The sequence below is a fragment of the Gottfriedia sp. S16(2024) genome (assembly GCF_050473765.1).
Classification (GTDB): domain Bacteria; phylum Bacillota; class Bacilli; order Bacillales; family Bacillaceae_G; genus Gottfriedia.
Window position 1 is genome coordinate 1,668,873 of sequence record NZ_JBFLUO010000001.1, and the last position, 57,671, is coordinate 1,726,543.

A 57,671-nucleotide genomic window follows, 5' to 3' on the forward strand; every position below is an offset into this window, starting at 1 on the left:
TGTCAGTCTTCATTGGTGCAGGAAAAAATGATCCAATTTGTTTACCAAAAGAAACGGAAGAATTAGCATCATTGTTAGACGGGGCTGGCGCAAAAGTCGTTACTCATTGGGAAAACATGGGGCATAGCTTAACTAGATCGGAAATTGAAGCAGCAGCTGATTGGTACAAAAATAACTTTTAAGGAGTATGCAATAATGATGAAATCTTTTTCTCCAGCGGATTTAAGTGATCGTGATAATTATAAGTTCTTAATTGGTGGGATTATTCCAAGACCAATTGCTTTTGTTACAACTGAATCAAATGAGAATGTCTTAAATGGAGCACCATTTAGCTATTTCAACATCGTAACGTCTAATCCACCTATGATATCTGTATCAGTTCAGCGACAAAATGGTAAACAAAAAGATACAGCTAGAAATGCGATTGAGAAAAAAGAGTTCGTTGTCCATATTGTTGATGAATCAAATGTTGAAGCGATTAATAAAACAGCTGCTGCATTGCCACCTACTGAGAGCGAAGTTAAATTAGCAGGGTTAACCCCAGTAGAAAGTGTAATGGTTTCAGTTCCAGGAGTGAAGGAGTCAAAAATTCGAATGGAATGCATTTTAGAACAAGCAATTCCATTAGGAAAAGATAATGAGGCTTGCGACTTATTAATAGGCAAGGTTGTTTATTTTCATATAGAAGATGAAATTTATGAAAATGGACGAATCGATGCAGATGGCTTAAAAGCAGTTAGTCGTTTAGCAGGGAATGATTATGCTAAAGTTGGAGAAATGTTTACGATTGATCGTCCTAAATAAGTTTAATAAGAGTGAAGGGTAAAGTCGAATTTACCCCTCACTTTTTTTTTGAAAAAAATTAAAAGAAAAATGAACGATTTGCAGAACCTAATCGTATAACAAATGAAAACTAAATAAATATTGAATAAGTTAGCTAGGAAGGAGGAAGAAATGGCTGATTTAGATGAATTAGAAATTATCAAGGATGCTCAGCAAGGTGACCAAGATGCATTTGCTAAACTTTTTCAAATCCATTATTCCTTTTTATATAAATACGTATTGAAGATGACGTTAAATCAACAAACTGCAGAAGATTTAGTGCAGGATACGATGCTGAAAGGTTATGACAATATAAAGAAATACAATGGTCAATCAAAATTTTCAACTTGGCTAATAACAATCGCTACTAGACTTTATTTAGATCAACAAAGAAAGAAAAAGCGCGAATGGTTTTGGCAAAAAAATGAGTCTGTAGAATTATCCCGTTCCTTAAATTGGCAGTTGGCTTATAAAGGGTTTGAGTGGAGTGATATTATGGAGGGTTTTGAAAAGCTTAAATCGGAAGTGCGAGCGGCCATATTATTAAAGCATTACTACGGCTATACGAACGAAGAAATTGGAAATATGATGGGAATTCGAGAAGGAACGGTTAAATCAAGAATTCATAATGGAATGAAGGAGTTAAGAAAGGAGTTAATGCAAGATGGATAAAGAAGAAATTGTTTCGGCATTTAAGCAGTTTGATGAATTAACGAATATTCAAGAACCTTCAATCAACGCAATTACAGAAAAGATTAAAAGTCATCAAGAAAAAAAGAAAACGATTTTTCTTAAGGAATTAATAATATTCATTTGTGTAGCATGCAGTTTATTTATAGGTACACTACTTATAGCGTTAGAAGCACCAGTGAGTATTGTTATTATTCAAGGTTTAGGCTTTATTGTACTACCAATTATTTTTAAACGAGATAAAAAGAAAATAGAAAGTGAGTGGATTTAAAGTGGAATGGACAACAGAAAATATTATCATATTAGTTTTAGTCTTCACAATTTTAATAATTCAAAGTATCACACTTTTTACAAAAGCTAAAAAGAGAAATCGTTCAGCCTGGTTATGGGGGCTGTTAGGTATGATCCAATTTCCTTGGCCTAGTATCTTCTTTTACTTTTTAGTTATTCGAAAAGATCGAAAAAAACTAAATTAAGGATAGCGTACAAATACTAGACTAATTGGAACGGTTCAATTAAGTCTAGTATTTTTTAATTTTATGTTTGACAATTTTAGTGTATTACCTGTATAGTACACGTATAAGGTGTATTAACCGAGTGATACGCATTGTTATGGATTAGGTGTATGAACTAAGTAGTACACACACATACTAATTAAATTGTATTAAGAACGAGGAGGTGGATTGATGGAATTTATAGTGAATAACCGTGAACCCGTTTATTTACAGGTCGTTAGGCATTTTAAACAACAAATTGCCAAAAGACTATTAGAAGCTGGTCAAGAAATACCATCAAGAAGAGAATTAGCTGTTCAATTTAATATAAATCCAAATACTGTACAAAAAGCATACAAGGAAATGGAGGAACAAGGATTGATTACGACTGAACGAAATTTCCCTAGTAAGATTACGACTGATATAAAAGTGTTAAATGGTGTACGAAATGAATTGATTATGGAAGCTGTAAATGAATTCGTCGATTCAATTAAAGTAATAAATGTTCCAGTGGAAGAATTACTTACAATGGTTAAACAAAACTATGAACAAAAGATAAAAGAAGAAAAGAAAGGAGATGCTTAAATGATCCAAGTAAAAAATGTTTCAAAAAAATATGGTCGGAAAAATGTTTTACGTGATATTTCTTTCACTGCAAATAAAGGAGAAATCACTTGTTTAATTGGTATTAATGGTGTTGGTAAGTCTACAACGATGAAGGCGATTATGGGGATTACGCCAATCGATCGCGGTGAAATATTAATAGATGATAAGGAAATGAATCATACAATGTACGAAAATATCACATTTATACCAGATACACTTACAATGCTTCCTAGTTTTACAGTTGGTGAAGCAATGCAGTTTATGAAAGACTTTTATGTAAACTGGAATACAGAGCGTGCAAAAGAATTACTTGGGTTTTTCCGTTTAAAGGAAGATGAAAAACTAGGTGAACTTTCAAAAGGGAATGCTGCAAAAGCCAATTTACTTTTTGGTTTAGGACTAGATGTAGATTATGTTCTGATGGATGAACCTTTTTCTGGAATCGATATGTTTAGTAGAGAGCAAATTGCAAAAGTGTTTACGAGTCACTTAATTGAAGATCGAGGCGTGATTATAACTACGCACGAAATTAGTGATATTGAGCACTTAATCGATAAGGTTGTTTTATTAGATAACGGAGAGATTCTGAAAGAGTTTTATACAGAAGAAATTCGATTGGAAGAAGGTAAATCAGTGATGGACGTAATGAGAGAGGTGTATGAGTCATGAATCGATATTTGAAACTAGTTAATTTTGAAGTTAATCGATTTTTTAAATTATATATAGGATTACTTATTATAGTAGCAATTTCGCAGTTCGTGAGTTTATTTGCAGTAAAGTCTTCTTATATGAAAATGGCGAATGATGCAAATTACGCAAGCTCTATGAAAGCAACGGAGGAATTTATTACAAGGTATGGATTGATAAGTTTTAACCAGGTTGCTAATCATGCATTATTTATTGGACCTATTGTGATCAGTGTCGCTTTAATGATGTTCTATGTTTTTATAATTTGGTATAGAGATTATTTCGGAAAAAACACGTTTATTTATCGTTTATTTATGCTACCAACTTCAAGAATGACAATTTACTTTGCTAAAGCGACTACAATCTTAATTATGGTATTGAGTTTACTAGCTTTTCAACTAATTCTTTTACCAATTGAAATAAACGTATTTCAACAAATCATTCCAAGTGACCTTTTAGGAAAAATGAATACGATTGAACTTGTTATGGGTCCTAATATTTTTCAAATGATTTTACCAAGTAATTTTGTGGATTTTATTTTTAGGTACCTGATTGGAATGGGCTTAGTGTTTTCTCTTTTCACATTCATACTATTAGAACGTAGTTATCGCTGGAAAGGTATATTATTTGGAATTTTATACGCTATGGCGATTGTCGTTTTAATTCTTATACCAGAGATTATTCAATCTTACGTTTTTGGAAATAATTTCATATTTTATCCAAGCGAAGTCATTTATATGGAAATAGGTCTTTTTGCAATCATTATTACAGGTTCAATCTTTTTTAGTAAATATTTATTAAAAAACAAAGTATCGGTGTGAGGAGGAGTTTGGAATGAAGCGATATCGTAATTTGGCAGTAATAGCCGTTGTCACGACAATCAGTTTAGGCACGTTTTTTACGAAAGTAGCTATGTCAGAAAGCAAGTTGCCTAAATTTTATTTAAAGACTGAAAATGGAGATTCGAAATACGTTAAAAATTTAGTTCTTAGCGGTGGATACGGTCAGGATGGAGGTAGAGGCTTAAGTATCACTACTGACGGAAGTGAATATAAAGATACTAATTCAATTCTTAGTGAGCTTGATGGTGAATACTATGATTTAAAGAAACTAAATGATTTAAAAAAGAAAGAAAGAAACTTTATGCGCGGAAAAAATTCTTCATCTCAATTTTATATCGATAAAGATTATGCATGGCACGCCGGGGTAAAAGGTGGAAAACTTGATGGTACGTATGAGCATCAAAATAATCATTTTAAAATGTATATAGATGGTCTTGATCTTCAAAATAAAGACCGTTATAAATTTAAAATTGATATCCCAGGTGAAGAAAACTACTCATATATAGATGTAGAGGATGTACAATTAATTGGTAAAGATTTAGTTGTCACTACTTATCAAAATAAAACGATAAATAATAATACAAAATCAGATATAAATGTCGAGCAAACTGAACTAGTTATGTATCGAATTAATGTAAACCAAAAGAAAATTGTTGAGCGTAAAGTAATTAATAAATCATCCAATGACCAAAAGACACACACTCATACTGAATTACAAAGTACGATATCAGAATCAGATCAAACAATTCCTTCCAAATTCAGTGTTTACAAAAAGGCAAAACTAAAGGATACGGTTCAAACGAATGGAGAAACAACAACTGAAGAAATTAGTAATGAAGTATTGGTATTTAATTTAGAAACTGATAAAGAAGAACCTTTAAATTTATCGAATGAACAAAAAGAACAATTGAAGCAGAGTAATGTAATCATTGATAAAGATAACTTGTATTTTATAACGAACGGTGATAAAGATCTTTCAGTATTAAAGTATAACCTTAACAATAAAAAAGTCGAAGGTGAACCAGTACTTATTTCTAAAGTAAATAGTAATAACCTTTCAAATTATAAAATCATTAATGGAAAACTATATGTAATTACGAATAATATAGAAAATCCAGGGAAGGTCAATAAAGATTTCATTATTGCTGACTTAGCAAATGGACAAAGTGTTTTCGAAGGTACGATTGAAGTAAAGAATAGTAAAGGAAATGCTAGTAAAGCATTAAAAAAATTACAGATATATGATTTTAAGGTTGAATAAGTAGGGCAGGAAAAAGATAAGAGATTGGTTATAGGGAAAGATTTTATAAAACTTATAAAATCTTTTCCTACTCCTTCTTCTTTCTTTATTCCTGTTCTTTTTTCTTTATCTTATCCTTCATTTAAGGAATATACGTTCTAGTTTAATTACTTGAATTTGTACTTAAACATCGATAATATGTAAAGATGATTATTTTTTAAAGTACGTTTGTTCTGTTTTTGATTGATTTTTGAAATTTTGTGGTAAAATAGAAGGATAGGTATGTTTTGGAAATGGAGGCGGGGAAGATGGAGCAGGAATTCGAGGTAGTTTCTAATTATTCACCTCAAGGCGACCAGCCAAATGCGATTAAGCAGTTAGTTGAGGGGGTTAAAAATGGTAAAGAGCATCAAGTTTTATTAGGTGCTACAGGTACGGGAAAAACGTTTACCATTTCAAATGTAATTAAAGAAGTAGGAAAACCAACATTAGTATTTGCTCACAATAAAACATTAGCAGGGCAATTATATAGTGAATTAAAAGAGTTCTTTCCAAATAATGCAGTTGAGTATTTCGTTAGTTACTATGATTATTTTCAGCCTGAAGCTTATGTACCTCAAACGGATACTTATATTGAAAAAGATTCAAGTATTAATGATGAAATTGATAAATTACGTCACTCTGCGACTTCCTCCCTTTTTGAACGTAAGGATGTCATTATTGTAGCGAGTGTATCTTGTATTTACGGTTTAGGTTCTCCTGAAGAATATCGTGAATTAGTTTGTTCTCTTCGTATTGGAATGGAAATTAGTAGAGATGAACTATTGCATAAACTAGTAGATATTCAGTATGCACGTAATGATATTGACTTCTCACGTGGTACATTCCGAGTTCGTGGAGATGTTGTTGAAATATTCCCAGCATCACGTGATGAGCACTGTATTCGTGTGGAATTTTTTGGTGATGAAATTGAGAGAATTAGAGAAGTGGATGCTTTAACTGGTGAAATTTTAGGTGACCGTGAACATGTTGCAATTTTCCCGGCTTCCCACTTCGTTACTCGTGAAGAAAAAATGAAAATCGCCATTAAAAATATTGAAGCTGAGTTAGAAGTGCGATTAAAGGAAATGAGAGATAACGGTAAGTTACTAGAAGCTCAAAGGCTCGAGCAGCGAACTAGATATGATTTAGAAATGATGAACGAGATGGGATTTTGTTCAGGAATTGAAAACTATTCCCGTCATCTGACGCTGAGACCACCTGGTTCTACACCTTATACATTATTAGACTATTTTCCAGAAGATTTCTTAATGGTGATTGACGAGTCACATGTTACGGTTCCGCAAATTCGAGGAATGTTTAACGGCGACCAAGCTCGAAAGCAAGTTTTAGTAGATCATGGATTCCGTCTGCCTTCAGCATTGGATAATCGACCTTTAAAGTTTGCAGAGTTTGTAGAAAAGGTTCAACAAACTATTTACGTAACTGCGACACCTGGACCATATGAGCTAGAACTATGTCCTGAGAAAGTAGAGCAAATTATTCGTCCAACAGGTCTACTAGATCCGACAATAGATGTTCGTCCGATTGAAGGGCAAATTGACGATCTGATCGATGAAGTTCGTAATCGTATTGCTAAAAATGAGAGAGTACTTATTACTACTCTAACAAAGAAAATGTCTGAAGATTTAACGGACTATTTGAAAGAAATCGGAATTAAGGTTAACTATTTACATTCTGAAATTAAAACACTTGAACGAATTGAAATTATTCGTGATCTTCGTTTAGGTAAATATGATGTATTGATTGGTATTAACCTTTTACGTGAAGGTATAGATATTCCTGAAGTTTCATTAGTCGTAATTTTAGATGCAGATAAAGAAGGATTTTTACGATCTGAACGATCATTAATCCAAACAATTGGTCGTGCTGCAAGGAATTCAAATGGTCATGTTATTATGTATGCTGATAAAATGACGAATTCGATGGATATTGCTATTAATGAAACAAAACGTCGTCGTGAGATTCAGGAAGAATATAACGAAAAACATGGAATCACTCCTAAAACGATTATTAAGCAAGTACGTGATGTGATTCGAGCTACTTCTGTTGCTGAGGAAGAAGAAGTTTATGAAAACGGCATTAGTGCTAAATATAAGAAGATGAACAAAAAAGAACGTCATTTATTTATTCAATCAATTGAAATGGAAATGAAGGACGCAGCGAAGGCGCTTGATTTTGAACGAGCAACAGAACTTCGTGACTTAATATTAGAATTGAAGTCTGAGAGGTGAAGAACTTGAAAAGTATGAATGAAATAATTATTAAAGGGGCCAGAGCGCATAACTTAAAAAATATCGATGTAACGATCCCTCGCAATCAATTAGTAGTTGTGACTGGTTTATCGGGATCAGGTAAGTCATCTCTAGCATTCGATACGATTTATGCAGAAGGTCAACGCAGATATGTAGAATCTTTATCTGCTTATGCTCGTCAATTTTTAGGTCAAATGGATAAACCTGATGTTGATTCAATTGAAGGACTTTCACCTGCGATTTCAATTGATCAAAAAACGACTAGCCGAAATCCTCGTTCGACAGTTGGTACTGTAACAGAGATTTACGACTATTTAAGACTTCTGTATGCTCGAATTGGAACGCCGATTTGTCCAAATCACGGTATTGAAATTACTTCTCAAACAGTCGAACAAATGGTAGATCGTGTAATGGAGTATCCTGAACGAACGAAACTTCAAGTACTTGCTCCTGTGGTATCTGGTCGTAAAGGGACACATGTAAAAGTATTTGAAGAAATAAAAAAACAAGGGTTCGTTCGTGTTCGTGTTGATGGTGAGCTATTTGATGTATCTGATGAAATAGAATTAGAGAAAAATAAGAAGCATTCAATCGAAGTTGTAATTGACCGTATTGTCGTAAAAGATGGTGTAGCGTCTCGATTAGCTGATTCTCTTGAAACAGCTTTAAAACTAGGAGAAGGTCGAGTAATTATTGATGTAATAGGTGAAGAAGAATTACTTTTTAGTGAACATCATGCATGTCCTTTATGTGGTTTCTCAATTGGGGAATTAGAGCCGCGTATGTTTTCGTTTAACAGCCCGTTTGGAGCTTGTCATTCATGTGATGGATTAGGAACAAAATTAGAAGTGGATATAAACTTAGTTATCCCAAATGATGAATTAACACTTAAAGAAAATGCTATAGCACCATGGGAATCAATTAGCTCAATGTATTATCCTCAATTACTAGAGAGTGTTTGTAATCATTACGGCATTGATATGAATATTCCATTTAAAGACATACCAAAAGAACTACAAGATAAAATTCTTTATGGTAGTAATGGCGAACAAATCTATTTTAAATACGATAACGAGCAAGGTCATGTACGTGAAGCGATGATTGAATTTGAAGGTGTTATTTCGAACGTAGAGAGACGTTTTAAAGAAACATCTTCAGATTTTATTCGTGAGCAAATGGAAAAGTACATGGCGCAACAACATTGTCCAACTTGTAAAGGGCATCGTCTAAGAAAAGAGGCTCTTGCAGTATTTATTGGTGGTTTACATGTTGGTGAAGTAACAAAAATGTCAGTTAAAGAAGCGTTTGATTTCTTTGGATCGCTTGATTTAACGCCAAAACAAGAAAAAATTGCAAATCTAATCCTTCGAGAAATTAGAGAGCGTTTAGGCTTTTTAGTAAATGTAGGTTTAGATTATTTAACATTGAACCGAGCTGCAGGTACATTATCTGGTGGAGAAGCTCAACGAATTCGTTTGGCGACTCAAATTGGTTCGAGATTAACTGGTGTATTATATATTTTAGATGAGCCATCAATTGGATTACACCAACGTGATAATGATCGTTTAATCTCAACATTGTTAAATATGAGAGACATCGGAAATACTTTAATTGTTGTAGAGCATGATGAAGATACGATGCTTGCAGCAGATTATTTAATTGATATCGGACCGGGAGCCGGTATTCACGGTGGCCAGGTCATTTCACAAGGAACTCCAAATGAAGTAATGAATGATCAAAATTCATTAACAGGGAAGTACTTATCAGGTGAAAAGTTTATTCCTGTACCACTTGAGCGTAGAAAAGGCGATGGACGTGAAATTAAAATTGTTGGAGCAAAGGAAAATAATTTAAAAAATGTATCAACTTCATTCCCATTAGGTACGTTCGTTGCGGTAACGGGTGTATCAGGATCAGGGAAAAGTACATTAATTAATGAGATTTTATATAAATCATTAGCTCAAAAATTAAATGGTTCGAAAGTACGTCCAGGGGAGCATAAAGAAATTAAAGGCATTGAACAATTGGAGAAGGTTATTGATATTGATCAATCACCAATTGGTCGTACTCCTCGTTCTAATCCGGCTACTTATACTGGTGTATTTGATGATATTCGAGATGTATATGCTGCTACGAATGAGTCAAAAGTTCGTGGTTATAAGAAAGGTCGGTTTAGCTTCAACGTTAAAGGTGGAAGATGTGAAGCATGTCGAGGCGATGGAATTATTAAAATAGAAATGCATTTCTTACCTGATGTTTACGTACCATGCGAGATTTGTCATGGTAAACGATATAATCGAGAAACGTTAGAAGTAAAATATAAAGATAAATCGATATCTGAAGTTTTAAATATGACGGTTGAGGATGCAGTTTCCTTCTTTGAAAATATTCCTAAGATTAAACGCAAACTTCAAACGTTATACGATGTAGGTTTAGGTTATATTACATTAGGTCAACCTGCTACGACTTTATCTGGCGGAGAAGCACAGCGTGTAAAACTAGCCTCCGAGCTTCATAAACGTACGAATGGAAGAACTTTATATATATTAGATGAACCTACTACAGGGCTTCATGTTGATGATATTGCTCGATTATTAGTTGTTTTACAAAGACTAGTAGATAATGGCGATACTGTACTTGTAATTGAACATAACTTAGATGTGATTAAAGCAGCCGACTATCTAATCGATCTAGGACCAGAAGGTGGAGACAAAGGTGGGACTATCGTAGCAACCGGTACACCAGAGAAACTATGTAAAGTCGAAGCGTCTCATACAGGTAAGTATTTAAAAGTGGTATTAGAACGTGACAAAGCTAGAATGGAAAAAAGAATGGCATTGATGGAGTCTTAATCTTAAAAAGATAGTCTCAAAATAAATTGAAAAAGAGATACAAAGAATAGGACTTAAACTCCTTTTCTTTGTATTTGTTTTTATATAGGCATTTTAATGTTATTCACAGTTCCTTTTACTTGAAAAGTAGTCCACATTTCTTTAATGTTTTAACATAGAATAAATAATGAAATAGAAAAATTAGTAATGATAAAAAAATGAGGACGTATCGATAGAGAGGAGATTTTTTTTGAAAAAACTATATCGATCTTCTAAAGATTCCATGCTTGCGGGTGTATGTGGTGGATTAGGTAAGTATTTTAATTTGGACAGTACATTAATCCGTTTACTGTTTGTTATTTTATTCTTCGTAGGATTTGGAGCACTTCTATTTGTGTATTTAATTTGGATATTTGTTGTTCCAGAAGAAGGTGACGTGAAATAAATGAGATGGTTTTTTTCATTAGCTATTAATAGCTTAGTTTTTATTGTAGTAGCAGGATTTCTGCAACCAGATTTTTATGTAAAAAATGTTCCAACAGCTATAATAGCTGCGTTGGTGTTATCGATCTTAAATACAATTATTCGTCCAATCTTAATATTAATAACTTTACCTGTAACCATTTTTACGATGGGATTATTCCTGTTTATTATTAATGCATTTACGTTAGAAATTACTGATTATTTATTAGGGGATGCCCTACGAGTAAATGGTTTTGGAACTGCTATTATTGCATCGATTCTAATTAGTACATTCAGTATGTTAATTCAATATTTTGTGTTTGGTTCAAAGGACAAAAAAAAGCATAGTCATCGGTAAAAAAGAGGAGTCTCTTAAGTTAAAGTACTTTTGAGAGTCTCTTTTTTTTGTTTTTTAAATTAGTGGGGAAATCGAATTATATGTGAACTCCATTGATATATGACTGATGAGGGGTGTTATAATGCTAAAACTGATTGTTTAGTTATAAAATTCAGTTGATAAATTCACTTTTACATTAATGATTTTTAATCGTTTTAGCGCAGATAGTGACTTGTCGACATTTTCCCACAAAGTTTAAAAATGGTACAATATGAGAGATAATACATAATTATTAATCCTTAGGAGGCTTGTATGGCTAAATTACGTACAAAGAATTTAGTTGAGTATTTTAAATTAGAGGTCATTAGTGGAAGTGCGGGTTTGAATCGTTCGATTAACACGACTGACTTATCTCGCCCAGGTATAGAGGTTGCAGGTTTTTTTACATACTATCCATCTGATCGAGTACAAATATTAGGGAAAACAGAATTAACTTTTTATCATAGCTTAACTGACGAAGAAAAACAGGGTCGATTAAGAAAGCTTTGTGCAGATGATACGCCTTGTATCATTGTGACACGAGGTTTAGAAATTCCATCCGAATTAATCGAAGCGGGTGAAGAAACTGGCGTACCTATTTTACTATCAAACAGTAAGACAACTACAGCGTACAGTAGACTTACGAGTTATTTAGAGGCTAAACTTGCCCCAACTACAGCGTTACACGGTGTACTAGTTGATATTTACGGTGTCGGTGTATTAATTACTGGAAAAAGTGGAGTAGGTAAAAGTGAAACAGCCCTAGAGTTAGTAAAACGTGGTCATCGATTAGTAGCAGATGATTCAGTAGAGATTCGTCAAACTGATGAGGATACGCTGATTGGTTCATCGCCAGAATTAATTGAACATTTATTGGAAATTCGTGGATTAGGAATTATTAATGTAATGACTCTTTTCGGAGCAGGGTCTGTACGAAATTACAAGCGTATTACGTTGAACATTGATTTAGAGACTTGGGACTCTCAAAAGGTTTACGATCGAGTTGGTTTAGACGATGAAAAACTCAGAATATTAGATACGGATATTTCGAAAATTACATTACCTGTTCGACCAGGGCGAAATTTAGCTGTTATTATTGAAGTAGCAGCGATGAATTTCCGTTTGAAAAATATGGGTGTAAACGCAGCGCAGCAATTTGCAGATCGTTTAGAGAAGGTAATTCAAGGCGGTAATAATGTTAGTGATTTAATTTAATGAAAAAGTGGGGAAAATGAAATGGAGTCAAATATTCAGCCATTAGATAAAGTATTTTTACACTTAGGTCCTCTTTCAATAAAGTGGTATGGGGTATTGATTGGATTAGGAGTTGTTTTAGGTTTATGGTTGGCAATTCGTGAAAGTAAACGACGTGGAATACCTGATGATACATTTTTAGATTTAATTTTAGTAGCTCTACCTTCAGCAATTATAGGGGCTAGAATTTATTATGTGCTCTTTGAGTGGAACTACTATTCTAAGCATGTTAGTGAAATACCGGCAATTTGGCATGGTGGTTTAGCTATTCACGGTGGTTTAATTGGAGCATTTATTGCTAGTTATTTCTTTGCAAAGAAAAGAGGCATTTCATTTTGGAAGCTTGCAGATATAGCAGCACCAAGTATTTTAGTAGGCCAAATGCTTGGACGTTGGGGGAACTTCATGAACCAAGAGGCTCATGGTGGACCAGTAACTAGAGCATTTTTAGAAAGTCTTCATTTACCTACTTGGATTATTAATCAAATGTATATTGATGGAACGTATTATCATCCAACGTTTTTATATGAATCTCTATGGAGTTTATTAGGGATTATTTTCTTACTAATTTTGAGAAAAGTGAATCTTAGACGTGGTGAAATGTTTTTAACATATTTAATTTGGTATTCAATTGGTCGTTACTTTATTGAAGGATTAAGAACAGATAGTTTAATGTTAACAAGTACTATTAGAATGGCTCAATTTATTTCAGTCGTGATTATCGTACTATCTATTATCATTCTTGTTTATCGTAGAGTTAAGGGGTTATCGAATGAGCGTTATTTAGACGCATAAGTTTGTAAAACAGGAGTGGGGAGCACGTTGGAAACTTTAAAGAGAGGGTTACTAGTTGGTTTACAAACTTCTTGGAAAATAGGGAAAATAATTTTCCCTATTTCTTTCATTTTAACGATTATTAAAGAAACTGCTCTAATGGACTGGTTTGTTCATATTCTTGAACCATTAATGAGTTTTATTGGTTTAAAGGGAGATGCGGCATTAGTATTAGTTTTAGGAAATGTTTTAAATCTATATGCAGCTCTTGGAGCAATGTTACCGATGGATTTAACTGTTAAGGAGGCATTGATCCTTGCAGTTATGTTAAGTTTTTCTCATAATCTATTTGTTGAAACGACAGTAGCTACTGCTGTAGGGGTTCGAGCATCTTTTGTTGTTTTAGTAAGGATAGGTTTTGCAATTTTATCAGCTATTTGTATCCATTTCTTTTGGTCTGGTGGAACAGAAATTGTTCATAAAGGCATTGCAGTTGCAGAAAGCGCTAACCAGACAGGATGGGATATCGTTTATACTGCCATCATTTCGTCATTAATGGGGATTTTAAACCTTATTAAAATTGTTTTTCCATTAATGCTAGTTATTCAAATTGCAAAAGATTTTGGGTGGATGAATTATATAACAAAATTATTATCTCCATTTACTAAATTAATTGGAGTTGAAGCAAAAGCTGGAGTTACATTAGCTGCGGGATTGTTTTTTGGATTAGCTTTTGGAGCAGGCGTTATGATTCAAGCCGTTAAAGAAGATGGTGTTTCGAAACGTGATTTATACCTCGTTTTCTTATTTTTAGTAGCTTGTCATGCTGTAGTAGAAGATACACTTCTCTTTATTCCTTTAGGGATTCCAGTCTTATACTTATTTTTAATTCGATTCTTTGTCGCGTTAATTGTTACTTGTATAGTTGCGAGAATCGTAGGAAGAGTAGGTAGGAAAACTGAATCAAGTTTAAAAACTGAAGTGAAATAGAAAGGAAATTCTTATGAAAATAAATACGATCCTATTTGATTTAGATGGTACTTTAATCAATACAAATGAATTAATTATTGCTTCTTTTTTGCATACTTTGAATAAATATTATCCTGAACAATATAAACGTGAACATGTTATACCTTTTATGGGTCCAACTTTAACTGAATCTTTCTCTACGGTAGATGAAGAAAGAGTTGAAGAGTTGATCTCGGAATATCGCCGTTTTAATATGGAGATGCATGATGAGTTTGTTGAGGAGTATGAAACGGTTTATGAGACGATTGAAACTTTACACAAATTAGGCTATAAAATTGGAATTGTAACAACAAAGGCACGAAATGTTGTTGAGATGGGCTTAAGTTTTGGTCGATTAAAGCAATTCTTTGATACTGTTATCACAATTGATGATGTGCAAAATGCAAAGCCACATCCAGAACCAATTCAATTAGCTTTAAAAAAATTAAATTCTATTCCCGAAGAGAGTATAATGGTGGGCGATAATTACCATGATATTGAAGGTGGTCAAAATGCTGGAACGAAAACAGCAGGTGTTGCTTGGTCACTAAAGGGAAAAGATTTTTTAGCTACTTTTAAACCTGATTTTATGCTTGAAAAGATGAGTGATATCTTACCAATTCTAGGAATTGATGAGAATTGAGGAAAACGAAACGCTACCTAATTGAAGGTGAGAATTCACTTTGGCAAGTGTACAAGACTGTTTCATTTTGGAAAACATTTCGAAATGTCATTGTTATTGAAATAGCTCGTTATGTCCCATTCTTTAGACTGAAAAACTGGATGTATAGGAATCTTATTGGAATGAAAGTAGGAGAGTATACATCCTTTGCGTTTAAAGTAACGCCTGATTTAATGTTTCCAGAATTAATTTCAATTGGTAAGAATTCGATTATCGGCTATAATACAACAATCTTGGCGCATGAATATTTAATTAATGAATATCGATTAGGAGAAGTCATTATTGGTAATAATGTGTTAATTGGTGCAAATACGACAATCTTGCCGGGTGTCACAATCGGTGATGGTGCGAAAGTTTCAGCTGCAACACTTGTCAACAAGGATGTTCCAGCAGGTGCGTTCGTAGGAGGTAATCCCATGGTTATTATTTCATTACCTCAATCTGAAACTACTATTTAACCTCTTAAAAAAGTGGTTTTCAATATTTTTTGTTTCGGTTAAAATAATACTTTGACAACTTATTTAGATAATGTGGAAATTGTACGTTCGTTTAAAATTCTTATAATTTGGACGGCGACTATTTCCTCTTTTTATGTGATATACTGTGATAAGCTTGAAAAACTGGAGGATCGAATGTCTGAAAATTTGGGGAATCAAACAAATCAATTTCATAATGTCGTTTCGTTCTCGTTACCGAAAGATTATTTCTACGAAAAAGGGATGAAAGCTTATAATAGTAACGATTCCGAGCAAGCGATTTATTATTTAAAAAAAGCTGCTGAAAATGAAGAAAATCAAACAGTTCTTATAGATATTTCTAGAAAGCTTTTATCATTACATCAATATCAAACTACGATTACAATTTTAGAATATATTTTAGATAAATATCCAACAAATGAGGATGTATATTATTTATTAGCATTTGCATTTTTTGAATTAGGATTGTTCCAAAAAGCTAATTTGTACGCTCAAAAGTATTTAGAAATTGGTACGGATGAAGAGCAATTAGAAGAACTAGAAGACTATTTAGATATTATTCATAGTGAAGAAGATGATGATTTAAGTATTAATGATGATTTATTAGTGCTTCAAGAGCGAGTTACAAGCTATTTGGCAAATCATGATTGGAAATCAGCTAAAACAACTTTACTTAGTATTGTTGATAAGTATCAAGAATTTTGGCCAGCTTATAATAATTTAGCTTTAGTAGAGCTTCATTTAGGGAATCCTGAGGAAGCTGAAAGAGTATTACAATATGTTTTAGAGGAAAATCCAGGTAATTTATCAGCTTTAATTCATTTAACAATGCTAAAAAGAATATTAAATGAACAAGAAATTGCTCTACAATATCTGGAAAGCTTATCAAATATTGTTCCAATTTCTGAAGAGCACCGCCACAAGCTTGGTGTACTTTTCTATCAATTCAAGAAGTATGAAGAAGCATATAAGTTATTTAATTTACTTTATATGGAACGACCAGATCGTGAAATACAGTTTTATTATATGTTCTGTGATGCAGCCTATCAATCTGGAAGAACTGAAACAGCGGAGCGTATATGGAATTTTGAGATGACGAGTGAATTTGATGATCATGAGGAATTGGCTCCTTGGGCTGAAAAAAAACATTCATCGAATGAAATCGAACAATTGATGGCAGAAACAGAGTACCAAGCAAAATACTCCAATTCGAATAGTGAGAGATGGGGATTAATCTATTTTATGAAGGAATATTATTATGAACAAAAATTTAGTTCGATCCTTCAAGATTTAAATCCATTAGAAAATATTGGTCTCGATGAACAATTAGAACAAGTTCTTCTAAATAATATGTGTTATTTAGAGCCACATCCATCATTGAATATTGCGATTAACGGAGCAAAGAAAGTCCAAACAACTTGGGAAGAAGATTATATAATACTACGTAATCATCTTCAATTGTGGTTTTTCGCTATTTGTGAACTTACATTAAAATATAAAGAATTACCTGTAAATGAAGAAGTTTTATTAGCTGCAACACATTATCTTGTTGAAAATGAAGTGAAACGTGTATCACAAAAGAAAATTGCAGCAAACTATAATATCTCTACCTATTTATTAAATAAAGGCATTAGCGCCATTCGAAGCTTGTTTTAATACCAGATGGTGTTAATGCAAGCTTTCTTTATTTCACATTAAGGTGAGTTTAAGTTGGTAGCAAGAAATCATACACTACGTAGTATCTTCGCCTAAAAGGCTCGGAAGTCGACGAGTTTTCTTTATCATGAGCATATGATTTGTTGTTTTATGTCTTCGCGTATTAGGATAGTGATAGTTAATGAAGTAGGGCAATTAGCCATTTAAGTACAAGGAGTGATTAAGTAATGGAAGAAAAAATTTATGATGTTATTATCATTGGAGCTGGTCCTGCAGGGATGACTGCAGCTGTATATACATCTCGTGCAAATCTTTCTACATTAATGATGGAACGTGGTATTCCAGGTGGACAGATGGCAAATACTGAAGAAATTGAAAACTACCCAGGTTTTGATAGTATTTTAGGTCCAGATTTATCAAATAAAATGTTTGATCATGCGAAAAAATTTGGTGCTGAATATGCTTATGGGGACATTAAAGAAATTATCGACGGTAAAGAATATAAAACAATAGTTGCTGGTAAAAAAGAGTACAAAACACGCGCAATTATTATTTCAACTGGTGCAGAATACAAAAAAATTGGTGTTCCAGGTGAGCAAGAGCTTGGAGGACGTGGTGTATCATACTGTGCTGTTTGTGATGGGGCATTCTTTAAAGATAAAGAATTAGTTGTAATAGGTGGCGGAGATTCAGCAGTAGAAGAAGGCGTATATTTAACTCGATATGCTTCTAAAGTTACAATCGTTCACCGTAGAGATCAATTACGAGCTCAAAAAATCCTTCAAGACCGTGCATTTGCAAATGAAAAGATTTCATTTATTTGGAATTCAACAATTAAAGAAGTTAACGGAACTGATGGTAAAGTAAGTAGCGTAACGCTTGTAGATACTAAAAATGGTGAAGAATCTGAATTTAAAACAGATGGAGTATTTATCTATATTGGAATGCTTCCATTAACAAAACCATTCTTAAATTTAGGCATTACAAATGAAAATGGATATATCGAAACAAATGATGTAATGGAAACAAGAGTACCAGGTATTTTTGCTGCTGGTGATGTTCGTGAAAAAACTTTACGTCAAGTTGTAACAGCTACTGGAGACGGAAGTATTGCTGCTCAAGCAGTACAACATTATATCGAAGAACTAAAAGAAGAATTATCTAAAACTAACTGATCTTAATTAAAAACGATAAAGTGATTTATAAAATTAAGTTTTAGAATTGTGAACGAAATTGTAATATTCTGAAACTTATATGTAATTAGGGTGTAACTCTCTTGAAATATAGTTCCTGTAATATAGACAATAACCAGAGAGCCCCCTAATATATATAGGAACATGGATATGCGCTTGTCCATGTTCCCTTTTTTTGTCTCCGAAAGTGATCGACTTTGTTCCTCAACCCTAGTTTTAACCTACAAAATCTTTTCCTTTAGTCAGGACCTTTCTACCCTAATTCCTATTCTTAACAAGTTGTTGTCTGACTAGTTTAACGGTATAATATAGATTGGGCAGTTTCAACCAACTGCAAGTCCAAATTGTAAGTGAGGTATAAGAAATGCAAAGAGTTACACATTGTGTTTTGGTAAATGAAAATAATATCCTCTTGCTACAAAAACCTAGAAGAAACTGGTGGGTTGCACCCGGCGGTAAGATGGAGCCAGGTGAAAACATTAGAGAAGCAGTTGTTCGTGAATATCGTGAAGAAACAGGTGTTTACTTAAAAAACCCAAAATTAAAAGGTGTTTTTACAATTATTATAGAAGAAGATGCTAAGGTAGTGAATGAATGGATGATGTTTTCATTTTTGGCTACCGAGTTTGACGGTGAAAATCAAGATGAGTGTGAAGAAGGAATTCTTCGCTGGCATGCAATAGATGAAGTGAAAAATCTTCCTATGGCAGCAGGAGACTATCACATAATTGATTATTTACTAAAGGGTAAAGAAATTTTACATGGTACCTTTGTATATACACCGGATTTTGAATTATTAAGATATCGTTTAAATCCTAGTTAACCGAAATTATAGAAAGGGTTGAGTTAAATGCCTACAAGATCACATGTAAAAATGGTTATTATAACTGGAATGTCAGGGGCTGGAAAGACTGTCGTTGTTCAAGCGTTAGAAGATATCGGTTATTTCTGTGTTGATAATCTTCCTCCTGCTCTACTTCCAAAATTTGTAGAGCTATTAAAGGACCCGGATCACAATACAACAGATAAAGTTGCTCTTGTTATGGATTTACGAGGAAGAGAATTTTTTGATCAGTTAGGGAATTCATTAGATCAATTAATGTCTACTCCATCAATCATCCCTCAAATTTTATTTTTAGATGCAACGAACGCTGCACTTGTTACTCGCTACAAAGAAACTCGTCGTTCACATCCCCTTTCTCCAACGGGATCTCCATTAAAAGGAATTGAGTTGGAGCGTACTCTTTTAGCTGAGGTAAAAGGGCGTGCACAATTAATTTATGATACATCAGATTTAAAACCTAAAATATTACGAGAAAAAATAATTGAACAATTTAGAGAAAATGAACAAGAAGGTTTCTCTGTAAATATTCAGTCATTCGGTTTTAAGTACGGAATACCGATTGATGCGGATTTAGTATTTGACGTACGATTTTTACCAAACCCATTTTACATTGAATCAATGCGTCCTTTAACTGGCTTAGATCAAGAAGTATCCTCTTATGTTCTTAAATTTAATGAGACAACCGAATTTATGCTGAAATTAATTGATTTAATTAGTTTTATGTTACCTCAATATAAAAGAGAAGGTAAACGACAATTAATCATTGCGATCGGATGTACGGGTGGACAGCATCGCTCTGTTACTTTAGCAGAGTATTTAGCTAACTACTTTAAAGATCAATATGATACGAATATTAGCCATCGGGACGTTGAAAAAAGGAGTCATAAGTAATGATTAGTCAACGTTCGAAAATAGTAATAATTGGAGGCGGAACTGGACTATCTGTTTTAGTTCGCGGGTTAAAAAAACATCCCGTTGATATTACCGCTATCGTTACAGTCGCAGATGATGGTGGTAGCTCTGGACGATTACGTGACGAGTTAAAAATTCCACCGCCTGGTGATGTACGAAATGTACTTGCCGCGTTATCAGATGTGGAACCGATGTTGGAAGAATTATTCCAACATCGCTTTGCTACATCTGGAGACCTTTCTGGACATTCTCTTGGTAATTTAATGCTAAGTGCAATGACTGCAATTACAGGTGATTTTTATCGTGCAATCATTGAAATGAGAAGGGTATTAAATGTTAGAGGTAAAGTTATACCAGCAGCTAATCAAAGTGTCGTATTAAAAGCTGAATTAGAAGACGGTACAATTGTTTCAGGTGAATCAAAAATTCCTTATTCTGGTAAGAAGATTAAAAGAGTATTTTTAGCACCAGGAAATGTTGAACCTTTAAAAGAGGCACTTGATGAAATTAGTCGTGCTGACTTAATTGTAATTGGACCGGGTAGTTTATATACGAGTATCCTTCCTAATCTATTAGTTACTAAAATTGGGAAGGCTGTTATAAATTCAAAAGCTAAAAAAGTATATGTATGTAATGTGATGACTCAAGCGGGTGAAACTTTGCATTATACAGCTAGTGACCATGTAAAGGCTCTATACGAACATTTAGACTCAAGTTTTATCGATACAATTATTGTAAATGAAGGCATGATGCCAAAAAATATTTTAGAACTTTATAAAGAAGAACATGCTCAACAAGTAAAACTAGATATAAATGAGCTAAAATCTTTAAATCTAGAAATAGTTCATAAGTCGATCGTTAAATATGATGATAATGTGATTAGGCATGATACTGTAAAATTAGCTGAAATCTTATGTGACCTAATCCCGACAAAAATAAAAGAATAATGAAAAAATATTTAGAGCTAGAAGGAGGGGGTGATTCAAATGTCCTTTGCATCAGAAACGAAAAAAGAATTAACAACGATTGAGATCAAAGATTGTTGTTCAAAATCTGAGCTATCCTCTTTAATTCGAATGAATGGTTCATTATCAATTGCGAATCGCCAATTTATTGTAGATGTAGTTACTGAAAATGCAGCAATTGCTAGAAGAATATATGTATTAATTAAACGTGTTTATGATGTGGACGTTGAATTGCTCGTTCGTAAAAAAATGCGTCTTAAAAAGAACAATGTATATATTGTTCGAATAAAAGAAGAAGCGAAACATATTTTAAATGATCTTTATATAACTGGTGAAGGATTTACCTTTACAAATGAAATAGCGAAAGAGCTAATTGCGAAGAAATGTTGTAAACGCTCCTATTTAAGAGGTGCTTTTCTAGCTGGTGGTTCGGTAAATAATCCAGAGACATCTTCATATCATTTAGAAATTTTTTCACTATATAAAGAGCATACGGAAGAAATTTGTCGTCTAATGAATGAATTCGGATTAAATGCTAAAACACTGGAGAGACGTAAAGGTTATATTACGTACTTAAAGGAAGCAGAAAAAATTACTGAGTTTTTAAACGTTGTTGGTGCTCATTCAGCTTTATTAAGGTTTGAAGATATCCGCATTGTAAGAGATATGAGAAACAGTGTTAATCGTCTAGTGAATTGTGAAACTGCGAACTTAAATAAAACGATCAGTGCAGCCTTCAGGCAAATTGAAAATATACGTTATATCCAAAACTCTGTTGGTTTAGATATATTACCACCAAAGCTACGTGAAATTGCAGAACTTCGAGTAGCGTATGAGGATGTAACATTAAAAGAGTTAGGTGAAATGGTATCTAGCGGTGCAATTAGTAAATCAGGAATCAATCATCGACTACGTAAAATTGATGAAATAGCTGATAAATTAAGAGCGGGAGAATCAATAAAAATAAAATAAAAGTTAAGAGGGAAGAAAAAATGATTGAGAAAAAAGGGAGAGTACTATTAGAAACAGGAATACAGGCTCGTCCAGCAGCGCAATTTGTTCAAGTTGCTACGAGATTTCGTTCAGAAGTATTATTAGCTTACAAAGGTAAACAAGTAAACGTTAAGAGTATTATGGGTGTTATGAGTCTAGCTGTACCTCATGGAGAAGAAATAGTAATTACTATTTCTGGCGATGATGAAGTTGAAGCGATGGAAGCAGTAATGGACTTTATTGGGGAAGAAATTTAATGTAATTGGACATTCACAAGTTGGATGTCCAACTTTTTTTTCTAATAAAAAAACTAGCCGAAAAATTACGGCTAGTTTTTTATTATTATTTAATAGCTGCAGTATTAGAAATTACTTTATCAATTAATCCGTATTCTAATGCACGGTCTGCAGTCATAAAGTTATCACGCTCTGTATCACGCTCGATCGTATCTAATGGTTGACCAGTACGATCTGCAAGAATTTTGTTTAATTTATCACGTAAGAACAAGATTCGCTTAGCTGCAATTTCGATTTCGGTAGCTTGACCTTGAGCACCACCTAATGGTTGGTGAATCATAACTTCTGCATTTGGAAGAGCATATCTCTTACCTTTTTCCCCAGCAGATAATAAGAAAGCACCCATTGAAGCCGCCATACCAATACAAATTGTAGATACTTGAGGCTTAATGAAGTTCATCGTATCATAAATAGCCATACCAGCAGTAATACTTCCTCCTGGACTATTTATGTATAATGAAATATCCTTATCTGGATCTTCTGCTGCTAAAAATAAAAGTTGTGAAACGATTGAGTTAGCTACGTTATCATCGATTGCGCTACCTAACATGATGATGCGGTCTTTTAATAGACGAGAGTATATATCATACGCACGCTCACCACGACTTGTTTGTTCAATAACTGTAGGAATTAAATTCATTTTTTCTCCTCCTTGTTTAAAACAAATGAATGATTAATACAATAATACCTTTAAGGTCAGAAAAGGTCAAATAAAAGAGATGCTATATTTAATGTATTATTTTAACTAAAAAATATTGACCTTTTATAACATATCTATTTATCTAATACTTCAACATCATTAACGACTTTTCCTATTATTAAACGTAACTTTATGTAGTTTTTCTTTTGATTAGTTAAAAAACTAATAACTTAATGATTCGAGTATATTCTTGTTTGAAAACAGGGCCATGTTAAATTACTAAATTTTCGTAAAAGGAGTAGAGTGATGTTGATTTCCAACGAAAAAAGTTTACGATAAAAAGCTACTTTAATATCCTTTACTTAGCGTAAAATAATAGTATATTACTCAGTTTGTATTTCAATTAAGATCGAACATGAACTTATAAATTAATCATTTAAAATTATTTACCAAAAAATTCGCTCTAGATATTTTTAACTTCTGAAAAAACAATTACTATAGTTTTATTGATATATTAGAATTAGATATAAATTCATCGGTCCTCTTTATATAGAAGACGATGAGTTTAAACACATTTACAAGTCATCTATAGAGAATGAAAAAATCTATAAAATAAAATTTATAGAAGAAAATGCACACACACCATTCCAAGTGCATCTTCTTCTTTTTAGCACTCAAAAAGAAACCTAAATCATTGCGGTCAGAACATTCTAACGATATAATAAAATATAAGATTTTCTTATAAACTTACTAATAAGCTACATAGCGAAACATCAGCGCACCAATCGAGCCACTCTTTGCATAAACCTACTGAGATTGGGGCGACTATTACACTATACTTATTTTAAAATTTTATAATTATGCGTTCGTAGCTCAGTGGATAGAGCATCGGTTTCCGGTACCGTGTGTCGCAGGTTCGAATCCTGTCGAGCGCGCTAATACTCCGTAAATAGCGGTATATCAACGTTTGAAGAAGACTTAATGTCGTCAATTCAATGGGTTGATGTACTGCTATTTTTTTGATATCGATAAGTAATCGTGATCAGGGAGAGATATAGTAGAATGGGGGATTAGAAAAAAGAATTTAGGAAAATAGTTAAAGTGAAATATATTTAGAGGAAGAGGCAAAAATATTGTTGCAAATTAGAGAAGTATAGGGCTAGATGGCATTTTTATAAATGAAACAGTAGGAAAAATAATTTTCCTACTGTTCTAATCTAAAATTGAGCAAATAAATGATACTACTAGTATGTATGTTGATAATTAATAAACTGAATATTATTGAAAATACTGCATCCCTTTTGATAATCCCAAAGATTAATAAGATTGAAATGATTACCATGATATTCACTTTCACCAATTCGGACTATATATGATTCATGGGCCTTATTCCATTCATCAATATCATTTAAATTATGTAGATTCAACTGTAAAAACATCTGAATAGCGGTTTTATAAATTTCGTAACTTTGACTTAGTTTTTCATTAATGGAAAGTTTAGGTACTTTTACTATATCAAGTAGATTATTAATGTCGTTTGAATCGTATGATTTCCTGATAACTTTTTCGAAAGTATCTGTGTACTTTAATTTTAAAGTTAATAAGTATATATATAAACCAGACTCTATTGAAGGTCTAATACTGTAATTTTCTTTTTGATTAAATAACGGAATTTGTGGTAATAGTAATTTTAAATTAATAAATAATCGATCACAGTCTCTGAGTGAAAAATTATTAAGGTCTGCAACTTCAGTAAACAACTTCCAAAAATATTCAATATTATTATAATCTAAAGTATGACAATCTATTAAATATGAAAAGTAATCTTTGTTTTTTGGTAAAGGAAGAGATAATTCTAAGTCAAAAAATCTTCTTAAATAGCCAACACTATCCATATTTTGTCCATAGTGTGTACTAATAGAATGGGAGAGTTGTTCACGATCGAGAGAAAATACAAAAATATAATTTTCAAGGTCAAATAGATGTTTTACCCTTTCTAAAACTTTAATTGCAAATTGCGGATTACATCGATCTAACTCATCAATAAATATAAGTATTTTTTTGTCTACTGTTCGTTGATATTTTTTTAATCCTCTTTTTAGCTGTTCTTTTGAATTTTTCTGTTCTTGGAAGCTATCTATGAATTTTTCTCCTAAAGATTGAGTTGATTCTTCAATGATTTTCTGGCCACTTTTATTCATAAATTTAGATGTGACGTCAGCGATATGACCTGCTAGTGGTCCCAAAGTTGCAGTCGCAATTATAGGTGCAGCAATTTTTGTTAAATTTAATAAGGAACTTTGAGCTTTTCTAACTAAAGAATTATTATTTTCAAGTAAAGATAACAATGGAATTAATGGATCGGTAACATCATCGTTTTCCCAAGCATTAAAATAAAGTGTACTATACTCTTCGTTATTGCATAAACTTGTTTTCCACATTTTAATAAAAGTGGTTTTACCAGTTCCCCAAGATGAATTTAAACATATTACAAGATTATCTTTGGTCCTATCTAAAATATTCATTAAATTGTTTTTAAATTCTTCTCGATTTAGCTTATCATTGCTAAACGGGTTATCTAATGGCATTTCGACGATTGATCTAATATTCATTATTTATCCTCCATTTTCTAAATAACAAAAATATATTATCTGATTTGAAGAGAAGTTATTAAATATGGCTATTGTGTTCTATATTAAAACAATAACCTGTAGAGTATTTAATAAATTTTTGTAATGTAACATTTGTCTTGATGTTGAAAATTCCTTTCTTTCAGTAGTCGCCGGCTATTGAATGGAAAATCATTCCATGTATAGAAAGTATATCATATTTATTTATCCCATTAATTTTAATATTCTAAGTATAATAAATGTTATTTAAAACTTATAATTATTAAATCTGTATTGACAAGGCAGGTTCGAATCCTGTCGAGCGCGCTTAAAGAATAAACCGAGTGATAAAATCTGTAAATTTACAGATCTATCACTCGGTTTTTATTTTTCCTCAGTTAAACACATAATCTCAGCTCTAATCTTACCTTTACCCTACAACTAAAGATGTACTAAAACTCCATCCAATGAAGAATGGGTTCCCTTTACTTAAATTCATATATTTAAAGTAAATAAAAGGAGGTCTTTCATATGGAAATGAATTCTTGGATTCTTGAGGAAATGGCAAGGTTTAATAAAGAAGAAATGGAAAGAGAACTAAAGTTTAATGAAACTTATAAATTGTACTCAACATCTAAAAAGAAAAAATACTGCATCGATCTAAAAATCATTAAATTCTGTTTTTAAACTAGAGAATGCTTAAAATCATTTTAAATTTACTATAAAAAGAGCTGAGTGATTTTATTTTTATAAAATTAATCGGTTCTTTTGCTACTTCTATTTTTTTCCTCTTTCCCTTTTTCTAAATATATGTTATATTACTCTTTGCGATGAGCTAATTTGAGTAAGACGAGAGATATGCGCAAGCTAAACGCGCGGATGTGGCCGCCCGGTCTCTCGCCTCAAACGCATCAAGACGTCTGCTGCGGCAGGCGTCTTTCTTTTTGTTCATTTCTTTGTGTATAATAGTACATATTATAATTGAAGGGAATGTTTTTGTGTTAACGATTACAGAATACACTGTAGAAGAAATAAAAGATCCATTTGGTATCATTGAAGGTGATCGATATGAGTTTATTCTTTATATCAATGTACCAGAGGATGATGAATTATATAATGAAAAAGGTATATACATAAAAGCGCTTTTCGGAGTAAATGGTGACGAGTCGAAATTAATTAAATATGACTTGTATGAAGCTGAATCAAATCAGTATTTAGATTTTGATTTGGAAGATGATGAAGAAAAAGAAGTATTCGAATTTTGTAAAACTCATTTAACAGTTGAAGATTAATGTTAATGTGTTATTGAATGACACACTTCAGCTTAGAAGATATCCTATATTGGGTATTTCGCAACACACTACTGTGTAATTTTTAAACACAGTACTGATTATGATTACACACTTATAAAACACTATTATTTTAGGAAAAATATTATGTTTTGAAAACCTTGGATCTTCAAGGTTTTTTTTGTTGAGCCTTCAAATAAAAAGATTTTTTAGAATATTGGCACAGATTTTGCAATATTTAAATTGATTCACAACTTGTCCTTGTAACGCGTAATTCTTTTGTCATTATTTGTAAAAATGTAAGCGTTTCATCGATGAGGAAAATTGAGGAGGTGTAGGATGAATATCTTATTGGTATGTTCTGCAGGAATGTCGACTAGTCTACTAGTTACAAAAATGGAACAAGCAGCTAAGGCAAAAGGAATTCAGGCAACAATATGGGCTGTTGCTGGTGATGAGGCAAAAGAAAATTTAGCCAAAGCGGATGTATTACTACTTGGTCCACAGGTTCGTTATCTAGCTTCAGAAATGAAGAAGCTGGCTGAACCTAAAGGAATACCAGTAGATACGATTAATCCAGTACATTATGGATTGATGAATGGGGAAGCTGTTTTAGAAATGGCTTTAAATTTGAAAAAATAAAACGGGGAATTAAAAATCTAGAGAGAAAAGAAGGTGCATTAAAATGATGCGTTTTGCTGAGAAGTATATAATGCCTGCTGCAGCGAAGTTTGGTAATCAACGTCATTTGTTAGCGATCCGTGATGCGTTAATTGGTATGATTGCCATTACGATGATTGGAGCTTTTGCTGTACTTATTAATAACTTAGGTGGCGCAATCCATGGCTACGATAAAATGATGGAAACAGTCTTTGGTGCAAACTGGAAAACACTAGGTAGTGATATTTGGTGGGGAACATTTGCATTTATGACCGTATTTGCCGTAGTTGGGATCGCACATAGATTAGCGCGTTCTTATGGTGATGAAGGTTTTGAAGCGATGCTTGTTGCATTAGCATGTTATTTTGTTCTTGTTCCACAATCATTAGCTGCAGTATCTGTTACGTTAAATGGTGGAAAGACAGCTACAGGTGGAACTTGGGGATTTATTAGTTGGAATTCATTAAACTCAACAGCTTTATTTACAGGAATTATCGTTGCGATTATTGCAACTGAAATTTTTGTACGCTTAGCTAGAGTGAAACAATTAGTTATTAAATTACCAGACGGCGTTCCGCCAGCAGTATCAAAAGCATTTGCGAAGTTATTACCAGGTATGTTAACAATTTTTATCGTTGCATTAGTTGGCTTATTGTTTAGATTATACATTTCGGATGGCGTATTCTTTAATGATTGGTTAAATTCGGTTCTTGTAAAACCATTAACTGATGCAGCAGATTCATTAGGATTTGCAGTTGCAATTGCATTCTTTGTACATTTTTTCTGGGCGATTGGATTACATGGTCCAAATATTTTAGGAGGTATTACAACTCCTTTATTAACAACTCTAGGTAACCATAACATCGATTTATATGCTAAAGGTGTGACAGATTTAGATAAGTATTCTGTGTTAGCAGGTCCATTCTTAGATGCATTCGTATATATGGGTGGATCAGGTACTACAATCGGTTTACTAATTGCGATGTTCTTAGTTAACCGTAAACGTCATAAACAGATGATTGCTTTAGGAACACCACCAGGATTATTTAATATTAATGAACCGATTATTTTCGGTTTACCAATTGTGTTAAACCCAGTATGGTTAATCCCATTTATCTGTACTCCAATTATTTTAACGATTATTTCTTATTTAGCTGTTCAATCGCATATTGTTTTCCCGGTTGTTTCTACAATCCCTTGGGTAACTCCACCAGTTATAGGTGGCTATTTAGCAACTGGTGGTCATTGGAGCGGTGCAGTTTTAGCGCTTGTTAACGTAGTGATTTCAATTGTTATTTACTTACCATTCGTTGTAGTAGCTGAAAGAATGGAAGCTAGAAAGTCAACAGAAACGACAAGTAGTAATTCATTAAATGTATAATAGAATGTGAAGGAGAAGAGTGCAAATGCCTACCGACACAAATAATGAACAAATTGCATTTCAGCTAATATTACATTCTGGTAATGCTAAGAGTTTATTAATGGAAGCAATGTATAAAGCTCGTGATGGAGAGTTCGAGGAAGCTCGTGGGAAAGTAAACGAAGCGAATGCGGAACTTAGGCTGGCTCATCATTCACAAACTTCACTTATACAAAGTGAAGCAGGAGGGCAACAATACAAAATTAATATTCTTTTAGTACATGCACAGGATCATTTAATGAACACTCTAACAACAAGAGATTTAGTAGAGGAAATTATTTACTTGCATGAAAAGATTTCACTTTAATACTTGATAAAAAAGTGATGTAGACTAATTCTACATCACTTTTTTTCATAGATTACTAGAACAAAATGTATAATTTAAGTGAAAATCGTGAAAGTGTTTTAAAACACTACATTATAGTGTATATAAATCACGACACACTAACAGAGTAATAACACACTAAAACAATTTAAGAAGATTTACGAACAATCTTTAACACACTAGACATTTTAAGTTACTTTCCTTTTAAAGCAAAGAAAAAAGATTTCATGTCTATGAATCCTTATAGGGCAAGGTTTCTATAATTAAATTATATATTTTTTTATAAGTCAGAAAAAGTTGGCACGCCATTTGCAATATAAAGAGTGTACAAAATAAATTAATTTGCAGTTGCTTAAGAATCTTGTTTTTACTTTTAAACAAATTTGTAAGCGCTACACTATATTTAATATTGGAGGAATAACGATGAATATTTTATTAGCTTGTTCAGCAGGAATGTCTACTAGTTTACTAGTAACTAAAATGGAGGATGCAGCAAAAGCAAAAGGGATTGAAGTAAAGATTTGGGCAGTTTCAGGTGATGCTGCAAAAGAAAACTTAGATAAAGCAGATGTTCTTTTATTAGGACCACAAGTTCGTTATTTAGCTTCTGAAATGAAAAAAGTTGCCGAGCCAAAAGGGATACCAGTTGATGTAATCAATCCAGTACATTATGGACTAATGAATGGTGAAGCTGTTTTAGAATTAGCACTTAGTTTAAAAAAATAGTCATGATCGTAGCATAACTTTTAAACAAAAGGGAGTCTTAAAAAATGATGAATTTTGTAGATAGATACATAATGCCAGCTGCAGCAAAGTTCGGTAACCAACGTCATTTATTAGCAATACGCGATGCGTTAATCGGTATGATTGCCATTACAATGGTCGGTTCGTTTGCAGTTTTATTCAATAATTTAGGTGGAGCGATCAAAGGTTACGACAAGATGATGGAAGCTCTTTTTGGAGTGGACTGGAAGACATTAGGTGGAGACATTTGGTGGGGTACATTCGCATTTATGACTGTATTCGCAGTTGTAGGGATTGCTTATAAATTGGCACGTTCTTATGGTGATGAAGGATTTGAAGCAATGCTTGTCGCATTAGCGTCATATTTTGTACTAGTGCCACAATCATTAAATACAGTAACGGTTACATTAGAAAATGGAAAAACAGCAACTGGTAGTGTTTGGGGATTAGTGAACTCTACTTATACTAATTCAACTGCACTTTTTACCGGAATAATCGTTGCAATTATCGCAACAGAAATTTTTGTACGCTTATCAAGAGTAAAGCAATTAGTTATTAAATTACCAGATGGTGTACCACCAGCAGTATCAAAAGCATTTGCGAAGCTATTGCCAGGTATGCTAACAATCTTGGTGATCGCGATTGTTGGATTGTTATTCAGATTATATTTATCGGATGGAGTATATTTTAATGATTGGTTAAGCTCAGTACTTGTTAAGCCATTAACGAATGCTGCAGACTCTTTACCGTTTGCAATCGGTATAGCATTCTTTATTCATTTCTTCTGGATGCTTGGCTTACATGGACCAAACATACTAGGTGGAATTACGACACCATTATTTACAGCTTTAGGAAATGAAAATATTGATTTAGCAGCAAAAGGTGTTACAAAGTGGAGTGAATACAATGTAATGGCAGGCCAGTTCTTTGATGCATTTGTATTCTTAGGTGGATCAGGTGCTACATTAGGGTTAATCATTTCAATGATATTAATTAATCGAAAACGTAATAAACAAATGATTGGATTAGGTGGGGCACCAGGTTTATTCCAAATTAATGAACCAGTTCTTTTCGGATTACCAATCGTGTTAAATCCAATGTGGTTAGTTCCATTCATTGGTACACCAATTATCTTAACAATTATTTCATATTCAGCGATTTCTTTAGGTATGGTTCACCCAGTAACTACGAATATTCCATGGGTAACTCCACCAATTTTAGGTGGGTGGTTAATTACAGGGGGACATTGGACAGGTGCAGCCTTAGCGGCATTTAACTTAGTTATCTCTGTGGTTATTTATTTACCTTTCGTTGCACTACAAAGACGAATGGAATCTAAAAAAATGAAAGAAGCAGCAAATAATCAAAGTGCTGCTATGTAATGCAGTTTGAGGAGGATACGAAATGAGTACTGTAACGACAATCGAGCAAACAGCATTCCAATTAATCTTACACGCAGGAAACGCAAAAAGCTCACTAATGGAAGCTATGCAAGCTGCTAGAGCGGGTAATTTAGAAGAAGCAAATAGTAAGATTGAAGAGGCAAAAGTAGAATTAAATCATGCGCACCATGCACAGACTTCTTTAATTCAAGGTGAAGCACGTGGAGAGAATGTCACATTAAGTATCTTATTAATTCATGCTCAAGATCATTTAATGAATGCATTAACGATGAGAGATTTAGTAACAGAAATAATTTTCCTACATGAAAAATTAAATAAATAAGAGAAACTAGAAAAGTAGTTTCCTAGAATGACCGGACTACTTTTCTACTATCATATAGAAGGAGTGAAGAAAATGAGAAACGGTATTAAAATTGCAACAATTGGTGGCGGTTCAAGTTATACTCCAGAATTAGTAGAAGGATTTATTAAACGTTATGATGAACTACCTGTAAGAGAGTTATGGCTAGTGGACATTGAAGAAGGTAGAGAGAAACTTGAAATTGTTGGAAATCTTGCGAAAAGAATGGTAGAAAAAGCAGGGGTACCAATGGAAATTCATTTAACCCTTGATCGACGTGCTGCTCTTAAAGATGCTGACTTTGTTACGACACAATTTCGTGTAGGTTTACTTGAAGCGCGTATGAAGGATGAGCGTATTCCTTTAAAATATGGGGTGATTGGCCAAGAAACAAATGGTCCTGGTGGATTGTTTAAAGCACTTCGTACAATTCCAGTTATTTTAGATATCGTTAAGGATATTGAGGAGCTATGTCCAAATGCTTGGCTAGTAAACTTTACGAATCCTACAGGTATTTTAACAGAAGCGATTTTAAGATATACAAATTTCCGTAAAGTAGTTGGTTTATGTAATGTACCAATTCATATTCACATGAACATTGCAAAAGGTCTTGGGGTAGAATCTGAGCGTGTGCATATTGATTTTATGGGATTAAATCATATGGTTTATGGAACAAAAGTATTATTAGATGGTGAAGATGTAACAAGTCGTGTTGTAAGTGAGTTTGCACGCCCTGCTGAAAGTATGACGATGCAAAATATTAAGGCAATGGATTGGAATCCTGATTTTATTGAAGCACTTGGAGCGATTCCATGTCCGTATCATCGCTACTACTATCAAACGAAAGTAATGTTAGAGGAAGAGCTTGAAGCGGCGAAAAAAGATGGTACGCGTGCTGAGGTTGTAAAAAAATTAGAAGAATCATTATTCGAATTATATAAAGATCCTAATTTAAATATTAAGCCACCACAATTAGAAAAACGCGGCGGGGCTTATTATAGTGATGCTGCATGCCGATTAATTTCATCATTATATAACAATAAAGGTGATATCCAACCTGTTAACACAATGAATAATGGAGCTATTGCATCAATTCCTGATGATTGTGCTGTTGAAGTAAGTGCCGTTATTACAAAAGACGGTCCAAAACCACTTACGATGGGTGACTTGCCAGTTGCGGTACGCGGTTTAGTTCAACAAATTAAATCATTCGAACGTGTTGCTGCGGAAGCTGGAGTAACTGGTGATTATAAAACAGCATTACTTGCTATGTGTATTAACCCATTAGTTGGATCTGATAATTTAGCAAAACAAATTCTAGATGAAATGTTAGAAGCTCACAAAGAGCATTTACCTCAATTCTTCAAAAATGAAAAAGTAGCAGCAAATTAACGATTAAAAAGAGGGATGTAGCTCGAATGAATGAGTGCGTCCCTTTTTAACATACAAAAATGAAAAAGGGGAATGAATGATGACGAAGCTTATTGTGAATGCAGATGATTTCGGCTATTCAAAGGGTGTAAATTATGGCATTATTGAAGCGCATCTGAATGGAATAGTGAACTCAGCGACTATGATGATGAATATGTATGCTGTGGAGCACGGGATCGAACTAGCAAAATTACATCCTTCATTAGGACTAGGAGTACATCTTGTATTAACAGCGGGTAAACCATTATTAACAGATTTACAAACAATCGTAGATCAAAATGGTGCTTTCCTTAAAAATAGTTATTGGTATGACAATCCGGTTGCTAATGTAGAAGAAGTTGAAAAGGAATGGGATGCGCAAATTCAAAAGTTCCTTTCCTTTGGTTTGAAGCCTACACATCTAGATAGTCATCACCATGTGCATATGATTCCAATCCTACACCCAGTTATTGCAAAACTATCTAAAAAGTATGATCTTCCAGTCCGTATTTCTCCAAAAAGTAAAATAGACGGGATCACCCCTTTTACAGATCAATTATTAACCGATTTTTATGGAAGTGACATTCCAGCAAACTATTTTGAGACAATAGAAGAAAGAATAACTAACGGTATAGAGTCGGTAGAAGTTATGGTACATCCTGCATTAGTAGATAATCATTTAAAAAATGGTACTTCTTATGGCTTTGAAAGATTAACAGAACTAGATATCTTAACGAACGCCAAACTTCCAAAGGGAGTAGAGTTAGTAAAATATTAAAATAGAATGTAAAAAGCCAGTTTCTTCGCTTGGAAGTAACTGGCTTTTTTGACTCAATTCAATTATTAATATAAATGTCTTCTACTATACTTTTGATGCTGTCTTCATCATGTCTAGAATAAAATTCCATTAAGTAACATATTTCATCATCAGGTATGATAATGTCACAAGCATCCTCAATTTGCTGCAGTATTTTTTTAATTTTTAAATATAGCATATAGTCACTATTTATTTTATCTTCTTTATCTTTAAATGGGATTAGAGGTTGAGCGTTTTGAATCCGATCAATCATACAGCTCATATGAATCACAATTCCCATTAAATCTTCATTCTTGAAAAATTTATTAGTCTGAGCTTGTATATCATTTAAAGCACGCCTAATCACACTAATTACTTTTTTAGCATCCTTTAAAGAAATCGTATCTTGTAATGTTTCAGCCATTTTTAAGTACGTTTCTTCATAAGTAATTAATTCTTGTATTTTTTTTGTAGCCTTCATATTTAATACATCCTGTAAGTGGAACATATTAAATGGAACATTTATATCAAAATTCGAAACAATACAAACGATACTTCGTTCTTTAGATATATCATTTAACATTTTTTGTAATTCGTTTTTATTTAAAAGGCTAATTGGCACGATTTCTAGCATCTCTTTATCATAGACCAAGTTATTCGCTAGTATATTTTTAATGGCTATTGCACTTCCCTGACCAGTCAGACATGCAGTTAAAATGACAGAACGATTAAATTCAGGTTGTTTCGTTTTATTAGAATGAGAATTGATGAAGAAAGTAGTTAAGTTTCGCACGTCCTGATAAAGCTCGTCTAAATTATATCCTAGTGTTGCTTTTCTAGAAGCTTCGATTACATGTGCGGTACTTACCATTTGAATCACTCGTACAGGAATTGAAAATTCGGCTTCAATTATGTCACCGATATAAGATAGTGACCCCATATCGATGCAAAGTAGAATTCCATTTAATTTGCCTAATGATTTAATATAATCTTTTACGCGAATTAAAAAATCTTGTGGTGGCTCACTTAATGGCATATCAATTCCGATAACTTCCTCGTTTTCTAGAAGCTCATTTGTTACATTTGCCATCTCTCTAGCAATACCATTACCGTGAGCTAAAACTATTACTTTCACATTTGAACTAGGCACTTTATAATCTTCGTTTCCATATACAAAAAACATAGTTATAAATGCTACTTCATCAAATGGGATTGAAACATTTGAAAAATCTTCAATCATTTTTACACATTCAATTGAAACGGAAAACTCATGCTTATATTGATCACGGATTTGCGTAATATTTGGATGATAAATTTTCTTGTTTGACTGTATACGTTGTAATAGCGTTTGTATATGTAGGCTAAGAGCAACAAGTATTTTTTCATTAAATCTCTTACTTAATTTTTCTTCTGCTAGTTTTAGTACTTTTTCACTTAGCGTAACGATTTCAGGCTTGATTATTTTTTGGACATTTTCTTTACTAGATAGTTTACGATTAATAGAAGTTAAATAATGCGTAAAATAGCTTTCGATATCGTTTTCCATTAGTAAGGATAACTCGTCCTGAGCAACGCCACGTTGTTTAAGTTCTTCATATTTCGTATCAATTCGGTCATAAATTGTATCTGCAGAATGATCCAATTGTTGGTTACTAGTTATACCCTTTGTTGGTGAAAACTCGAAATGCTCGTTTAATAGTGTGACTGCATGCTTCACTTTTTTTTCAATGAATAAGCCTTCCTTCACATACCAGTTCAAATCAGTACTATAAATACGTATTTTGTCATGTTTATGTGTAATAAAATCTGCGTAAGCCTTTGCACAAGCTAATTGAATATCGGCTTTAAGTTGTCCGATATTGTTTTGACACGGATAAAATAGAAAAGAGCGAATAGTATTTGCACTTACAACAATTTCTTTTCCTAGACGAACACTTTCTTCCGTGAAAAATCGTTTAATCAGTGTTAATCTCTCTTCGTATGTTCGATCACGAAGAGCTGGTAATGTAATGACCATAGGGATTCGGCGTGTAAACGTAGATAATAAAGTAGACTCGGGATCCTCTGTTGTTGCTGAAATGATTAAAACATTCGATGTTCGTTCGTTTTCTGTCTCTCCTAGTCTTCTATACAACTTATAATCAATGAACGTAAATAACATTTCTTGACCTTCAGGAGTAAGTCGATGAACCTCATCTAAAAATAATATTCCGTTATTTGCTTTCTCAAGTAGACCTTTTTGTTCCGTTGCACCTGTATAAGCGCCTTTTCGTACACCGAATAGCTGACCTAATAATAGTTGAGGATTATTAGCGTAGTCTGCGCAATTAAAAATAATGAATGGAGAATCCTTTTCTAAAACATTCGAACGAATTGCGTAATCATGCATTCTTTTAGCAAAAGCAGATTTACCAACACCAGTCTCACCGAGTATTAATGTATGCATACCATTTGGTGGATAGAGAATAGCTGATCTTGCTTTTTCAATGGCAGGTCTTAAACTAATATTTTCATCGTAAAAATATTCATATTTATACTCCGAACTCGCTATCTTAATTTGAGATTTATTCGATTGTTGTAAAGTATGAGATAGTAGTTTAAATACGACCGGTCTAGAATTTGTTTTAATTAATAATTCTTCTTTAACTAATTTATTTAAATCACTGCTAACGTTTGCCCTATCTAAACCAAGGTTTTGAGCAATCTCATTAGCGGTAAAACCTTGCTCCTTACTTTGAAGAAAAACTTCATAAATCTGATTTTTTCTGTTCATAATGGCCCACCCATCATAAAGAGTTGTATACTTTTACTATACAGGAAAAAGTAAACGTTTTCACTATATTTAAATTAGTATAACAATTCGTCAAGTACTATGAAAAAGTTAAATATCGAGTAAAATAGTAATAAGGGAGTGAAGTAGTATGGAAATGAATTTAATGCAAAAACAATCATTGAAACTTGCAATGACTCAGGAACTACGACAAGCCATTACAATGCTTCAATTTAATGCCCAAGAACTTACTGATTTTTTATTTGAGCAATCATTAGAAAATCCCTTAATTGAAGTCGAAACTCCTTATAACGATTACACTTCTTCAAAAATCAAACAACAAACTACTTCCAACGGACAAGGAATGGAGTTATATACTCGAAGAACAGAAACTTTACAAGAAGAACTTGTTAGTCAGTTAAATGAGTTGAAAATTGATAATGAGGAATATAAAATTATTAAATATTTGATTTATAACCTAGATAAAAATGGATTTTTGATGGAATCAGATGAAGAGCTTATACATGATTTAAATATTTCTCTCGTTCAGTTACAAATCTGCATTGAAATACTTCAACGTTTTGAACCCTCAGGAGTTGGAGCAAGATCTGTTAAAGAGTGCTTATTGATTCAACTAAATGGCCTTGAAGTTGACACAACTATTGCAAAACAGGTCATTAAAGATTATTTTGATCTATTTGTTAATAAAAACTGGAAAGAAATAGCGAAGAAACTTAAGATTAGCTTGCCTGATTTACAAAGGGAAATTGACTTAATTTTAACCCTTCAGCCAAGACCAGGTTTAAATTATTTCCAAGACCAGGTAAATTATGTAGCACCTGATTTAACAGTCGAAAAAATAGGCGGAGAATTTGTTGTACTTATTAATGATAAAATTATGCCACGTTTAAAAGTACTTAATGAATATTCTTCAATTTTAAATGGTCAACATGAGAAAGAAGTATCAGTTTATTTAAAGGATAAAAATACTCAAGTTAACTGGTTAATGAAAAGTTTGGAAGAACGAAAATCAACGATGTTATCAGTAATGAATTGTATTCTTCGAAAGCAAATTGCTTTTTTTGAAAAAGGTCCTGCAAATTTAAAAACTCTTACTTTAAAAGAGATAGCGGAAGAACTTTCATTACACGAGTCAACAATAAGCCGTACTTGTAAAAACAAATATGTCCAGACACCGTTTGGTTTGTTTGAAATGAAGAAATTCTTCCATCAAGGTGTAAGTGTAGATGGTGAGGAGCTTGCATCAACGAGTGTACAGGTTTTCATTAAGCAGCTAGTTGATGAAGAAAACAAAGAAAAACCATTTTCAGATCAAAAGCTAGTTGAATTATTAGCTGAAAAACATGGAGTGGAAATCTCTAGAAGAACTGTAGCTAAATATAGAGACATACTTAGAATTCCTGGTTCATCAAAACGAAAGCGCTTTAGTTAAAAAGGAGAATTAGATGTCGATTAAGTTAACTTTATTTACAAAAGAGAAATGTGGATTGTGCGAAGAGGCAAAAGAGGCAATTCATTTGCTCCAATCAGATTATGAAATCGAAGTAAATGAAATTGATATTTATTCTGATGATGCATTATTAGAGGAATATCAACTAATAATTCCAGTCATTCAAATGAATGGGGAAACTGTTGCATACGGTAGAATTCATAAAATTGACATATTAAATGCAATAAATGGGTAGTTATCAGTTGAAAGAAATGATTGACCCTGTTACAATGTAAATGTAGCAGGGTTATTTCACTTCTGGAGTAAATCTTGTTCAAAAAAACAACGTTGAAAAACGCTGTAATTTTTTTATAACAAGTGGGACATAATATGTCATAGTGGGACACATTTAGACCCAAGTGAATACTCTGTGAAAGAGGAGATGAAAATGAACCAAGTTTTAAAGCTACAACAAAAATTATTACCTGATCTAATACCCGTTATCCAAAAAAGATTTCAAATCCTACAATATATACGAATTATGCAGCCAATCGGTCGTAGAAATTTGTCTGCAAGTGTAGGTTTAACAGAAAGAGTACTTAGATCAGAAGTTGCTTTATTAAAAGAGCAAAGACTGATTAATGTTGCATCTTCGGGCATGACATTAACGGATGAAGGACTAAGCTTACTTCTAGACCTAGAAGAACCAATGCGTGAACTATTCGGTCTGAAAAATATCGAAGACTTGCTTAAGGAAACATTTAATCTTAAGGAAGTGATTGTTGTTTCAGGCGATAGTGACGAGCTGGACTGGGTAAAAAAGGAGATGGGTCGAGCGGCTGTAGGTTGTATAAACCAAAGGCTAGAAACAAATAATATTGTTGCTGTTACTGGTGGTTCCACTCTAGCTGCCGTAGCTGAAATGATGAATGATGACTCTAAAGAATTAAATACCTTATTTGTGCCAGCGCGAGGCGGCTTAGGCGAAGAAGTAAGAAATCAAGCAAATACAATTTGTGCAAAAATGGCTGAAATGGCAAAAGGTAATTACCGTTTACTACATTTACCAGATGAACTTAGTGAAGAAGCTTATCTCACTATGATGGAAGAACCAAGAGTAAAAGAGGTTCTAAATTTAATTCGATCTTCTTCAATTGTTGTACACGGCATTGGAGATGCATTTACGATGGCTAAGCGAAGACAGTCTTCATCAGAACAGTTAGAAATCTTAACTGAATCTAGAGCTGTAGGAGAGGCATTTGGATATTACTTTAATGAGAATGGTGAAGTTGTTTACAGAGTAAGAACAATTGGTTTACAACTGAATGAATTGGAGAATATACCATATGTACTTGCAGTATCTGGAGGATCTTCTAAAGCTAAAGCAATGGCTTCTTTCTTAAAGAAAGGTCATGTAAACATCCTCGTCACAGACGAAGGAGCAGCAAAAGAGTTAATTAAAGGATGTTCCCTTTAAAATAAAAAGAGATTCTACCTATTAAAAGGAGGAAATTAAAAATGGCAACTAAAATTGGTATTAATGGATTTGGACGTATCGGACGTATGGTTTTCCGCGCAGCTTTAAACAACCCAAACGTAGAGGTTGTAGCAATCAATGACTTAACAGATGCTAAAACTTTAGCTCACTTATTAAAATATGATTCAGTACACGGTTCAGTAAACGCTGATGTAGCAGTAAATGGCGATTCAATCGTTGTTAACGGAAGCGAAATTAAAGTAATTGCTGAGCGTGACCCAGCAGTTTTACCTTGGAGCGATTATGGAGTAGAAGTTGTAGTAGAATCTACTGGTCGTTTCACAGATAAAAAAGACGCTGAAAAACACTTAGGTGGATCAGTTAAAAAAGTAATCATCTCTGCACCAGCTTCTAATGAAGATATCACGATCGTAATGGGTGTAAATGATGACAAATACGATGCAGCTAGCCACAATGTAATTTCTAATGCTTCTTGTACAACTAACTGTTTAGCTCCATTTGCTAAAGTATTAGACGAAAAATTCGGTATCAAACGTGGTATGATGACAACTGTTCACTCATACACAAATGACCAACAAATTCTAGATTTACCACACAAAGATTTACGTCGTGCACGTGCTGCTGCAATGAGCATGATTCCAACAACTACTGGTGCTGCTAAAGCAGTTTCATTAGTATTACCTCAATTAAAAGGTAAATTAAACGGTGGTGCTGTACGTGTACCAACTGCTAACGTATCTTTAGTTGACTTAGTAGTAGAATTAAACGCTGAAGTAACTGCTGAAGAAGTAAATGCTGCATTTAAAGCTGCTTCTGAAGGTGAATTAAAAGGTATCTTAGGATATTCTGAAGAGCCATTAGTATCAATCGACTATAACGGTTGCACAAACTCTTCTACAATCGATGCATTATCTACAATGACTATGGAAGGCAACATGGTTAAAATCCTTTCTTGGTACGATAATGAAACTGGTTACTCAACTCGTGTAGTTGACTTAGTAGCTCACATCGCTTCAAAAGGTCTATAATTTTTAATAAAAATTAATATGAGGGTGAGGGGAATTTCCTCCCCTCTTTTGTTTGATAAAAATCCTCTTTTGTCACTAATCCAACACAATATAAAAAAATACTCTAGAAATAAATTCCAATTGATGTACATAATCTGTTAAAATTGCGGTGACAATATCACAGAATAGATACGACTTTGTATGAGACGGATCGACCAGTGAAATTGAATGGATGAATAAAAACAGTACTGGAGGCACCTACTATGAACAAAAAGTCATTACATGACATTGATGTAAAAGGGAAACGCGTATTTTGCCGTGTAGATTTTAACGTACCGATGGCAAACGGAGAAGTAACTGATGATACTCGTATTCGTGCTGCTCTTCCTACGATTCAGTATTTAATAGAAAACGGAGCAAAAGTTATTTTAGCATCTCACTTAGGACGTCCAAAAGGACAAGTAAATGAAGACATGCGTTTAAATGCAGTTGCTACACGTTTAAGCGAAAAATTAGGTAAAAACGTTATTAAAACTGATGAAGCATACGGACCTAAAGTTCAAGAAGCAATTAGCAAAATGAATGAAGGCGATGTTTTATTATTAGAAAACGTTCGTTTCTACCCAGGCGAAGAGAAAAATGATGAAGCTCTAGCAAAAGAATTTGCTTCTTTAGCTGATGTATATGTAAATGATGCTTTTGGTGCTGCACACCGTGCACATGCTACAACTGCTGGTATTGCTAAATTTATTCCTGCGGTAGCTGGATTCTTAATGGAAAAAGAAATAAGCGTTTTAGGTAAAGCACTTTCTAATCCAGAGCGCCCATTTACAGCTATTATCGGTGGAGCGAAAGTTCGAGATAAAATTAGTGTAATTGAAAATTTATTAGAAAAAGTAGATAACTTAATTATTGGTGGCGGTTTAGCTTATACATTCTTAAAAGCTAAAGGCTATGAAATCGGTCAATCTCTTTTAGAAGAAGATAAAATTGATTTAGCTAATGAATTTATGCAAAAAGCCGAAGCTAAAGGCGTTAAATTCTATATGCCAATTGATGCAATTATTGCTGACAAATTCGGTGAAGATGCTAATACGCAACAGGTTGATATTGATGGTATTCCAGCGGATTGGCAAGCTCTTGATATTGGACCAAAAACAACTGCTCTTTATGCAGATGTCATTAATAGCTCTAAATTAGTCATTTGGAATGGACCTATGGGTGTATTTGAAATCGATAAATTTGCTCAAGGTACTAAAGGAGTAGCACAAGCATTAGCAGATTCTGATGCGTATTCAATTATCGGTGGTGGAGACTCAGCTGCTGCTGCTGAAAAATTCGGTTTAGCAGATAAAATGAGCCACATTTCTACTGGTGGTGGTGCTTCATTAGAATTTATGGAAGGTAAAGAGCTTCCTGGAGTTGCGGTATTAAACGATAAATAAGTCTTAAAGCTTTACAATATTTAGTAATTGAAATAGAGTAAGATGTTATGTCTTACCAATTGTAGGAAGGTGTTTCTCATGCGTAAACCAATTATCGCAGGTAACTGGAAAATGAATAAGACGCTTAACGAAGCGATGACATTTGTTGAAGAAGTAAAAAATAGCATTCCATCATCTGATAAAGTAGATTCAGCAGTTTGTGCTCCTGCATTATTTATTGCACCTATGTTATACGGTACAAAAGGAACTGAATTAAAAATTGGTTCTCAAAATGTAAGTGATCAAGATAGTGGTGCTTATACTGGAGAAATTAGCCCAGTAGCACTTAAAGATTTAGGCGTAACTTATGCGATTATCGGACATTCTGAGCGTCGTGAATATTATGGCGAAACAGATGAGTTTATTAATAGTAAAACAAAAAAAGCTTTCGAACACGGCCTTACGCCAATACTTTGCTGTGGTGAAACGCTTGAAGAACGTGAAGGCGGTAAATTTGAGGAAGTTATTCGTACTCAATTAACAGCTGATCTTGCAGGTCTAACAGATGAGCAAGTAAAGAATTTAGTTATTGCATATGAACCGATTTGGGCAATTGGAACAGGAAAATCTGCTACAGAAAAAGATGCACAAGATTCATGTAAATTTGTTCGTGATGTTGTAGCAAGTCTTTATGATGAAACTGTTGCAGAATCTGTACGTGTTCAATATGGTGGCAGTGTAAAACCTGAAAATATTAAAGAATATATGGCTCAACCTGATATTGACGGTGCGTTAGTAGGTGGAGCAAGTTTAGAACCAGCTTCTTTCCTTGCATTATTGGAGGCTGTTAAGTAATGAGTAAACAACCAGTAGCGTTAATTATCCTTGATGGATTTGGTTTGCGCGATGAAACATTTGGAAATGCTGTTGCACAAGCGAAGAAACCAAATTATGATAGATATTGGAATAAATATCCTCATGCGCAATTAACTGCTAGCGGTGAAGCAGTAGGGCTACCTGAAGGACAAATGGGTAATTCTGAAGTTGGTCATTTGAATATCGGAGCTGGACGAATTGTTTATCAAAGCTTAACGCGTGTAAATAAGGCTATTCGTGAAGGCGAATTCGAAAAAAATGATACATTCATCGATGCAATTAAAAGTGCAAAAGAAAAAGATAAAGCATTACATATTTTTGGTTTACTGTCTGATGGTGGTATTCACAGCCATATTAATCACATGTTTGCTTTATTAAAATTAGCTGCTGAAGAAGGTATGAAAAAGGTATATTTACATGCTTTCCTTGATGGACGAGATGTTGGTCCAACTACAGCTAAAAAATATATCGATCAAACAGAAGCAAAATTTAAAGAATATGGTGTCGGAGAATTTGCAACAATTTCTGGCCGTTATTATTCCATGGACCGTGACAAACGTTGGGATCGCGTAGAAAAATGCTATTGTGCAATGGTATATGGAGAAGGACCAACTTATACAAGTCCGTATGAATTAATTGAAGACTCGTATGCGAATGGTATCCATGATGAATTCGTTTTACCTTCTGTAATGGTAAAAGAAGATGGAACTCCAGTTGCAACAATAAGTGATGAAGATTCAATTATCTTCTACAACTTCCGACCTGACCGTGCAATACAAATTTCAAATGTATTTACAAACGATGATTTCCGTGACTTTGATCGTGGAAGTAAGTTCCCAAAAAATCTTCATTTCGTTTGCTTAACACATTTTAGTGAAACAGTACAAGGTTATGTTGCATTTAAACCTACTAATTTGGATAACACATTAGGTGAAGTACTTGCTCAAAATAAGTTAAATCAATTAAGAATTGCTGAAACGGAAAAGTATCCACATGTTACATTTTTCTTTAGTGGAGGCCGTGAAGCAGAGTTCCCAGGTGAAGAACGTATTTTGATTAACTCGCCAAAAGTTGCAACTTACGACCTGCAACCTGAAATGAGTGCTTATGAAGTAAAAGATGCATTACTTAAAGAGATTGCAGCAGACAAGCATGATGTAATCATCTTGAACTTTGCAAATCCAGATATGGTAGGACATTCAGGAAAACTTGAGCCGACAGTTAAAGCAATTGAAGCAGTTGATGAATGTTTAGGAGAAGTAGTTGATGCAATTCTAGCAAAAGGCGGAAAAGCGATCATTACTGCTGACCATGGAAATGCTGATGAAGAAATTACACCTGAGGGTGAACCTATGACAGCTCATACGACTAACCCTGTACCAGTTATTGTAACTGAAGAAGGTGTTAAGTTACGTGAAGATGGTATTTTAGGTGATTTAGCTCCAACAGTTCTTGATTTATTAAAAGTAGAACAACCAAAAGAAATGACTGGTAAATCACTTATTAAATAAGTGAACAGTTAATATAAAAAAGTTTTTAATTAAGCGTATAACGCAACTAAAAGGAGAGATTTTATTATGTCAATGATTATTGATGTTTATGCTCGCGAAGTATTAGATTCTCGTGGTAACCCTACTGTAGAAGTAGAAGTTTATACAGAAGATGGCGGCTTTGGTCGTGCATTAGTACCAAGTGGTGCTTCAACTGGTGAATACGAAGCTGTTGAATTACGTGATGGAGACAAATCTCGTTACCTTGGTAAAGGTGTTGAGAAAGCTGTATCTAACGTTAATGATATTTTAGCTGAAGAAATCGTTGGATACGAAGTAACTGACCAAGTTTCAATCGACCGTCGTATGATTGAAGTAGACGGTACTGAAAACAAAGGTAAATTAGGTGCTAACGCAATCCTAGGTGTATCTATGGCAGTAGCTCGTGCAGCAGCTGATGAATTAGGTTTACCATTATACCAATACCTTGGTGGATTTAACGCGAAACAATTACCAGTTCCAATGATGAACATCATCAACGGTGGTTCTCACGCTGATAATAACGTAGACTTCCAAGAATTCATGATCTTACCTGTAGGTGCTGAAAGCTTTAAAGAAGCAATTCGTATGGGTACTGAAATTTTCCACAACCTTAAAGCAGTATTACATGATAAAGGTTTAAACACAGCTGTAGGTGACGAAGGTGGATTCGCTCCAAACCTTGGTTCAAACCGTGAAGCTTTAGAAGTAATCATGGAAGCAATTGATAAATCTGGTTATAAAGCTGGAGAGCAAGTATTCTTAGGAATGGACGTTGCTTCTTCTGAATTCTTTAACAAAGAGACTGGTAAATACGATCTTGCAGGTGAAGGACGCACTGGTGTATCTTCAGCTGAAATGGTTGATTTCTACGAGCAACTTTGCAATGATTTCCCAATCCTTTCAATTGAAGATGGTTTAGATGAAAACGACTGGGATGGTCACAAATTATTAACTGAACGTTTAGGTAGCCGAGTACAATTAGTAGGTGACGATTTATTCGTTACAAACACTAAAAAGTTAGCTGAAGGTATTGAAAAAGGTATCGCAAACTCAATCCTTATCAAAGTTAACCAAATCGGTACATTAACTGAAACTTTCGATGCAATCGAAATGGCTAAACGTGCTGGTTACACAGCAGTAGTTTCTCACCGTTCTGGTGAAACTGAAGATAGCACAATCGCTGATATCGCTGTTGCTACAAATGCTGGTCAAATTAAAACAGGTTCTGCTTCTCGTACAGACCGTATCGCTAAATACAACCAATTATTACGTATTCAAGACGAGTTAGGCGAAAGCGCAGTATACCAAGGATTAAAATCTTTCTACAACTTAAGAAAATAATTGAATCAAAACTAAGTGCATTAACAAAAAAAACATAATCCATTATAGACACGTTAAAAAGAGAAGGATCGTCACCTTCTCTTTTTTTTATTGATTAATTTTAAATTTTTTTAATTTATTGCACATAGGTTGAAAAAATCCTTGAATCTTTCACTTATATATACAAACACAAATACCGGTTTTGATGTTTTGTTTTAAAAAATTAAATTAATAGGAGAGATTCGAATGCCAGTTCCTGGAGAAATTTTTTTTGTTAAAAACTTAAGTAATGTTGATAAGACATATAAACAATTAAATGATGAATTTATTCGAAAAAATTCAGGAGGCTATAAAGATATTGTAACTGCTATAAGTCTCGGTGGGGCAGGTATAGTAGTAACGATAATAGGAGTATTTTTTGCAGCAGCTATCTATGCAGTAGCAGGTATTGCAATAACATTATTAGGGGTAGCAGATGGTGTTAAAAAGGCGCTTGATAATGCAAAATATACTTCTAATATGTCAAAGCTTAAAAGTGGAACCTATAAATACTTAAGAATAAAAACTGCGGTTTATAAGACATTTACAGGTTCTGCATCTGGTAATGCATGGAGCTATACAACAAAACAAACTGCACAATTCATCTAATAGTAAAAAATGTCATTGATTAACATCAATGACATTTTTTTGTAACTTTTGATGTTAAATTACTTTAGTAAAATCAAGTAAAATAATAATATAAATTACAATAAATAGGAGGTATTATAATGAGGAAATATGAGAAAGAGTTTATGAGTATTAATTGTTTTAAAGATATTAATTTTAAGAATGTGGAAGAATGCATTCGAGCTAAAAATTTTAACATTATCGAAAAAGTTGCACTAAGCGACGGGGTTATTTTTATACTTGAAAAGTTTTCTATTAATTTAGGTTGTAAATTAGTTACAACGATAATGATTTATGGAAAAGATAAAATTTTAGTAAAGATTGTAACCGCAGGAGGAAAGATAAAAGAGTTTCTAGATTTGGGTTCATTTAAAAATACGCATAATGAAGTTGTAGATATAGTTGAGGGTTTCTTAAGTCAGGTTAATTTTAAAGTAAACAAACAAAAAAACCTTATTAATTAAATAAGGATCTAAAATTTTTAGTATGAATACCTTACCCTTACCAGATATATGCTATTTGTATAGTTTGTTCGAATTCGGTCTTATTACCATTTTTTAAATCAAGATTATAAACATATAAAACATATTTTAGTTTTCCTTTTTTCTTTAACAAATTTAAAATCTCATATATTTTTATATCTTTCAGAGTATGGTAAAAAATTGATTTTATACCATCAATATTAAATAAATTTATTTCTTGAAACATTGTAAAGTTACATTTTGCTCCGAGTGTTTCAGATAATATCTGTAAGATTCTTTCTTCCCCAAAAGATTCAAAATCTTCTACTATATCTCTAGTATTGTGAGGTTGCTTTGTATATACATGATATAGGTCTTGAATATCGTTATAACTTAAAAAAATTGGTTGAAACTTTTTGTATAGAGTTCTAAACTCGGAGGTTTTAGTAGTTTTCATTTAATTTAACTCCTTAATTCTTTTTGTTTATAATTACCTTTAATTGCTTTAAATGTGCTAGTAATTCTACTTTTTTTAAACCAATATAATAGTTAAATAAGTACTACTATTGGAAAATCACAAATGTAATATTAGGTATTATCTCAGGCATCTTTTTCTCCTTTATATTATTTTTCATTGTCAATTTTTTGCTCGTTTATAAACTCAAAAAAACCAGGTGGTTCAGAGATAATATTATTGATATTTAAAAATTTCTCGTAGATTAATATTTTAATTTCCTGCGCTAAATCTTCTTGATTGGCATAAGTTACTTTCCTAACATGGCTGTTAATATAAAATTTGAGATCGTCTAATAAAGTTTGAAAATCCTCGTGACTAGGCATTAAAGCACAACTCCAAACATTTATGAATTAAATTTAGACTTAATTTGTTCAATAGCTTTTTTATGAATTCTATTGATATTTTGGGGAGAAGAGTTTGTCATCCTAGCAGCTTCAGTTTGTGATAAATGATGAAAATATATTAATTTAATAATTTGTTGCTGCTTTGGTGTTAAAGTTTTTATTGCACTTCTTAAGACATCGTTTTCTATTTGTTCAAAAGAATCCAAGCTACTATAGATATTAGGATTTTCATTAACGATAATATTGTTCTTTATACTTATTACGTCCAGTTTTATAGGTTTATCTATTGATAATATATTTCTGTTATTCAATTTATTTATTCGCTTATCGAAATCTATAGATTTATAGCGTATTAGACTTTTAAAGTAACTTTTCTTTCTAAATTCAAATAAAAACTTTTTAAAAGAAGAATCTATAATTCTTTGTTTTTCTATATCCGGATGTTCTAGATATGATACAAATAATAGAAAGTTTTTATTATCTTCGAGAAACTTTTCAACTATGAATCTTTTTTTTTCTTCTATATTCTCCAAATACTGAGAAACTTTTTTTCTATTGTTGTTCATAAAAAATATAACCTCCCTTATTAGTAAGATGTTTAATAATATAAGTGGTCATTATTATTAAGATTTAAACCTCAATAAAAAGCGTTCACAAATCTATCAAAATAAAGCTAGATAAATGAGTAGTACATTGCTTAAATTAATTACTAATTATCTAGAAACAAGTATGAAAAGATTAAGAAAATGTATCGAAGTAAAGTCTAATTAGGAAATAAATTATTAAATTATGGAGTGGTGAGAAAAAGAGGTGAAAGCATGTTAGAAGATAAGTTTTAGTATAAAAGAGGTAATAATATAATTGTAACAATAAAAAGTCAATATTAATGAGTTGAATAAATTGTTTCTGTGAAATCTATTAGGTTACTAATAATTGATACATACAAAATGAGTAAGGCTGCTGGTCAGATATTAATTTCCTTTCTTTCTTCAATGAGTTTAAATTTAATGTAAGTGGTGTCATCATCTATTTAATTGATCCGTTAGATAATTTTTGTATTTGTAATAATTAGGATTGATTATTAAAGAATCCTAATGTTAAAATAAGAATACGCGAACATTAGTTCTTGTGTTTGATTGAGATTAATTCGGAATGAATTAAAAATAAGAGAGGGGAAAAAATGTCTACATCTACTCCAACAGCTTCAAATCCTTCAATGGCTTCTTTGTTAAAAAATCCTTTTATCCAGACAATTCTTTCAGCAGGCTTGTTTATTCAAGTTGGTATTTGGATTCGTAATTTTGCAATATTATTATTTGTTGTGGAAAAGACAAATGGCGATGCAACAGCCGTATCACTGATTTCAGTTGCTGAATTTGCGCCGATTTTTATTTTTTCTTTTATCGGTGGAACTTTTGCCGATCGCTGGAAACCAAAGCGTACAATGATTTGGTGCGATCTTTTAAGTGCTGTATCTATATTTGTTATTTTGTTAGCACTTTTATATGGAACTTGGAAGTTTGTGTTTTTTGCTACATTAGTTTCAGCAATCTTGTCCCAGTTTTCTCAGCCTTCCAATATGAAGTTATTTAAAGTTCATGTACCAGGTGAGCAAATGCAAGCAGGTATGTCTATATTTCAAACGATGATGGCAGTCTTTATGATTTTAGGTCCAGTATTAGGTACGTTCGTATTTCAACAAGCTGGAATGCATGTTTCGATGGCAATTGTAGGTATTGCTTTTCTTATGTCAGCTTTAGTATTAACAAGGTTACCTAAAGATCAAGAAGAAGAAAAGGCAGAACATACAACATCATTAATGGAAGAGATGAAGTCAGGATTCCAATACGTTTGGTCTCGTAAAATTCTCGTTTATTTAGGTGGAGTATTTGCAGCAGCAGGATTAGGTATAGGCCTTATACATCCATTAGCGATTTTTTTAGTAACTGAGCGACTAGGATTGGATAAGGAATATTTACAATGGATATTTGCTGCAAATGGAGCCGCTATGATTATAGGTGGTGGCCTAATAATGGTAATATCTAATAAGTTGGCACCGCATGTTTTATTATTAATCGGTATGGCGGTCAATGCGATTGGAATATTTGTAATAGGTTGGTCTGAGATGTTCTGGCTAACGTTAGTTGCTGAATTCTTTATCGGATTATTTATGCCTGCATTGCATATTGGTATTAATACAATCATCTTAAAAAATACTGATGAAAAGTTTGTAGGTAGAGTAAACGGTATATTAACACCATTATTTATGGGAGCTATGGTCATTACAATGAGCTTGGCAGGGATTTTAAAAGAGCATTTTTCTTTAGTCTCTATTTATCAAGTTTCAGCATTATTATTTGTTATTGGAATCATCATTATGGTACCAATGTTCAAGATTATGAAGAATGTCATAGTTGAGGCAAAATCAGAAAACTATTAATTAAAGCCTGATTATTCGTTAAGAGTAATCGGGTTTTTTATTGTGACTTTCGAGGAGTATATAACCATTGAAATCCAAGTGTGAATTTAAAATAAAATTGAATATTAAAGAGTCTTGGTAAATTAGTCGAATAGATAATTTATTTGATAGTATGACAAAAGTACCTATTCAACAAGAAAGGATTATTTATTGCCTATCTATTGATATAATGGAGGAACTAGAAATTTTACTAAATATTTAAATAAAGGATGAGAAGTTTGAAAGAGAAATACGGCATCATTGATATAGGTTCAAATACAATCAGACTTGTTATATATGAAAAAAGTAAAAGCGGGCGTATAAAAGAAATTGAGAATATTAAAACGGTAGCTCGTTTACGTAAATATTTAAATGATCAAGAAGTTTTGAATACTGAAGGAAAGAATATATTACTTAAAACACTTCTGATGTTTCAGGAAATCACTCGTCATCATAAAATTAGTGAAGTTAAATGTGTAGCGACTGCAACGATTAGACAGTCCATTAATCGAGACGAATTGATTCAACTAGTGGCCGAAAAAACTGATTTTACATTACAAATTTTATCGGGTTATGATGAAGCGTTTTATGGATTTCTTGCCGTTGTAAATTCTACTCCAATACAAGAGGGAGTTACAATTGATATTGGTGGAGGTAGCACAGAGGTAACTTATTTTAAGAATCGTGAAATGATCCATTTTCATAGTTTTCCATTTGGAGCATTATCTTTAAAGCAGGATTTTATATCAAGCAATATTCCAACTGCTGAAGAAATGAAGCAACTTACTCAATTTATACAAAAGCAATTTGAATCTTTAGATTGGCTTAGAGAAAAGCAAGTTCCGATTGTCGCAGTTGGGGGAAGTGCTCGAAATGTAGTACAAATCCATCAAAGTTTGGTTAATTACCCGATTACAGGTATACATCAATATGAGATGAATTTTGAAGAGATAAACTTCATAAAAAAACATCTTTCATCATTAGAGTTTGACCATATTTTAAGAACGGAAGGTCTATCAAAAGATCGTGCTGATATCATTCTTCCTGCAATTGAGGTCTTTAAAGAGCTTTATTCAATTGTTAATGCAAAGAGCTTTATTTTCAGTAATAAAGGCCTGAGAGATGGTATCTTTATGGAAGAGTGTATATTAAACGGAGAAAAGTTACTTCCTGATGTATTAGACAAAAGTTTTAGTGATTTAGAGAAAGATTATGATGTAAATATAAATCACGTAAATCATATTAAGGTTTTAGTAAACCAATTAGTAGAGCAAATAAATTTATACAATTTATATCAAATAAAGTATGGAGATATATTAGACATAAATCTAGCAACTCGGGTCTATAATCTTGGACAATACATAGGCGAAGAATCAAGTAGTCAGCATACTTTCTATTTATTATCTAATCGTACAATTGAAGGATTAAGCCATAAAGATCGCATAAAAATTGCCTTAATGGCTTCATATAAAAATAAAAATAGCTTTAAGCAATATGTTAAACCGTTTCTTGAGTGGTTTTCAGCGGATGAGCTTAAGAAACTACGCTTTTTAGGGATCCTTTTAAAGTTTGCTAATAGTCTAAACGCATCGAAAAGAGAAGTAGTAAAGAATATTGAATTTAAATTAAACAATGATGACTTGATCGTACAACTTAAATGTATAGACGATTCAACAGTTGAAGAAATTGAATCTGAAAAACAGATAAAGCAATTAGAAAAACTATTTAATATAACAACATATATCCATTTTGAAAAGCACAAATCTGAGTAATCAGATTGTGCTTTTTTATTTTAATTAAAAATTGTCATTAATTAACATTTTTTTCATATATTTACAATTTATTAACATGGCGTTAATAATGGGTAAATTTTATTATTGTAGGATTATGGAGTAGATATTAATTAAAAAATAAAGAGATCGTATTTCTAGAATATGTTCAAAAAGGGTGTAAATGATGATAGCGACAAAAGAGTATAGTGGTAGAAAAATAGAGTTAGCAGATCCACAATATTATAATAATCGAGAATTAAGTTGGCTTGCTTTTAATGAACGTGTTTTAGAAGAGGCCTTAGACGTACATAATCCTTTGCTTGAACGTTTGAAATTTTTGGCAATATTTAGTTCGAATTTAGATGAGTTTTTTATGGTACGATTTGCTGGCCTAAAGGATCAAGTAAAAGCAGGTTTTAATAAGCCAGAAAATAAGGCTGGTTTAACACCAAAACAGCAACTTTCACAAATTTCAACAGTTGGTCATGAACTTGTAAATTTACAATATAAAACATTTACAGAAACATTAATTCCAAAATTAAAAGAGGAGAATGTTCATCTAGTAAAATATCATGAGCTTAGTGATCGTCAAAAAGATTATTTAGAAAATTACTTTGAAGAGCAAGTACTTCCCGTATTAACACCAATGGCAATCGATGCGTATAGACCATTTCCAATGCTATTAAATAAAAGCTTAAATTTGGCAGTTTATTTAGAAGATATGACAGGGGAGGAAGAAAAGCGCAATAAATTTGCAATTGTACAAGTCCCTTCTTTGTTAAAAAGATTTATATCAATACCTACACTTGATGAAAAGCATTGTTATATTTTATTGGAAGATGCTATTACTGCTTATATACATCTTTTGTTCCGAGGTTTTATCGTACGAGAAGTAGCGCAGTTTAGAATTACAAGAAATGCTGATTTGACGATTCATGAAGAAGGTGCGAGGGACTTACTTCGTGAAATAGAAATAGAGTTAAAAAAACGAAAATGGGGTTCGGCGGTTCGACTTGAAATTGGACAGTCTGGCGCGAGTGATTACATTTTAAACTATTTATTAGATGAGCTTGATGTACACGGTAAGGATGTATATAAGCTTGATGGTCCACTAGATTTAACCTTTTTATTTAGTTTTTATAAGGAATTAGAACAATATAAAGAGCATTTAGTATATGAAACATTAATCCCACAGCCACCACAAGATCTTGAAACTGATGAGGATATATTTGAAAAAATATTGGAACAAGATATATTGCTTCATCATCCGTACGAATCATTTGAGCCGGTATTAGATTTTGTATTAGATGCAGCAAATGATCCTGACGTCTTAGCGATTAAACAAACTTTGTATCGAGTAAGTGGTGATTCTCCTATTATTGAGGCGTTAAAGCGTGCAGCAGAAAATGGTAAACAAGTAACTGTTCTTGTAGAGTTAAAAGCTCGTTTTGACGAAGAAAACAATGTACATTGGGCAAAGGAATTAGAAAAAGAGGGCTGCCATGTTATTTATGGAATGACTCATTTAAAAACACATAGTAAAATCACACTCGTTGTTCGTAAAAAGAATGGAAGAATTGAACGATTTGTCCACTTGGGCACTGGCAACTATAATGATGCAACAGCAAAAATTTATACAGATATGGGACTAATGACTGCTAATCGACAAATCGGAGTAGATGCTACAAATTTTTTTAACTTCTTAAGTGGGTTTATGGAAAAGCCTGACTTTAGGCATTTATCTGTCGCTCCGTATAGTATTCGTCATGATTTTATTCGAATGATTGATGAGGAAATTGCTTTTCATAAACAATATGGAAATGGAAGAATCATCGCCAAAATGAATTCTTTAACTGATAAGCAAATTATTATGAAGCTATATGAAGCATCTAAAGCTGGGGTAAAGATTGACTTAATTGTTCGCGGAACTTGCTGCTTGCGTCCTCAAATAAAAGGTGTGAGTGAAAATATTCGTGTCATTAGTATCGTTGGGCGATTTTTAGAGCATAGTCGTATCTATTATTTTTATCATAATGGGGAGCAGAAAATCTTTTTATCATCTGCTGATTTAATGACACGTAATATGGAAAAACGAGTTGAAATCTTTTTTCCAATATTCGCTGATCATCTAAAAAAAAGAATTATGAGTATCTTACTTATGATGCTCTTCGATACTGCAAAAGCACGTGAGCAAGATGAAAATGGTGTATATCAGTATGTAAAAAGTACTGGAAATGAGAAATATAATAGTCAAAGTGAATTGTTTAATCTGGCTTATAATGTTTGGGATGATGAAGAGTAATCACAGACTGAGTGTTCAACTTATCTTGATAATACAGACCCAAATAGTAACTAATTAAGAGTAGGATTAGGATTCAAATCATTTTAAAGGACAGAAAAAGCAGGGAATAGGATATTATAAAGACCCACAAGCATTTAATAATCTTGTGGGCCTTTTTATGAAGTTTATGTCTGTTCTTTAATGAAATGAAACTATCTACTTATTTTTTCTCGACCTTCTAGCAAACCCAATTGCGATAATGAGTGCTCCGATTGAGTCTGCGATTATATCTGTCATCGTATCAAAATTACCACCGCCTTGGGTATTAGTTCCAAAAAATTGGTCGCTACTGAATTCCCAAATTTCCCATAAGGCTCCACAAAATACTCCGAATGCAAATACAAATAGAAAAATGAATCCAGCTGACATTGCGCTTTGAGACTGTTTCGTTGTCAATTTTCCCAATAAATCAATTGCTAAAAATGCGACTAGTGTTCCACTTAGAAAATGTAAAAACGTATCCCACCAGCCTAAGCTATAAAATCTAAGCATTGAACCAAGACATAGGGACCCTATTAAAAAAGCAAAATAAGAGAGAATAAACGAAAATGCAAATCGAATTTTAAAAAATTTATCTAATATGAGTGGCACGAGTGCACAAACGAGGCCACCTAGTGCGATTGGATAGCGATAAGAATCGTCTTTTATGAAAAATATGACGAATAAGACAAGCATTACAATAGCAAAGAAAATGCTTAAAAATGTTTGAATGCCTCTTTTCATTTCGAATCCCCCATTCATTCTGTATTTATCTCAATTCAAACTTCAATACAAAACATGCTTAGTTTAAAATCCTAAATATGAGCTTAACTTTGACATAAAAAGTTCACCAAATTGATGATAAATTGTTAAAAATTAAACTATAGAATTAGGAAATATGGATTAGTATTGAATTATGGATAAGAATGGCAATTAGTTGGGAGGATAATTATGAAATTTTTCGCATACTTAAAAGATTTTCTTTGGTATACTATAAAAACATATTTACTTCCATTTATGATTGTTATTGTTACAATAGTAATTGTTTTTTGGAGACTATTAGGTGATGAATTTACATTTAATTACATACGATTAGAAATAATCTATTTCACTTGTTTTTTCTTATTAGTATCTTTTACAACATATGAGATGAAGGGGCATAAAAATGAATAATTGGGAAGGATTAATTTCGGCGAAGGATCGAACAAAAATCTATTTGCGAAAATATATTCCTGCTGAACCAATTGCTGTGATTCAAATTGTACATGGAATGGCAGAGCATGGTGGAGCTTATGAAAAATTTATTGAATATTTAGTTCATAATCAGTTTGCAGTCTTTGTTCATGATCAAAGAGGTCATGGAAAAACAGCGGCTATTGAGGATGATTTAGGTTTTTTTGGTGAAGAAATCGGTTGGGATGAAGTTGCTAATGATATCATTTTTATAAGTAAGATGATCAGAAAAGAACTGAAAGATATTCCTTTAATTCTATTTGGGCATAGTATGGGATCTTATTTGAGCAGACGAGTTGTTCAATTAAATGGGGGACTATACGATGGGCTAATTATTTCTGGAACTGGATGCGATCCAGGAATACTAAGAAAATTAGGAGTTTTTATTTCAAGCGCAGAAGCATTTTTAATTGGAGCTAGTAAGAGAAGTAAGGTTTTAGACTTTTTAACCTTTGGAAACTTCAATAATCATTTTAAGTTTCCTAAAACAAAATATGATTGGTTAACAAGAGATGAAGCTGAGATTGATCGCTATATAAAAGATCCATATTGTGGTTTTATTTGTTCTGCAAGCTATTATCGCGAACTGTTGAAAGGGATCGGAATTATACATCGTAAAGAGGAAGTAACGAAGACACCAACCTCATTGCCAATTTATATTTTTTCAGGAGATAAAGATCCAGTTGGTCAAAATGGTGAAGGTGTAAAGAAGGTATATGGGTTATATAAAGATATTGGATGTTCAAATGTAAAGTTGAAATTATATGAAGAAGGTCGCCATGAGATGCTTCATGAAACAAATAAAGATGAAGTACATCAGGATGTAAAAACTTGGATTGAAGAAACGATCTTAAAACATTAAATAAGTGTTGTACTCTCATATTGAAGTATAGTATTCTTCATAGTAGAATAGGAAGTAACAGTATTTTACTGTGGAGGTGAAGAAATGCATACGTTTTTATCTGTACTATTAATTATTGTTTCAGTACTTATGATTGTTTTAGTTCTACTTCAATCTAGTAAAAGTAACGGCCTATCAGGTGCGATCTCTGGTGGTGCTGAGCAACTGTTTGGCAAGCAAAAAGCTCGTGGTTTCGAATTAGTTTTACAACGAATCACAGTTGTTGTAGCGGTTTTATTCTTCATTCTAACAATTGCTGTAACGTATTTTAAACTGTAATAAAACAAGCTACCAAAAAGGTGGCTTTTTTATTTTTCTAAAATTGTAAACTATGTAGTTCGATTTGGAGTAATAAAAAAGACAACCTAAAAACCAGGTCGTCCCACAATTAGCCACAAAAAATTATCCCTTCATTGCAGCCCATTCTTCTTTACTTGGACCGTACATTCCAGGAATAGCTAATCCTGCTTGTCGCATTAATACAGTCATTTGGCCGCGGTGATGCGTTTGATGTGAAATTGCCATACGTAGTAATGCATGGATAGGCATTTCAAGGAATCCAAAAGCATTAATGATTTGATTTAAGTCTTTTTCTTTCCATTCTTTTTCTGCTGCTTCAACCATTGCTTTACTTGCTTCTGCGTATTTTTCAGTAATTTCCTTCGCAGTTGCTGGCATCTCTTCCTTGCTCATGGATGCTTCGAATTGTAATCCTGATTGTGAAATGATCGCTTTAATTGCTGTAGTTATATGCCAAGCTAATTCTCCTAAAGAGCTAAAATCTTCACCAATTGATTGATCAAGTGACTCATCTGTCATAGCATTTAGTAACTTGATTGTGTTTGCTTCTTCCATTTTCCATTCAGTAATAAATTCTTCAACATTATTAAACATAACGTATCCTCCTTTTGTTGGTTAAATTACCAACATTATTATTACCACACCTTTCATTAAATCATAACTAGATAATTAAAAAAACTGTTTATTGGTAAATTATTGAATTGAAAGGTAAAATAAAAGAACAATTTCTTTACGTAAAATTAGTTAAATATTATTATCAATTATTTA

Annotated in this window: 58 protein-coding genes and 1 tRNA gene (1 of these 59 only partly in view); 51 read left to right on the forward strand and 8 right to left on the reverse strand. The window is 32.9% G+C overall.

The annotated features are described in order from the left end of the window. From AB1282_RS07865 to AB1282_RS07980, 24 genes are all read left to right on the forward strand, one after another. Window positions 1-182, forward strand: the final stretch of a protein-coding gene (locus AB1282_RS07865) for an alpha/beta hydrolase (protein ID WP_429898844.1). The gene continues 424 nt to the left of window position 1, outside the view; the window shows 182 of its 606 coding nt (coding positions 425-606); its start codon lies beyond the left edge, outside the window; it ends in the stop codon at window positions 180-182. 16 nt (window positions 183-198) lie between these two features. Beyond that, window positions 199-804, forward strand: coding sequence for a flavin reductase family protein (locus AB1282_RS07870; protein WP_056469986.1), 606 nt, complete (start codon window positions 199-201; stop codon window positions 802-804). Between the two features lie 150 nt (window positions 805-954). Next, window positions 955-1,494 (forward strand): RNA polymerase sigma factor SigY, encoded by a 540-nt coding sequence (sigY, locus tag AB1282_RS07875; RefSeq protein ID WP_390310162.1) that lies wholly within the window; start codon window positions 955-957, stop codon window positions 1,492-1,494. Then, a complete protein-coding gene (locus tag AB1282_RS07880; protein WP_056469788.1) occupies window positions 1,487-1,783 on the forward strand; it encodes a YxlC family protein in 297 nt (98 codons plus the stop codon). The genes sigY and AB1282_RS07880 overlap by 8 nt, the downstream gene beginning before the upstream one ends. A gap of 415 nt (window positions 1,784-2,198) precedes the next feature. After that, a complete protein-coding gene (locus AB1282_RS07885) occupies window positions 2,199-2,591 on the forward strand; it encodes a GntR family transcriptional regulator (RefSeq protein WP_056469789.1) in 393 nt (130 codons plus the stop codon). Beyond that, on the forward strand, window positions 2,592-3,281 hold the full coding sequence (locus AB1282_RS07890; RefSeq protein WP_429898845.1) for an ABC transporter ATP-binding protein: 690 nt from the start codon (window positions 2,592-2,594) through the stop codon (window positions 3,279-3,281). Next, window positions 3,278-4,120, forward strand: a complete 843-nt coding sequence (locus AB1282_RS07895) for a hypothetical protein (protein ID WP_429898846.1) — start codon at window positions 3,278-3,280, stop codon at window positions 4,118-4,120. Before AB1282_RS07890 ends, AB1282_RS07895 begins: the two co-directional genes overlap by 4 nt. A 13-nt stretch (window positions 4,121-4,133) precedes the next feature. After that, window positions 4,134-5,402 carry a hypothetical protein gene (locus AB1282_RS07900; RefSeq protein WP_429898847.1) on the forward strand — a complete coding sequence of 423 codons (1,269 nt, stop codon included), beginning with the start codon at window positions 4,134-4,136 and terminating at the stop codon, window positions 5,400-5,402. A 287-nt stretch (window positions 5,403-5,689) separates the two neighbouring features. After that, window positions 5,690-7,675 (forward strand): excinuclease ABC subunit UvrB, encoded by a 1,986-nt coding sequence (uvrB, locus tag AB1282_RS07905; RefSeq protein ID WP_056469802.1) that lies wholly within the window; start codon window positions 5,690-5,692, stop codon window positions 7,673-7,675. 14 nt (window positions 7,676-7,689) lie between these two features. Next, window positions 7,690-10,548, forward strand: a complete 2,859-nt coding sequence (gene uvrA / locus AB1282_RS07910) for an excinuclease ABC subunit UvrA (RefSeq protein ID WP_390310373.1) — start codon at window positions 7,690-7,692, stop codon at window positions 10,546-10,548. 229 nt (window positions 10,549-10,777) lie between these two features. Then, a complete protein-coding gene (locus tag AB1282_RS07915; protein ID WP_025568734.1) occupies window positions 10,778-10,972 on the forward strand; it encodes a PspC domain-containing protein in 195 nt (64 codons plus the stop codon). Further along, window positions 10,973-11,347 (forward strand): phage holin family protein, encoded by a 375-nt coding sequence (locus AB1282_RS07920; RefSeq protein WP_056469805.1) that lies wholly within the window; start codon window positions 10,973-10,975, stop codon window positions 11,345-11,347. It begins immediately after the preceding gene. Between the two features lie 291 nt (window positions 11,348-11,638). Continuing rightward, complete coding sequence (gene hprK, locus AB1282_RS07925) at window positions 11,639-12,580, forward strand: HPr(Ser) kinase/phosphatase (RefSeq protein WP_056469807.1); 942 nt, start codon at window positions 11,639-11,641, stop codon at window positions 12,578-12,580. A gap of 21 nt (window positions 12,581-12,601) precedes the next feature. Next, window positions 12,602-13,414: a prolipoprotein diacylglyceryl transferase gene (lgt, locus tag AB1282_RS07930; RefSeq protein WP_056469810.1), complete on the forward strand. Its 813-nt coding sequence runs from the start codon at window positions 12,602-12,604 to the stop codon at window positions 13,412-13,414. 27 nt (window positions 13,415-13,441) lie between these two features. Further along, window positions 13,442-14,383, forward strand: a complete 942-nt coding sequence (locus AB1282_RS07935) for a nucleoside recognition domain-containing protein (RefSeq protein ID WP_056469812.1) — start codon at window positions 13,442-13,444, stop codon at window positions 14,381-14,383. Window positions 14,384-14,396: 13 nt separating this feature from the next. Continuing rightward, window positions 14,397-15,044, forward strand: a complete 648-nt coding sequence (ppaX, locus tag AB1282_RS07940; protein WP_056469814.1) for a pyrophosphatase PpaX — start codon at window positions 14,397-14,399, stop codon at window positions 15,042-15,044. After that, window positions 15,041-15,541 (forward strand): acyltransferase, encoded by a 501-nt coding sequence (locus tag AB1282_RS07945; RefSeq protein WP_056469817.1) that lies wholly within the window; start codon window positions 15,041-15,043, stop codon window positions 15,539-15,541. Before ppaX ends, AB1282_RS07945 begins: the two co-directional genes overlap by 4 nt. 174 nt (window positions 15,542-15,715) lie before the next feature. After that, window positions 15,716-17,215, forward strand: a complete 1,500-nt coding sequence (locus AB1282_RS07950) for a tetratricopeptide repeat protein (RefSeq protein ID WP_056469819.1) — start codon at window positions 15,716-15,718, stop codon at window positions 17,213-17,215. 227 nt (window positions 17,216-17,442) lie between these two features. Then, the gene (trxB, locus tag AB1282_RS07955) at window positions 17,443-18,390 is read left to right on the forward strand and encodes a thioredoxin-disulfide reductase (RefSeq protein WP_056469823.1); all 948 of its coding nucleotides are present in this window, start codon (window positions 17,443-17,445) and stop codon (window positions 18,388-18,390) included. Between the two features lie 382 nt (window positions 18,391-18,772). Then, the gene (locus AB1282_RS07960) at window positions 18,773-19,231 is read left to right on the forward strand and encodes an NUDIX hydrolase (RefSeq protein WP_056469826.1); all 459 of its coding nucleotides are present in this window, start codon (window positions 18,773-18,775) and stop codon (window positions 19,229-19,231) included. Between the two features lie 27 nt (window positions 19,232-19,258). Continuing rightward, window positions 19,259-20,143 carry an RNase adapter RapZ gene (gene rapZ / locus AB1282_RS07965; protein ID WP_056469828.1) on the forward strand — a complete coding sequence of 295 codons (885 nt, stop codon included), beginning with the start codon at window positions 19,259-19,261 and terminating at the stop codon, window positions 20,141-20,143. Then, window positions 20,143-21,111 (forward strand): gluconeogenesis factor YvcK family protein, encoded by a 969-nt coding sequence (locus tag AB1282_RS07970; protein ID WP_056469830.1) that lies wholly within the window; start codon window positions 20,143-20,145, stop codon window positions 21,109-21,111. Before rapZ ends, AB1282_RS07970 begins: the two co-directional genes overlap by 1 nt. Before the next feature lie 39 nt (window positions 21,112-21,150). Further along, entirely contained in the window at window positions 21,151-22,101 is a 951-nt protein-coding gene (whiA, locus tag AB1282_RS07975) for a DNA-binding protein WhiA (RefSeq protein WP_056469831.1), read from the forward strand. A gap of 20 nt (window positions 22,102-22,121) precedes the next feature. After that, entirely contained in the window at window positions 22,122-22,379 is a 258-nt protein-coding gene (locus AB1282_RS07980) for an HPr family phosphocarrier protein (RefSeq protein ID WP_056469843.1), read from the forward strand. An 85-nt stretch (window positions 22,380-22,464) separates the two neighbouring features. Here AB1282_RS07980 and clpP read toward each other — a convergent pair whose 3' ends face one another. Next, the gene (gene clpP, locus AB1282_RS07985) at window positions 22,465-23,058 is read right to left on the reverse strand and encodes an ATP-dependent Clp endopeptidase proteolytic subunit ClpP (RefSeq protein WP_025568718.1); all 594 of its coding nucleotides are present in this window, start codon (window positions 23,056-23,058) and stop codon (window positions 22,465-22,467) included. Window positions 23,059-23,920: 862 nt separating this feature from the next. Here clpP and AB1282_RS07990 point away from each other — a divergent pair. Then, window positions 23,921-23,993 (forward strand) — tRNA-Arg (locus tag AB1282_RS07990). Window positions 23,994-24,302: 309 nt separating this feature from the next. Here the strand turns inward: AB1282_RS07990 and AB1282_RS07995 are convergent. After that, window positions 24,303-25,670 carry a KAP family P-loop NTPase fold protein gene (locus tag AB1282_RS07995; RefSeq protein WP_429898848.1) on the reverse strand — a complete coding sequence of 456 codons (1,368 nt, stop codon included), beginning with the start codon at window positions 25,668-25,670 and terminating at the stop codon, window positions 24,303-24,305. A gap of 528 nt (window positions 25,671-26,198) precedes the next feature. Between AB1282_RS07995 and AB1282_RS08000 the strand changes: the two genes are divergently transcribed. The 10 genes from AB1282_RS08000 to chbG all read left to right on the forward strand — a co-directional run bounded on the left by AB1282_RS08000 (window position 26,199) and on the right by chbG (window position 34,036). Then, complete coding sequence (locus AB1282_RS08000; protein WP_156339647.1) at window positions 26,199-26,354, forward strand: hypothetical protein; 156 nt, start codon at window positions 26,199-26,201, stop codon at window positions 26,352-26,354. A 311-nt stretch (window positions 26,355-26,665) separates the two neighbouring features. Beyond that, window positions 26,666-26,959 (forward strand): DUF6509 family protein, encoded by a 294-nt coding sequence (locus tag AB1282_RS08005; RefSeq protein ID WP_429898849.1) that lies wholly within the window; start codon window positions 26,666-26,668, stop codon window positions 26,957-26,959. 336 nt (window positions 26,960-27,295) lie between these two features. After that, a complete protein-coding gene (locus AB1282_RS08010) occupies window positions 27,296-27,598 on the forward strand; it encodes a PTS sugar transporter subunit IIB (RefSeq protein WP_335410042.1) in 303 nt (100 codons plus the stop codon). A gap of 43 nt (window positions 27,599-27,641) precedes the next feature. Further along, the gene (locus AB1282_RS08015; RefSeq protein WP_056469850.1) at window positions 27,642-28,997 is read left to right on the forward strand and encodes a PTS sugar transporter subunit IIC; all 1,356 of its coding nucleotides are present in this window, start codon (window positions 27,642-27,644) and stop codon (window positions 28,995-28,997) included. A 25-nt stretch (window positions 28,998-29,022) separates the two neighbouring features. Further along, a complete protein-coding gene (locus AB1282_RS08020) occupies window positions 29,023-29,343 on the forward strand; it encodes a PTS lactose/cellobiose transporter subunit IIA (protein WP_056469854.1) in 321 nt (106 codons plus the stop codon). Between the two features lie 441 nt (window positions 29,344-29,784). After that, complete coding sequence (locus AB1282_RS08025; RefSeq protein WP_056469857.1) at window positions 29,785-30,087, forward strand: PTS sugar transporter subunit IIB; 303 nt, start codon at window positions 29,785-29,787, stop codon at window positions 30,085-30,087. 44 nt (window positions 30,088-30,131) lie between these two features. Further along, window positions 30,132-31,487: a PTS sugar transporter subunit IIC gene (locus AB1282_RS08030; protein WP_056469860.1), complete on the forward strand. Its 1,356-nt coding sequence runs from the start codon at window positions 30,132-30,134 to the stop codon at window positions 31,485-31,487. A gap of 22 nt (window positions 31,488-31,509) precedes the next feature. Continuing rightward, a complete protein-coding gene (locus AB1282_RS08035) occupies window positions 31,510-31,830 on the forward strand; it encodes a PTS lactose/cellobiose transporter subunit IIA (protein ID WP_056469863.1) in 321 nt (106 codons plus the stop codon). A gap of 72 nt (window positions 31,831-31,902) precedes the next feature. After that, window positions 31,903-33,240 (forward strand): 6-phospho-beta-glucosidase, encoded by a 1,338-nt coding sequence (locus AB1282_RS08040; RefSeq protein WP_056469865.1) that lies wholly within the window; start codon window positions 31,903-31,905, stop codon window positions 33,238-33,240. A 79-nt stretch (window positions 33,241-33,319) separates the two neighbouring features. Beyond that, the gene (gene chbG / locus AB1282_RS08045; protein ID WP_429898850.1) at window positions 33,320-34,036 is read left to right on the forward strand and encodes a chitin disaccharide deacetylase; all 717 of its coding nucleotides are present in this window, start codon (window positions 33,320-33,322) and stop codon (window positions 34,034-34,036) included. Window positions 34,037-34,094: 58 nt separating this feature from the next. Here the strand turns inward: chbG and AB1282_RS08050 are convergent, their stop codons facing one another. Further along, on the reverse strand, window positions 34,095-36,827 hold the full coding sequence (locus AB1282_RS08050; RefSeq protein WP_056469870.1) for a sigma 54-interacting transcriptional regulator: 2,733 nt from the start codon (window positions 36,825-36,827) through the stop codon (window positions 34,095-34,097). Between the two features lie 148 nt (window positions 36,828-36,975). Here AB1282_RS08050 and rpoN point away from each other — a divergent pair, with 148 nt between their 5' ends. The 10 genes from rpoN (at window position 36,976) to AB1282_RS08100 (ending at window position 47,061) form a co-directional block, all read left to right on the forward strand. Then, window positions 36,976-38,277, forward strand: a complete 1,302-nt coding sequence (rpoN, locus tag AB1282_RS08055) for an RNA polymerase factor sigma-54 (RefSeq protein ID WP_056469872.1) — start codon at window positions 36,976-36,978, stop codon at window positions 38,275-38,277. Window positions 38,278-38,290: 13 nt separating this feature from the next. Continuing rightward, a complete protein-coding gene (locus tag AB1282_RS08060; protein ID WP_429898851.1) occupies window positions 38,291-38,530 on the forward strand; it encodes a glutaredoxin family protein in 240 nt (79 codons plus the stop codon). Between the two features lie 192 nt (window positions 38,531-38,722). Beyond that, window positions 38,723-39,751 (forward strand): sugar-binding transcriptional regulator, encoded by a 1,029-nt coding sequence (locus AB1282_RS08065; protein ID WP_056469873.1) that lies wholly within the window; start codon window positions 38,723-38,725, stop codon window positions 39,749-39,751. 41 nt (window positions 39,752-39,792) lie between these two features. Continuing rightward, on the forward strand, window positions 39,793-40,800 hold the full coding sequence (gap, locus tag AB1282_RS08070; RefSeq protein ID WP_056469875.1) for a type I glyceraldehyde-3-phosphate dehydrogenase: 1,008 nt from the start codon (window positions 39,793-39,795) through the stop codon (window positions 40,798-40,800). Window positions 40,801-41,042: 242 nt separating this feature from the next. Next, complete coding sequence (locus tag AB1282_RS08075; protein WP_056469877.1) at window positions 41,043-42,224, forward strand: phosphoglycerate kinase; 1,182 nt, start codon at window positions 41,043-41,045, stop codon at window positions 42,222-42,224. A gap of 78 nt (window positions 42,225-42,302) precedes the next feature. After that, the gene (tpiA, locus tag AB1282_RS08080) at window positions 42,303-43,058 is read left to right on the forward strand and encodes a triose-phosphate isomerase (protein ID WP_097973509.1); all 756 of its coding nucleotides are present in this window, start codon (window positions 42,303-42,305) and stop codon (window positions 43,056-43,058) included. Continuing rightward, on the forward strand, window positions 43,058-44,590 hold the full coding sequence (gpmI, locus tag AB1282_RS08085; protein WP_429898852.1) for a 2,3-bisphosphoglycerate-independent phosphoglycerate mutase: 1,533 nt from the start codon (window positions 43,058-43,060) through the stop codon (window positions 44,588-44,590). The genes tpiA and gpmI overlap by 1 nt, the downstream gene beginning before the upstream one ends. A gap of 66 nt (window positions 44,591-44,656) precedes the next feature. Then, window positions 44,657-45,952 carry a phosphopyruvate hydratase gene (gene eno, locus AB1282_RS08090; protein WP_056469884.1) on the forward strand — a complete coding sequence of 432 codons (1,296 nt, stop codon included), beginning with the start codon at window positions 44,657-44,659 and terminating at the stop codon, window positions 45,950-45,952. A 225-nt stretch (window positions 45,953-46,177) separates the two neighbouring features. Next, on the forward strand, window positions 46,178-46,579 hold the full coding sequence (locus AB1282_RS08095; protein ID WP_056469887.1) for a hypothetical protein: 402 nt from the start codon (window positions 46,178-46,180) through the stop codon (window positions 46,577-46,579). A 119-nt stretch (window positions 46,580-46,698) separates the two neighbouring features. Continuing rightward, window positions 46,699-47,061, forward strand: coding sequence for a hypothetical protein (locus tag AB1282_RS08100; protein ID WP_056469890.1), 363 nt, complete (start codon window positions 46,699-46,701; stop codon window positions 47,059-47,061). 37 nt (window positions 47,062-47,098) lie between these two features. On the opposite strand, the gene AB1282_RS08105 is transcribed toward AB1282_RS08100, so the two are convergent. The 3 genes from AB1282_RS08105 to AB1282_RS08115 all read right to left on the reverse strand — a co-directional run bounded on the left by AB1282_RS08105 (window position 47,099) and on the right by AB1282_RS08115 (window position 48,485). Continuing rightward, window positions 47,099-47,515, reverse strand: a complete 417-nt coding sequence (locus AB1282_RS08105; protein ID WP_056469892.1) for a hypothetical protein — start codon at window positions 47,513-47,515, stop codon at window positions 47,099-47,101. A gap of 167 nt (window positions 47,516-47,682) precedes the next feature. Next, window positions 47,683-47,898 carry a hypothetical protein gene (locus AB1282_RS08110; RefSeq protein ID WP_056469894.1) on the reverse strand — a complete coding sequence of 72 codons (216 nt, stop codon included), beginning with the start codon at window positions 47,896-47,898 and terminating at the stop codon, window positions 47,683-47,685. Between the two features lie 20 nt (window positions 47,899-47,918). Further along, window positions 47,919-48,485: a sigma-70 family RNA polymerase sigma factor gene (locus tag AB1282_RS08115; protein WP_056469897.1), complete on the reverse strand. Its 567-nt coding sequence runs from the start codon at window positions 48,483-48,485 to the stop codon at window positions 47,919-47,921. Window positions 48,486-49,099: 614 nt separating this feature from the next. Between AB1282_RS08115 and AB1282_RS08120 the strand changes: the two genes are divergently transcribed. The 3 genes from AB1282_RS08120 to AB1282_RS08130 all read left to right on the forward strand — a co-directional run bounded on the left by AB1282_RS08120 (window position 49,100) and on the right by AB1282_RS08130 (window position 54,451). Next, complete coding sequence (locus tag AB1282_RS08120; RefSeq protein ID WP_429898853.1) at window positions 49,100-50,359, forward strand: MFS transporter; 1,260 nt, start codon at window positions 49,100-49,102, stop codon at window positions 50,357-50,359. A 248-nt stretch (window positions 50,360-50,607) separates the two neighbouring features. After that, window positions 50,608-52,149: an exopolyphosphatase gene (locus tag AB1282_RS08125; protein WP_429898854.1), complete on the forward strand. Its 1,542-nt coding sequence runs from the start codon at window positions 50,608-50,610 to the stop codon at window positions 52,147-52,149. 184 nt (window positions 52,150-52,333) lie between these two features. Continuing rightward, entirely contained in the window at window positions 52,334-54,451 is a 2,118-nt protein-coding gene (locus AB1282_RS08130) for an RNA degradosome polyphosphate kinase (RefSeq protein WP_156339648.1), read from the forward strand. 195 nt (window positions 54,452-54,646) lie between these two features. Here the strand turns inward: AB1282_RS08130 and AB1282_RS08135 are convergent, their stop codons facing one another. Beyond that, window positions 54,647-55,213, reverse strand: a complete 567-nt coding sequence (locus AB1282_RS08135) for a hypothetical protein (RefSeq protein WP_429898855.1) — start codon at window positions 55,211-55,213, stop codon at window positions 54,647-54,649. Between the two features lie 207 nt (window positions 55,214-55,420). Here AB1282_RS08135 and AB1282_RS08140 point away from each other — a divergent pair, with 207 nt between their 5' ends. From AB1282_RS08140 to secG, 3 genes are all read left to right on the forward strand, one after another. Then, window positions 55,421-55,642 (forward strand): hypothetical protein, encoded by a 222-nt coding sequence (locus tag AB1282_RS08140; protein WP_056469914.1) that lies wholly within the window; start codon window positions 55,421-55,423, stop codon window positions 55,640-55,642. Beyond that, window positions 55,635-56,564 (forward strand): alpha/beta fold hydrolase, encoded by a 930-nt coding sequence (locus AB1282_RS08145; RefSeq protein WP_056469918.1) that lies wholly within the window; start codon window positions 55,635-55,637, stop codon window positions 56,562-56,564. Before AB1282_RS08140 ends, AB1282_RS08145 begins: the two co-directional genes overlap by 8 nt. An 84-nt stretch (window positions 56,565-56,648) precedes the next feature. Further along, window positions 56,649-56,882, forward strand: a complete 234-nt coding sequence (secG, locus tag AB1282_RS08150) for a preprotein translocase subunit SecG (protein ID WP_025569105.1) — start codon at window positions 56,649-56,651, stop codon at window positions 56,880-56,882. A gap of 123 nt (window positions 56,883-57,005) precedes the next feature. On the opposite strand, the gene AB1282_RS08155 is transcribed toward secG, so the two are convergent. Next, window positions 57,006-57,497, reverse strand: a complete 492-nt coding sequence (locus AB1282_RS08155; protein WP_390310204.1) for a DinB family protein — start codon at window positions 57,495-57,497, stop codon at window positions 57,006-57,008. Window positions 57,498-57,671: the final 174 nt, after the last annotated feature.

Excerpts from the sequence above, each read along its gene's own strand:
- AB1282_RS07870 (WP_056469986.1), top strand. The coding sequence starts at position 199 with ATGAAATCTTTTTCTCCAGCGGATTTAAGTGATCGTGATAATTATAAG.
- sigY (WP_390310162.1), top strand. The coding sequence starts at position 955 with ATGGCTGATTTAGATGAATTAGAAATTATCAAGGATGCTCAGCAAGGT.
- AB1282_RS07880 (WP_056469788.1), top strand. The coding sequence starts at position 1,487 with ATGGATAAAGAAGAAATTGTTTCGGCATTTAAGCAGTTTGATGAATTA.
- AB1282_RS07885 (WP_056469789.1), top strand. The coding sequence starts at position 2,199 with ATGGAATTTATAGTGAATAACCGTGAACCCGTTTATTTACAGGTCGTT.
- AB1282_RS07890 (WP_429898845.1), top strand. The coding sequence starts at position 2,592 with ATGATCCAAGTAAAAAATGTTTCAAAAAAATATGGTCGGAAAAATGTT.
- AB1282_RS07895 (WP_429898846.1), top strand. The coding sequence starts at position 3,278 with ATGAATCGATATTTGAAACTAGTTAATTTTGAAGTTAATCGATTTTTT.
- AB1282_RS07900 (WP_429898847.1), top strand. The coding sequence starts at position 4,134 with ATGAAGCGATATCGTAATTTGGCAGTAATAGCCGTTGTCACGACAATC.
- uvrB (WP_056469802.1), top strand. The coding sequence starts at position 5,690 with ATGGAGCAGGAATTCGAGGTAGTTTCTAATTATTCACCTCAAGGCGAC.
- uvrA (WP_390310373.1), top strand. The coding sequence starts at position 7,690 with ATGAATGAAATAATTATTAAAGGGGCCAGAGCGCATAACTTAAAAAAT.
- AB1282_RS07920 (WP_056469805.1), top strand. The coding sequence starts at position 10,973 with ATGAGATGGTTTTTTTCATTAGCTATTAATAGCTTAGTTTTTATTGTA.
- hprK (WP_056469807.1), top strand. The coding sequence starts at position 11,639 with ATGGCTAAATTACGTACAAAGAATTTAGTTGAGTATTTTAAATTAGAG.
- lgt (WP_056469810.1), top strand. The coding sequence starts at position 12,602 with ATGGAGTCAAATATTCAGCCATTAGATAAAGTATTTTTACACTTAGGT.
- ppaX (WP_056469814.1), top strand. The coding sequence starts at position 14,397 with ATGAAAATAAATACGATCCTATTTGATTTAGATGGTACTTTAATCAAT.
- AB1282_RS07950 (WP_056469819.1), top strand. The coding sequence starts at position 15,716 with ATGTCTGAAAATTTGGGGAATCAAACAAATCAATTTCATAATGTCGTT.
- trxB (WP_056469823.1), top strand. The coding sequence starts at position 17,443 with ATGGAAGAAAAAATTTATGATGTTATTATCATTGGAGCTGGTCCTGCA.
- AB1282_RS07960 (WP_056469826.1), top strand. The coding sequence starts at position 18,773 with ATGCAAAGAGTTACACATTGTGTTTTGGTAAATGAAAATAATATCCTC.
- rapZ (WP_056469828.1), top strand. The coding sequence starts at position 19,259 with ATGCCTACAAGATCACATGTAAAAATGGTTATTATAACTGGAATGTCA.
- AB1282_RS07970 (WP_056469830.1), top strand. The coding sequence starts at position 20,143 with ATGATTAGTCAACGTTCGAAAATAGTAATAATTGGAGGCGGAACTGGA.
- whiA (WP_056469831.1), top strand. The coding sequence starts at position 21,151 with ATGTCCTTTGCATCAGAAACGAAAAAAGAATTAACAACGATTGAGATC.
- AB1282_RS07980 (WP_056469843.1), top strand. The coding sequence starts at position 22,122 with ATGATTGAGAAAAAAGGGAGAGTACTATTAGAAACAGGAATACAGGCT.
- clpP (WP_025568718.1), bottom strand. The coding sequence starts at position 23,058 with ATGAATTTAATTCCTACAGTTATTGAACAAACAAGTCGTGGTGAGCGT.
- AB1282_RS07995 (WP_429898848.1), bottom strand. The coding sequence starts at position 25,670 with ATGAATATTAGATCAATCGTCGAAATGCCATTAGATAACCCGTTTAGC.
- AB1282_RS08000 (WP_156339647.1), top strand. The coding sequence starts at position 26,199 with ATGGAAATGAATTCTTGGATTCTTGAGGAAATGGCAAGGTTTAATAAA.
- AB1282_RS08010 (WP_335410042.1), top strand. The coding sequence starts at position 27,296 with ATGAATATCTTATTGGTATGTTCTGCAGGAATGTCGACTAGTCTACTA.
- AB1282_RS08015 (WP_056469850.1), top strand. The coding sequence starts at position 27,642 with ATGATGCGTTTTGCTGAGAAGTATATAATGCCTGCTGCAGCGAAGTTT.
- AB1282_RS08020 (WP_056469854.1), top strand. The coding sequence starts at position 29,023 with ATGCCTACCGACACAAATAATGAACAAATTGCATTTCAGCTAATATTA.
- AB1282_RS08025 (WP_056469857.1), top strand. The coding sequence starts at position 29,785 with ATGAATATTTTATTAGCTTGTTCAGCAGGAATGTCTACTAGTTTACTA.
- AB1282_RS08030 (WP_056469860.1), top strand. The coding sequence starts at position 30,132 with ATGATGAATTTTGTAGATAGATACATAATGCCAGCTGCAGCAAAGTTC.
- AB1282_RS08035 (WP_056469863.1), top strand. The coding sequence starts at position 31,510 with ATGAGTACTGTAACGACAATCGAGCAAACAGCATTCCAATTAATCTTA.
- AB1282_RS08040 (WP_056469865.1), top strand. The coding sequence starts at position 31,903 with ATGAGAAACGGTATTAAAATTGCAACAATTGGTGGCGGTTCAAGTTAT.
- chbG (WP_429898850.1), top strand. The coding sequence starts at position 33,320 with ATGACGAAGCTTATTGTGAATGCAGATGATTTCGGCTATTCAAAGGGT.
- AB1282_RS08050 (WP_056469870.1), bottom strand. The coding sequence starts at position 36,827 with ATGAACAGAAAAAATCAGATTTATGAAGTTTTTCTTCAAAGTAAGGAG.
- rpoN (WP_056469872.1), top strand. The coding sequence starts at position 36,976 with ATGGAAATGAATTTAATGCAAAAACAATCATTGAAACTTGCAATGACT.
- AB1282_RS08060 (WP_429898851.1), top strand. The coding sequence starts at position 38,291 with ATGTCGATTAAGTTAACTTTATTTACAAAAGAGAAATGTGGATTGTGC.
- AB1282_RS08065 (WP_056469873.1), top strand. The coding sequence starts at position 38,723 with ATGAACCAAGTTTTAAAGCTACAACAAAAATTATTACCTGATCTAATA.
- gap (WP_056469875.1), top strand. The coding sequence starts at position 39,793 with ATGGCAACTAAAATTGGTATTAATGGATTTGGACGTATCGGACGTATG.
- AB1282_RS08075 (WP_056469877.1), top strand. The coding sequence starts at position 41,043 with ATGAACAAAAAGTCATTACATGACATTGATGTAAAAGGGAAACGCGTA.
- tpiA (WP_097973509.1), top strand. The coding sequence starts at position 42,303 with ATGCGTAAACCAATTATCGCAGGTAACTGGAAAATGAATAAGACGCTT.
- gpmI (WP_429898852.1), top strand. The coding sequence starts at position 43,058 with ATGAGTAAACAACCAGTAGCGTTAATTATCCTTGATGGATTTGGTTTG.
- eno (WP_056469884.1), top strand. The coding sequence starts at position 44,657 with ATGTCAATGATTATTGATGTTTATGCTCGCGAAGTATTAGATTCTCGT.
- AB1282_RS08095 (WP_056469887.1), top strand. The coding sequence starts at position 46,178 with ATGCCAGTTCCTGGAGAAATTTTTTTTGTTAAAAACTTAAGTAATGTT.
- AB1282_RS08100 (WP_056469890.1), top strand. The coding sequence starts at position 46,699 with ATGAGGAAATATGAGAAAGAGTTTATGAGTATTAATTGTTTTAAAGAT.
- AB1282_RS08105 (WP_056469892.1), bottom strand. The coding sequence starts at position 47,515 with ATGAAAACTACTAAAACCTCCGAGTTTAGAACTCTATACAAAAAGTTT.
- AB1282_RS08110 (WP_056469894.1), bottom strand. The coding sequence starts at position 47,898 with ATGCCTAGTCACGAGGATTTTCAAACTTTATTAGACGATCTCAAATTT.
- AB1282_RS08115 (WP_056469897.1), bottom strand. The coding sequence starts at position 48,485 with ATGAACAACAATAGAAAAAAAGTTTCTCAGTATTTGGAGAATATAGAA.
- AB1282_RS08120 (WP_429898853.1), top strand. The coding sequence starts at position 49,100 with ATGTCTACATCTACTCCAACAGCTTCAAATCCTTCAATGGCTTCTTTG.
- AB1282_RS08125 (WP_429898854.1), top strand. The coding sequence starts at position 50,608 with ATGAGAAGTTTGAAAGAGAAATACGGCATCATTGATATAGGTTCAAAT.
- AB1282_RS08130 (WP_156339648.1), top strand. The coding sequence starts at position 52,334 with ATGATAGCGACAAAAGAGTATAGTGGTAGAAAAATAGAGTTAGCAGAT.
- AB1282_RS08135 (WP_429898855.1), bottom strand. The coding sequence starts at position 55,213 with ATGAAAAGAGGCATTCAAACATTTTTAAGCATTTTCTTTGCTATTGTA.
- AB1282_RS08140 (WP_056469914.1), top strand. The coding sequence starts at position 55,421 with ATGAAATTTTTCGCATACTTAAAAGATTTTCTTTGGTATACTATAAAA.
- AB1282_RS08145 (WP_056469918.1), top strand. The coding sequence starts at position 55,635 with ATGAATAATTGGGAAGGATTAATTTCGGCGAAGGATCGAACAAAAATC.
- secG (WP_025569105.1), top strand. The coding sequence starts at position 56,649 with ATGCATACGTTTTTATCTGTACTATTAATTATTGTTTCAGTACTTATG.
- AB1282_RS08155 (WP_390310204.1), bottom strand. The coding sequence starts at position 57,497 with ATGTTTAATAATGTTGAAGAATTTATTACTGAATGGAAAATGGAAGAA.